Source organism: Mesorhizobium sp. WSM4837 (assembly GCF_055811435.1).
Genome location: NZ_JBVVQE010000031.1, coordinates 1 through 57425 on the forward strand (window position 1 = coordinate 1; position 57425 = coordinate 57425).

At 62.7% G+C, this 57425-nt stretch carries 49 protein-coding genes (1 of these 49 running past the window's edge); 21 read left to right on the forward strand and 28 right to left on the reverse strand.

Annotated features, from left to right (window positions below; all coding sequences use genetic code 11):
* Positions 1-391 (forward strand): DUF1579 domain-containing protein (locus AC0L3D_RS18980; RefSeq protein WP_473645434.1); only part of this gene is annotated, 391 nt, incomplete at its 5' end.
* A 114-nt stretch (positions 392-505) separates the two neighbouring features.
* Here AC0L3D_RS18980 and AC0L3D_RS18985 read toward each other — a convergent pair.
* Complete coding sequence (locus AC0L3D_RS18985; protein ID WP_473627488.1) at positions 506-1480, reverse strand: alpha/beta fold hydrolase; 975 nt, start codon at positions 1478-1480, stop codon at positions 506-508.
* A gap of 561 nt (positions 1481-2041) precedes the next feature.
* Here AC0L3D_RS18985 and AC0L3D_RS18990 point away from each other — a divergent pair.
* Entirely contained in the window at positions 2042-2506 is a 465-nt protein-coding gene (locus tag AC0L3D_RS18990; protein ID WP_077380347.1) for an Hsp20 family protein, read from the forward strand.
* Between the two features lie 71 nt (positions 2507-2577).
* On the opposite strand, the gene AC0L3D_RS18995 is transcribed toward AC0L3D_RS18990, so the two are convergent.
* Positions 2578-3630, reverse strand: coding sequence for a threonine aldolase family protein (locus AC0L3D_RS18995; RefSeq protein WP_473645436.1), 1053 nt, complete (start codon positions 3628-3630; stop codon positions 2578-2580).
* Between the two features lie 576 nt (positions 3631-4206).
* Here AC0L3D_RS18995 and gltB point away from each other — a divergent pair.
* Together gltB and AC0L3D_RS19005 are read left to right on the forward strand one after the other, a co-directional pair.
* The gene (gene gltB, locus AC0L3D_RS19000; RefSeq protein WP_473627491.1) at positions 4207-8955 is read left to right on the forward strand and encodes a glutamate synthase large subunit; all 4749 of its coding nucleotides are present in this window, start codon (positions 4207-4209) and stop codon (positions 8953-8955) included.
* Between the two features lie 143 nt (positions 8956-9098).
* Positions 9099-10553: a glutamate synthase subunit beta gene (locus AC0L3D_RS19005; protein ID WP_023798073.1), complete on the forward strand. Its 1455-nt coding sequence runs from the start codon at positions 9099-9101 to the stop codon at positions 10551-10553.
* Positions 10554-10723: 170 nt separating this feature from the next.
* On the opposite strand, the gene AC0L3D_RS19010 is transcribed toward AC0L3D_RS19005, so the two are convergent.
* Positions 10724-11959 carry an SGNH/GDSL hydrolase family protein gene (locus AC0L3D_RS19010; RefSeq protein WP_419694634.1) on the reverse strand — a complete coding sequence of 412 codons (1236 nt, stop codon included), beginning with the start codon at positions 11957-11959 and terminating at the stop codon, positions 10724-10726.
* A gap of 110 nt (positions 11960-12069) precedes the next feature.
* Complete coding sequence (locus tag AC0L3D_RS19015) at positions 12070-13293, reverse strand: lytic murein transglycosylase (RefSeq protein WP_128247070.1); 1224 nt, start codon at positions 13291-13293, stop codon at positions 12070-12072.
* Positions 13294-13505: 212 nt separating this feature from the next.
* Here AC0L3D_RS19015 and galU point away from each other — a divergent pair, with 212 nt between their 5' ends.
* Positions 13506-14411, forward strand: a complete 906-nt coding sequence (galU, locus tag AC0L3D_RS19020) for a UTP--glucose-1-phosphate uridylyltransferase GalU (protein ID WP_023798070.1) — start codon at positions 13506-13508, stop codon at positions 14409-14411.
* 70 nt (positions 14412-14481) lie between these two features.
* Here the strand turns inward: galU and AC0L3D_RS19025 are convergent, their stop codons facing one another.
* Positions 14482-16212, reverse strand: coding sequence for an outer membrane beta-barrel protein (locus AC0L3D_RS19025; protein WP_128247071.1), 1731 nt, complete (start codon positions 16210-16212; stop codon positions 14482-14484).
* A gap of 162 nt (positions 16213-16374) precedes the next feature.
* On the opposite strand from AC0L3D_RS19025, the gene AC0L3D_RS19030 reads away from it, so the two are divergent.
* On the forward strand, positions 16375-17376 hold the full coding sequence (locus AC0L3D_RS19030; protein ID WP_023798068.1) for a KpsF/GutQ family sugar-phosphate isomerase: 1002 nt from the start codon (positions 16375-16377) through the stop codon (positions 17374-17376).
* Between the two features lie 76 nt (positions 17377-17452).
* Here the strand turns inward: AC0L3D_RS19030 and AC0L3D_RS19035 are convergent, their stop codons facing one another.
* From AC0L3D_RS19035 to AC0L3D_RS19070, 8 genes are all read right to left on the reverse strand, one after another.
* The gene (locus tag AC0L3D_RS19035; protein WP_023798067.1) at positions 17453-17923 is read right to left on the reverse strand and encodes an NfeD family protein; all 471 of its coding nucleotides are present in this window, start codon (positions 17921-17923) and stop codon (positions 17453-17455) included.
* Between the two features lie 4 nt (positions 17924-17927).
* The gene (locus AC0L3D_RS19040; protein WP_023798066.1) at positions 17928-18878 is read right to left on the reverse strand and encodes an SPFH domain-containing protein; all 951 of its coding nucleotides are present in this window, start codon (positions 18876-18878) and stop codon (positions 17928-17930) included.
* Positions 18879-19027: 149 nt separating this feature from the next.
* Entirely contained in the window at positions 19028-20092 is a 1065-nt protein-coding gene (gene hemH, locus AC0L3D_RS19045; protein WP_473645438.1) for a ferrochelatase, read from the reverse strand.
* 147 nt (positions 20093-20239) lie between these two features.
* Positions 20240-22258, reverse strand: a complete 2019-nt coding sequence (locus tag AC0L3D_RS19050; RefSeq protein WP_473645440.1) for a 5'-nucleotidase C-terminal domain-containing protein — start codon at positions 22256-22258, stop codon at positions 20240-20242.
* A 178-nt stretch (positions 22259-22436) separates the two neighbouring features.
* Positions 22437-22808, reverse strand: a complete 372-nt coding sequence (gene omp10, locus AC0L3D_RS19055) for an outer membrane lipoprotein Omp10 (RefSeq protein ID WP_023798063.1) — start codon at positions 22806-22808, stop codon at positions 22437-22439.
* Positions 22809-23006: 198 nt separating this feature from the next.
* Positions 23007-24452: a homospermidine synthase gene (locus AC0L3D_RS19060; RefSeq protein ID WP_473645442.1), complete on the reverse strand. Its 1446-nt coding sequence runs from the start codon at positions 24450-24452 to the stop codon at positions 23007-23009.
* Positions 24453-25141: 689 nt separating this feature from the next.
* Positions 25142-26146: a CobW family GTP-binding protein gene (locus AC0L3D_RS19065; protein ID WP_473645444.1), complete on the reverse strand. Its 1005-nt coding sequence runs from the start codon at positions 26144-26146 to the stop codon at positions 25142-25144.
* Between the two features lie 83 nt (positions 26147-26229).
* On the reverse strand, positions 26230-26610 hold the full coding sequence (locus tag AC0L3D_RS19070) for a Fur family transcriptional regulator (protein WP_473645446.1): 381 nt from the start codon (positions 26608-26610) through the stop codon (positions 26230-26232).
* Between the two features lie 358 nt (positions 26611-26968).
* Here AC0L3D_RS19070 and aztC point away from each other — a divergent pair, with 358 nt between their 5' ends.
* Positions 26969-27952, forward strand: a complete 984-nt coding sequence (gene aztC, locus AC0L3D_RS19075; RefSeq protein WP_473645448.1) for a zinc ABC transporter substrate-binding protein AztC — start codon at positions 26969-26971, stop codon at positions 27950-27952.
* Positions 27953-28144: 192 nt separating this feature from the next.
* Here aztC and AC0L3D_RS19080 read toward each other — a convergent pair whose 3' ends face one another.
* The gene (locus tag AC0L3D_RS19080) at positions 28145-28525 is read right to left on the reverse strand and encodes a hypothetical protein (protein WP_473645449.1); all 381 of its coding nucleotides are present in this window, start codon (positions 28523-28525) and stop codon (positions 28145-28147) included.
* A 16-nt stretch (positions 28526-28541) separates the two neighbouring features.
* On the opposite strand from AC0L3D_RS19080, the gene AC0L3D_RS19085 reads away from it, so the two are divergent.
* A complete protein-coding gene (locus AC0L3D_RS19085) occupies positions 28542-29150 on the forward strand; it encodes a hypothetical protein (protein ID WP_473645451.1) in 609 nt (202 codons plus the stop codon).
* A complete protein-coding gene (locus AC0L3D_RS19090) occupies positions 29110-29250 on the forward strand; it encodes a hypothetical protein (RefSeq protein WP_473645452.1) in 141 nt (46 codons plus the stop codon). The genes AC0L3D_RS19085 and AC0L3D_RS19090 overlap by 41 nt, the downstream gene beginning before the upstream one ends.
* A gap of 130 nt (positions 29251-29380) precedes the next feature.
* Here AC0L3D_RS19090 and AC0L3D_RS19095 read toward each other — a convergent pair whose 3' ends face one another.
* From AC0L3D_RS19095 to AC0L3D_RS19110, 4 genes are all read right to left on the reverse strand, one after another.
* The gene (locus AC0L3D_RS19095) at positions 29381-30043 is read right to left on the reverse strand and encodes an aminotransferase class IV family protein (protein ID WP_473645454.1); all 663 of its coding nucleotides are present in this window, start codon (positions 30041-30043) and stop codon (positions 29381-29383) included.
* Entirely contained in the window at positions 29992-31137 is a 1146-nt protein-coding gene (locus AC0L3D_RS19100) for an aminodeoxychorismate synthase component I (protein ID WP_473645456.1), read from the reverse strand. The genes AC0L3D_RS19095 and AC0L3D_RS19100 overlap by 52 nt, the downstream gene beginning before the upstream one ends.
* A gap of 168 nt (positions 31138-31305) precedes the next feature.
* Entirely contained in the window at positions 31306-32082 is a 777-nt protein-coding gene (locus tag AC0L3D_RS19105) for a proton-conducting membrane transporter (protein WP_473645458.1), read from the reverse strand.
* A gap of 353 nt (positions 32083-32435) precedes the next feature.
* A complete protein-coding gene (locus AC0L3D_RS19110) occupies positions 32436-34274 on the reverse strand; it encodes a M3 family oligoendopeptidase (protein WP_473645460.1) in 1839 nt (612 codons plus the stop codon).
* A 191-nt stretch (positions 34275-34465) separates the two neighbouring features.
* Here AC0L3D_RS19110 and AC0L3D_RS19115 point away from each other — a divergent pair, with 191 nt between their 5' ends.
* The gene (locus AC0L3D_RS19115) at positions 34466-35989 is read left to right on the forward strand and encodes a sigma-54-dependent transcriptional regulator (protein WP_027153233.1); all 1524 of its coding nucleotides are present in this window, start codon (positions 34466-34468) and stop codon (positions 35987-35989) included.
* 376 nt (positions 35990-36365) lie between these two features.
* Positions 36366-38252 (forward strand): peptidoglycan L,D-endopeptidase MepK, encoded by a 1887-nt coding sequence (mepK, locus tag AC0L3D_RS19120; RefSeq protein WP_473645462.1) that lies wholly within the window; start codon positions 36366-36368, stop codon positions 38250-38252.
* A gap of 150 nt (positions 38253-38402) precedes the next feature.
* Here mepK and AC0L3D_RS19125 read toward each other — a convergent pair whose 3' ends face one another.
* Positions 38403-39041 carry a 2-dehydro-3-deoxy-phosphogluconate aldolase gene (locus tag AC0L3D_RS19125; protein WP_473645463.1) on the reverse strand — a complete coding sequence of 213 codons (639 nt, stop codon included), beginning with the start codon at positions 39039-39041 and terminating at the stop codon, positions 38403-38405.
* 191 nt (positions 39042-39232) lie between these two features.
* On the opposite strand from AC0L3D_RS19125, the gene trhO reads away from it, so the two are divergent.
* The 3 genes from trhO to AC0L3D_RS19140 all read left to right on the forward strand — a co-directional run bounded on the left by trhO (position 39233) and on the right by AC0L3D_RS19140 (position 42189).
* Complete coding sequence (gene trhO / locus AC0L3D_RS19130) at positions 39233-40156, forward strand: oxygen-dependent tRNA uridine(34) hydroxylase TrhO (RefSeq protein WP_473645465.1); 924 nt, start codon at positions 39233-39235, stop codon at positions 40154-40156.
* Positions 40157-40402: 246 nt separating this feature from the next.
* Positions 40403-41155 (forward strand): tellurite resistance TerB family protein, encoded by a 753-nt coding sequence (locus AC0L3D_RS19135; protein WP_023798047.1) that lies wholly within the window; start codon positions 40403-40405, stop codon positions 41153-41155.
* 278 nt (positions 41156-41433) lie between these two features.
* On the forward strand, positions 41434-42189 hold the full coding sequence (locus AC0L3D_RS19140) for an SDR family oxidoreductase (RefSeq protein WP_128173752.1): 756 nt from the start codon (positions 41434-41436) through the stop codon (positions 42187-42189).
* Positions 42190-42380: 191 nt separating this feature from the next.
* Here AC0L3D_RS19140 and AC0L3D_RS19145 read toward each other — a convergent pair whose 3' ends face one another.
* Complete coding sequence (locus tag AC0L3D_RS19145; protein WP_287343796.1) at positions 42381-42761, reverse strand: YciI family protein; 381 nt, start codon at positions 42759-42761, stop codon at positions 42381-42383.
* A 33-nt stretch (positions 42762-42794) separates the two neighbouring features.
* Entirely contained in the window at positions 42795-43979 is a 1185-nt protein-coding gene (locus tag AC0L3D_RS19150; RefSeq protein WP_287343794.1) for a pyridoxal phosphate-dependent aminotransferase, read from the reverse strand.
* A gap of 84 nt (positions 43980-44063) precedes the next feature.
* Between AC0L3D_RS19150 and AC0L3D_RS19155 the strand changes: the two genes are divergently transcribed.
* The 4 genes from AC0L3D_RS19155 (at position 44064) to denD (ending at position 47159) form a co-directional block, all read left to right on the forward strand.
* Positions 44064-44747 carry a GNAT family N-acetyltransferase gene (locus AC0L3D_RS19155; RefSeq protein WP_287343792.1) on the forward strand — a complete coding sequence of 228 codons (684 nt, stop codon included), beginning with the start codon at positions 44064-44066 and terminating at the stop codon, positions 44745-44747.
* A 186-nt stretch (positions 44748-44933) separates the two neighbouring features.
* The gene (locus AC0L3D_RS19160) at positions 44934-45911 is read left to right on the forward strand and encodes a cation diffusion facilitator family transporter (RefSeq protein WP_128173748.1); all 978 of its coding nucleotides are present in this window, start codon (positions 44934-44936) and stop codon (positions 45909-45911) included.
* Between the two features lie 62 nt (positions 45912-45973).
* Positions 45974-46180 carry a hypothetical protein gene (locus AC0L3D_RS19165; RefSeq protein WP_027153224.1) on the forward strand — a complete coding sequence of 69 codons (207 nt, stop codon included), beginning with the start codon at positions 45974-45976 and terminating at the stop codon, positions 46178-46180.
* 1 nt (position 46181) lies between these two features.
* Positions 46182-47159, forward strand: coding sequence for a D-erythronate dehydrogenase (gene denD / locus AC0L3D_RS19170; RefSeq protein ID WP_473645468.1), 978 nt, complete (start codon positions 46182-46184; stop codon positions 47157-47159).
* A 274-nt stretch (positions 47160-47433) separates the two neighbouring features.
* Here denD and AC0L3D_RS19175 read toward each other — a convergent pair whose 3' ends face one another.
* The 4 genes from AC0L3D_RS19175 to AC0L3D_RS19190 all read right to left on the reverse strand — a co-directional run bounded on the left by AC0L3D_RS19175 (position 47434) and on the right by AC0L3D_RS19190 (position 51437).
* Positions 47434-48525 carry a nickel/cobalt transporter gene (locus tag AC0L3D_RS19175; RefSeq protein WP_473645489.1) on the reverse strand — a complete coding sequence of 364 codons (1092 nt, stop codon included), beginning with the start codon at positions 48523-48525 and terminating at the stop codon, positions 47434-47436.
* 58 nt (positions 48526-48583) lie between these two features.
* Positions 48584-49252 carry a DUF1007 family protein gene (locus tag AC0L3D_RS19180; protein WP_023798037.1) on the reverse strand — a complete coding sequence of 223 codons (669 nt, stop codon included), beginning with the start codon at positions 49250-49252 and terminating at the stop codon, positions 48584-48586.
* Positions 49253-49336: 84 nt separating this feature from the next.
* Positions 49337-50236 (reverse strand): LysR family transcriptional regulator, encoded by a 900-nt coding sequence (locus tag AC0L3D_RS19185; protein WP_473645470.1) that lies wholly within the window; start codon positions 50234-50236, stop codon positions 49337-49339.
* A 1-nt stretch (position 50237) separates the two neighbouring features.
* A complete protein-coding gene (locus AC0L3D_RS19190; protein WP_473645472.1) occupies positions 50238-51437 on the reverse strand; it encodes an amidase in 1200 nt (399 codons plus the stop codon).
* Positions 51438-51981: 544 nt separating this feature from the next.
* On the opposite strand from AC0L3D_RS19190, the gene odc2 reads away from it, so the two are divergent.
* Together odc2 and AC0L3D_RS19200 are read left to right on the forward strand one after the other, a co-directional pair.
* A complete protein-coding gene (odc2, locus tag AC0L3D_RS19195; RefSeq protein ID WP_473645474.1) occupies positions 51982-53115 on the forward strand; it encodes an ornithine/lysine decarboxylase in 1134 nt (377 codons plus the stop codon).
* Positions 53116-53277: 162 nt separating this feature from the next.
* Positions 53278-53949: a GNAT family N-acetyltransferase gene (locus tag AC0L3D_RS19200; protein WP_473645491.1), complete on the forward strand. Its 672-nt coding sequence runs from the start codon at positions 53278-53280 to the stop codon at positions 53947-53949.
* Between the two features lie 62 nt (positions 53950-54011).
* Here the strand turns inward: AC0L3D_RS19200 and AC0L3D_RS19205 are convergent, their stop codons facing one another.
* Positions 54012-54296, reverse strand: a complete 285-nt coding sequence (locus AC0L3D_RS19205; RefSeq protein WP_023798033.1) for an SCP2 sterol-binding domain-containing protein — start codon at positions 54294-54296, stop codon at positions 54012-54014.
* Between the two features lie 373 nt (positions 54297-54669).
* Here AC0L3D_RS19205 and AC0L3D_RS19210 point away from each other — a divergent pair, with 373 nt between their 5' ends.
* On the forward strand, positions 54670-56091 hold the full coding sequence (locus AC0L3D_RS19210; RefSeq protein WP_128173746.1) for a coiled-coil domain-containing protein: 1422 nt from the start codon (positions 54670-54672) through the stop codon (positions 56089-56091).
* Between the two features lie 193 nt (positions 56092-56284).
* Here the strand turns inward: AC0L3D_RS19210 and AC0L3D_RS19215 are convergent, their stop codons facing one another.
* Positions 56285-57151, reverse strand: a complete 867-nt coding sequence (locus AC0L3D_RS19215) for an alpha/beta fold hydrolase (RefSeq protein WP_128173745.1) — start codon at positions 57149-57151, stop codon at positions 56285-56287.
* Positions 57148-57425: the 3' portion of a TetR/AcrR family transcriptional regulator gene (locus tag AC0L3D_RS19220; protein ID WP_128168896.1), read on the reverse strand. The gene runs 331 nt beyond the window's last position; 278 of the gene's 609 nt are visible here — the last part of the coding sequence; the start codon falls outside the window, past its right edge; its stop codon occupies positions 57148-57150. The genes AC0L3D_RS19215 and AC0L3D_RS19220 overlap by 4 nt, the downstream gene beginning before the upstream one ends.

The window sequence follows — 57425 nt, forward strand, 5'->3', positions numbered from 1 at the left end:
CCACACTACCGGGGTGGTTTGTGGGGGCAATCCCGCGGGCCCCCCGCCGTTGGCGGGGCGCGCAATTGACCACCAAATTTTTTTTTTCTCCCCGGCGGCCCCCACCCCCCCCCCCACACTGCGGACCTTCGATCCGGCGACGAGACAATGGTCGATCTGGTGGATCGACGGCCGCAATCCGGCGACCATCGATATTCCGATGCGCGGCGCCTTCCAAGCAGGCGTCGGCACGTTCCTATGTGAAGACGTTTTTGACGGACGCGCTATCCAGGTTCGCTTCCTGTGGTCGCGGATCACTGAAAAATCGGCGCGCTGGGAGCAGGCTTTTTCAGCGGATGGCGGCAAGACCTGGGAGACCAACTGGATCATGGATTTCACCCGGCAAGTGTAGCCGACGATCGACCTGGCAGGCATTTGTTCAAGCCAAGTCATTCTTTCAAGCCAAGTCATGGATTTCAATGATTTGGAGCGGTCTTTTGCGCGTCCGGAGGAGCACGGCACTCAATCAGGAGTTGTCATCGCTTCCCGGAATGAAGGCATCGAAGGCGGCAAAGAACTGCTCGCGATAGAAGTCGGCTTCCTGCAATATTTCATGGCGTGCACCATCGATCATCAGCAGTGAACCGAGACGCAGGCGTCTGGTGTAGGTTTCCACCGCTTTAGTCGAGACGACCTGGTCGGCGCCGGCGGCGACCACCAGCAAGGGAACCCGGATCCTGGCCATGAAGTCGGGATCGCTGATGACCTCGGAGGCCTGCGCCGCCGCTTTCAGCCAGCGGATCGTCGGGCCGCCGAGCGCCAGCTGCGGGTAGGTTTCGTAGAGCAGCGTGTTGCGCCGATACCGCTCGGGATCCGATGTCACCTTGTTGACGGCAAAGGGTATGGTTTTTCTGGGCCGCGGACCCCAGGCGGCGTAAAGCTTGCCAAGGCCCAGCAGACAGAACAGCGAGCAGAGGCGGCGAACGGTGGCTGTCGAGACCGGCAGGTCGGGCACCGCCAGGAAGGGCGCGATCAGCACCATGCGCCGTACGCGGTTCACCATCGACGGCCCGGCAAGCAGCGTGATCACCGCCCCGGCCGAATGGGCCAATATGTAATACGGCCCCCGGCAGTCGGGCAACACGATCTCCTCGAAGAACTGTTCCAGGTCGCCGGTGTAGTCGAAGAAACTGCGGACATAGCCGCGCTCGCGATCGCTGATCAGCCGGTCGGAACCGCCCTGGCCGCGCCAGTCAAAGGTGGCGACGCCAAAGCCGCGGTCGGCGAGGTTGCGGATGGTCTCGAAATATTTTTCGATGCACTCGTTGCGGCCGGTCAAGAGGACCACGGTGCCCTTCATCGGGCGGGCAACGGCGGCAAAGAGGCCATAACGGATCTTCTTGCCGTCGCGCGTGGTGAAGAAACCACCGGCCGCATTTTCCGGCAGCGGATTGCCCGGAATTTCGCGGAAGAGGGGAATTTTGTCGAGGAGGTCCGTCATTCGGCGCTGCGTTTTATGTGTCGCTGCCTGCATGGCGCAAGCTGTGGTAGGCATAGACGCCCCATGCAGCAAAAGCAAAGGGCAGCAAAAGCAAAGGAATTCCGGACGCGTTGGAAAGGCTGAACGAGCCAGCCGGCGAGTGAGGCCGAAAGCAGCTTGCGGCATGCTTCCGGCCCCCCGTCGATCCGGGAGGAAGGGACGTTACACCCGGTCGGCCCCGTTGCGGCATCTCGCGCATAACCGCGAAAACCGCAGCCGATTTCGCCGTGAATCATGCGCAATCAAAGTGTTACAGCTTCCTTTTGCATGTCCGAGAGGACGCGCGACGCCGTAACCGCCGCCTGTTCCTTGATCCTGGAAGCAGTCTAGCGCGACTTAGCTGAACGTCCGCCGAAGTCGCGGTTCATCTGCCGTTCACCGAGGCGGCAGAATCTTGAAATGCCTTCTCGTGCTCCCCAAATGTCTGTTGCGGCCGCCAATGTCGGGGCCGCTGGCCCATCCGGAACGCCGTCACGGGTTTCGCACCGGCCACACGTTTGTTGCTCAACAGGAGAACACACTATGCGTCACGTTGATTTTTCCCCGCTTTATCGTTCGACCGTCGGTTTCGACCGGCTATTCACCATGCTCGATTCGCTTGCGCAGCCCGAAGGTGCACAGACCTATCCGCCCTACAACATCGAGCGCACCGGTGAGGATTCCTATCGCATCTCGATGGCGGTCGCCGGCTTCTCGGACGATGAGCTCTCGATCGAGGCTCACCGCAACGTTCTGACAGTCAAGGGTGAGCGCAAGGAGGGCAATGGCGAAGGCTCCGAACTGCTCTATCGCGGTATCGCCAGCCGGGCCTTTGAGCGCCGCTTCCAGCTTGCCGACCATGTTGACGTCGTCGGCGCCTCGCTGAAGAACGGCCTGCTCTTCGTCGACCTCAAGCGCAATATTCCCGAGGAGCTGAAGCCGCGCAAGATCGCGATCTCCGCGTCTTCGGCGAAGGCCAAGCAGATCGAGGCCAAGACCGCCGCGTAAGCTGCGTCACAAAGACGACCTAACAGACGAGGGCGGCGCCTGGCGCCGCCCTTTTTTATGGATAGGTGCCGCTATCCAGCAATTAGCTCGCCAAAGCGGTCGACCTCTTCGGCCGTGGTCGCAAAGCTGGTGACGAAACGATAGAGCGCTTCGTCCTCGCCGATATGGCCAGCAAAGCCGTGCGGCTTGTGCCAGTCGTAGAAGGCGGCACCGGCCAAAAGCACCCGTTCCGCCTTGGCCTTTTTCATCACCGCGAACACTTCGTTGGCTTGCGGCAGCCAGGCCAGACGCGCCGACGCGGAATCCTCGATCAGTGCTGCGAGGCGTGCTGCCATGGCGTTGGCATGCCGCGCCGTGTCGAGCCACAGGTCGTCCTTGAAATAGGCTTCGAACTGCGCTGCGATGAAGCGCGATTTCGAGAACAATTGCGCCGCGCGCTTGCGCAGGAAGGCCAGTTCCCTGGCGCGGTCGAGGTCGAACAGCACGATAGCCTCGGCGCACCAGCAGCCGTTCTTGGTGGCGCCGAAAGAGAGGATGTCGACGCCGCCCTTCCAGGTCATCTGCGCCGGTGTTGTCTCGAGCGCGACCAGCGCATTGGCGAAGCGGGCACCATCCATGTGCAGCGGCAGGTTGTGATGCTTGGCGATCGCCGAAATCCTGGCAATTTCGTTCAGTGTGTAGATGGTGCCGACCTCGGTCGACTGGGTGATCGACACCGCCATCGGGCGCCCGGAATGGACGATTTCAGCCGCGAACCGGCCGACCGCCCTGTCCAGGTCGTTCGGATCGATCTTGCCCAGCGCACCGTCGACGGCATGGAGCCGTGAGCCGCCGGTAAAGTATTCCGGGGCGCCGCATTCATCCTCGATGACATGCGACTCTCGATGGCAGAAGGAAATGCCGCCCGATTTGTTGTAGGCGGTCAGCGACAGGGAATTGGCGGCGGTGCCGGTGGCCACGAAAAACACCGCGACCTCGCGCTCGAAGATTTCGTTGAAGCGCTGGTATGCGGCCTCGTCGAGGGCGCCGTCGCCATAGGCGGTGGAAAAGCCGCCGGCATGGGCCGACAGGCCCGCGGCGATGCTGGGATGGGCGCCTGCCCAATTGTCGGAAGCGAAATTCATGCGTTTGCCTGTGCTGGGGAAAATCAAGGCGACCTTGGCCGCTTTCGCATGCCGCTCGCAAGTGCCAAGCGCCGGAAAAGCGGTAAAGCCAGCGAGAGGCCGGACCTAAAGCGCGTCGCGTTCGGCCGGCCTCATGCGACGCGCTTTAGGTTTTTGTTTTCATGCATGTCGTTATCGCAAAACCGCTGCACACTTTTGCGCGACATGCATTAAGGCGGACGACTGAAGGTTGCGTTTTGACGGGGTGGCGCGTAATTTTCTATCTCTGGATGCTCACAATTGTTGTGAATCGGTCTTGTGCGCATCCGCAATTTCTGTCATAAAAATTTAGGACAGTAGTGCTGTCTTATTTTGTCGCACAAAACAGGCTGGATTGGCGTATCATTGGGCCTCTCCGGCCGTTGCCGCGAGCGACAGGTAGACAGCCTGGCTCTGGCCTGTACGATTGCCGGATGCGAACCAGGCCGCCTGGTTCTGCAAGGATTTTCGCAAGACGTGCCGCAAGGATGAGAGGGAAGCTCATGCGCTTCCCAACGGAAACCAGCGCCCTAAGGGCTGGGGATGGAGGACAGGACGATGACGGAAGTGACGCCATCTGCGACGAACGGCCCGGCCGCGCAGACGAAAGCGCCAGCCGTCAAAAATCCGTCCATCGCCACTGGCCTGACCAAGATCGGGCGGACCCCTACCGGGTTCGCCGCCCACGGCCTTTACGATCCGCGCAACGAGCACGATGCCTGCGGCGTCGGCTTCATCGTCAATATGAAGGGCGTCAAGTCGCATCAGATCGTCACGGACGGCCTGGCGGTGCTCGAAAATCTGACGCATCGCGGCGCCGTCGGCGCCGACCCACTGATGGGCGACGGCGCCGGCGTGCTGGTGCAGCTTCCCGACCGCTTCTTCCGCGAGGAGATGGCCAGCCAGGGCGTCGAACTGCCCAAGCCTGGCCATTACGCCGTCGGCCATGTGTTCATGCCGCGCGATCCTGAGCTTCAGGCGCATATCGAAGGCATCATCGCCGAGGTCGCGCAGCTCGAAGGCCAGCCGCTACTCGGCTATCGCGACGTGCCGGTCGACAATTCATCGCTGTCAAAGGCGCCTGATATCGCTGCTTCCGAACCGGTCCAGCGGCAGGTGTTCCTCGGCCGTGGCGCCGAGATCGAGAGCGACGACGATTATGAGCGGCGGCTCTACATCCTGCGCAAGGTGATTTCCGGTCGTATCCATGAAGAGACCAAGGGCGTCGACAATGGTTTTTACGTCGTGTCGATGTCATCGCGGACCATCGTCTACAAGGGCATGTTCCTGGCCTATCAGGTCGGCGCCTACTACAAGGATCTGACCGATCCGCGTTTCGAGACGGCGCTGATCCTCGTCCACCAGCGTTTCTCGACCAACACCTTCCCGTCGTGGAAGCTGGCGCATCCCTATCGCATGGTCGCCCACAATGGCGAGATCAACACGCTGCGCGGCAACGTCAACTGGATGGCGGCGCGGCAGGCCTCGGTCGATTCCGAACTGTTCGGCAACGACATCTCCAAGCTGTGGCCGATCTCCTATGAGGGGCAGTCGGACACCGCCTGTTTCGACAATGCGCTCGAATTCCTGACGCAGGGCGGCTACTCGCTCGCTCACGCAATGATGATGCTAATCCCTGAGGCCTGGGCCGGCAACAAGCTGATGGATCAAGATCGCAAGGCCTTTTATGAATACCACGCCGCCCTGATGGAGCCGTGGGACGGGCCGGCGGCGGTGGCCTTCACCGACGGCCGCCAGATCGGCGCCACGCTCGACCGCAACGGGCTGCGCCCGGCGCGCTATATCGTCACCGACGACGATCGCGTCATCATGGCCTCGGAAGCCGGCGTGCTGCCGGTGCCGGAGGAAAGGATCGTCAAGAAGTGGCGGCTGCAGCCCGGCCGCATGCTTTTGATCGACCTGGAGAAGGGCCGCATCGTTTCCGACGAGGAGATCAAGTCGGAGATCGCGACCAGGCATCCCTACAAGAGCTGGCTCGCCAACACCCAGCTCATCCTCGAAGACCTGAAGCCGGTCGAGCCGCGGGCGCTGCGCAGGGACGTCAGCCTGCTCGATCGCCAGCAGGCGTTCGGCTTTACCCAGGAAGACACCAAGCTGTTGATGTCGCCGATGGCGACCACCGGCCAGGAAGCGGTCGGCTCGATGGGCACCGACACGCCGATTTCGGCGATGTCGGACAGATCCAAGCTGCTCTACACCTATTTCAAGCAGAACTTCGCCCAGGTCACCAACCCGCCGATCGACCCGATCCGCGAGGAACTGGTGATGAGCCTGGTGTCGTTCATCGGGCCAAGGCCTAACATCTTCGACCTCGTCGGCAATTCGCGTCGCAAGCGGCTCGAAGTGCGCCAGCCGATCCTGACCAATGGCGATCTTGAGAAGATCCGCTCCATCGGTCACACCGAGGACCGTTTCGACACCAAGACGATCGACATCACCTATGCTTCGAACGAAGGCGCGGCCGGCATGCAGGGCGCCATAGACCGGCTGTGCGAGCGCGCCGAGGCGGCGGTCGCCGGCGGCTACAACATCATCATCCTGTCCGACCGTCAGCTCGGGCCGGACCGCATCGCCATCCCGGCATTGCTGGCGACGGCGGCGGTCCACCATCATTTGATCCGCAAGGGATTGCGCACGTCGGTGGGGCTGGTGGTCGAGTCCGGCGAACCGCGCGAGGTGCATCATTTCTGCTGCCTTGCGGGCTATGGCGCCGAGGCGATCAATCCCTATCTCGCCTTCGACACGCTGCTCGACATGCATAAGCGCGGCGAGCTGCCGGCCGAAGTCGACGCCAATGAGGTCGTCTCCCGCTACATCAAGTCGATCGGCAAGGGCATTCTCAAGGTGATGTCGAAGATGGGCATCTCGACCTACCAGTCCTATTGCGGCGCGCAGATCTTCGACGCCATCGGGCTGAAGACCGATTTCGTGCAAAAATATTTTACCGGCACCGCGACGCTGATCGAAGGCGTCGGGCTGGAAGAGATCGCGGCCGAAACGGTCAGCCGCCACGCCGACGGCTTCGGCAACGACCCGGTGCTGCGCAACAGCCTCGAGGTCGGCGGCGAATACATGTTCCGCATGCGCGGCGAAGCGCATATCTGGTCGCCCGATGCGGTGGCCACCCTGCAGCACGCCGTGCGCCAGGGATCGTGGCAGACGTTCAAGGACTATTCCGCTCAGATCGACAGCGAGACGGCGCGGGCGCAGAGCATTCGCGGCCTGTTCAAGATCAGGCTGGCCGAAGAAACCGGGCGCAAGAAGGTCGCGCTCGACGAGGTCATGTCGGCGGCCGATATCGTCAAGCGGTTCTCGACCGGAGCGATGTCCTTCGGCTCGATCTCCAGGGAAGCGCACACCACGCTGGCGCGCGCCATGAACACGATCGGCGGCAAGTCGAACACCGGCGAGGGCGGCGAAGAGGCCGACCGTTACCTGCCGCTGCCGGACGGCGGCAAGAACCCCGAGCGTTCGGCGATCAAGCAGGTCGCTTCCGGGCGTTTTGGCGTCACGGCGGAGTATCTAGTGAACTCCGATGTGATGCAGATCAAGGTCGCGCAAGGCGCGAAGCCCGGCGAGGGCGGGCAGCTGCCCGGCCACAAGGTCGATGCCACCATTGCCAAGGTCAGGCATTCGACGCCCGGCGTCGGCCTGATCTCGCCGCCGCCGCATCACGACATCTACTCGATCGAGGATCTGGCGCAGCTCATCTACGACCTCAAGAACGTCAACCCGGCGGCTGATGTCTCGGTCAAGCTGGTCTCGGAAGTCGGTGTCGGCACGGTTGCGGCCGGCGTCGCCAAGGCGCGCGCCGATCACATCACCATTTCCGGCTATGACGGCGGCACCGGCGCATCGCCGCTGACCTCGCTCAAGCACGCCGGCAGCCCGTGGGAAATGGGCCTTGCCGAGACGCACCAGACGCTGGTGCTCAACGGCCTCAGGTCGCGCGTCGCGCTGCAGGTCGATGGCGGCCTGCGCACCGGCCGCGACGTCGTCATCGGCGCGCTGCTTGGCGCCGACGAATTCGGCTTCTCGACCGCACCGCTGATCGCGGCCGGCTGCATCATGATGCGCAAGTGCCATCTCAACACCTGCCCGGTCGGCGTCGCGACGCAGGATCCGGTGTTGCGCAAGCGCTTCAAGGGCACGCCGGAACACGTCATCAACTTCTTCTTCTATGTGGCGGAAGAGGTCCGGGCGCTGCTCGCCGAGATGGGCTACACCCATCTCGACCAGATCATCGGCGACACCGAACTCCTGGAGAAGCGGGCGCTGATCCAGCACTGGAAGGCGCGCGGGCTCGATTTCAGCAAGATGTTCTTCAAGCCGGATGCGCCGCATGAGGCGGTGCACTGGACCGAGCGGCAGAAGCATCCGATCGACGACGTGCTCGACCGCAAGCTGATCGAGTTGGCCAAGCCGGCGCTCGAAGCCAGGCAGCCGGTCAGCATCGAGCTGCCGATCCGCAATGTCGACCGTTCGACCGGCGCCATGCTGTCGGGCGAAGTGGCAAAGCGCTTCAGGCACAAGGGCCTGCGCGAGGACACGATCTCGGTCAAGCTCAACGGCACCGCCGGCCAGTCCTTCGGCGCCTTCCTGGCGCGTGGGGTTTCGTTCGAGCTGGTCGGTGCGGCCAACGACTACGTCGGCAAGGGCCTGTCGGGCGGACGCATCGTCATCCGCCCGCCTGAGAACACGAAGATCGTCGCCGCGGATTCGATCATCGTCGGCAACACGGTGCTTTACGGCGCGACCGAGGGCGAGGCCTATTTCTGCGGCGTCGCCGGCGAGCGTTTTGCGGTTCGCAATTCGGGCGTCGCCGCCGTCGTCGAAGGTGTTGGCGACCATGGCTGCGAGTACATGACCGGCGGCATTGTCGTCGTCATCGGGCAGACCGGCCGCAACTTTGCCGCCGGCATGTCGGGCGGCGTCGCCTATGTGCTCGACGAGGTGGGTGATTTCGCCGAGCGCTGCAACATGGCGATGGTCGAACTGGAACCCGTTCCCGAAGAAGACGACCTGATGGAGAAACTGCTCCATCATGGCGGCGACCTCGATCACAAAGGCCGCGTCGACGTGTCCGGCGACATGACCAGCCATGATGAGGAGCGGCTCTATCAGCTGATCTCGAACCACGTCCATTACACGGGTTCGGTGCGCGGCCGCGAGATCCTCGACAACTGGGCGACTTTCCGGCCGAAATTCCGGAAGATCATGCCGGTCGAATACCGCCGCGCGCTGATCGAAATGGAACGCATGCGCATGGGCGTTGCGGCGGAATAGGTATTGGGATTGCCGGGAAGCAAAGCTTCCCGGTCGATGCCTTCATCAACAATCCTGGCCTCGGACTGAAGGTTGCCATGGCTGCCTTATGAGGTTAACGGGTGCGTCGTCGAGCGCGCCATCTGGACAGCAGGGACTGGACTATGGGCAAGGTAACAGGGTTTCTCGAGATCGACCGGCAGGTGCACAAGTACCAGCCGGCTTCCGACCGCATCCGGCATTTTCGCGAGTTCACGCTGCCGATGTCGGACAAGGAGGTCGAGAAACAGGCCGCGCGCTGCATGGATTGCGGCATTCCGTACTGTCACGGGCCGACCGGCTGCCCGGTCCACAACCAGATCCCGGACTGGAACGATCTCGTCTACAATGGCGACTGGGACAATGCGATCCGCAACCTGCATTCGACCAATAACTTCCCGGAATTCACCGGCCGCATCTGTCCGGCACCTTGCGAGGAAGCCTGCACGCTGAACCTCGAGGACATTCCGGTCGCCATCAAGACGATCGAGCAGGCGATCGCCGACAAGGCCTATGAAACCGGTCATATCCGGCCCTATCCGCCGGAAAGGAAGACCGGCAGGCGCGTCGCAATCATTGGCTCGGGGCCGGCCGGCATGGCGGCCGCCCAGCAGCTTGGCCGCGCCGGCCACGACGTTCACGTCTACGAGCGCGAGAGCCGGCCGGGCGGGCTGATGCGCTACGGCATCCCCGACTTCAAAATCGAGAAGCACTATATCGACCGGCGCATCGAGCAGATGCAAGGCGAGGGCGTGAGTTTTCATTGCGGGATCAATGTCGGCGTCGACAAGCCGGTGGCGGAGCTGCTCGCAGAATATGATGCGGTGCTCTATTGCGGCGGTTCGGAAACGCCGCGCCCGGCCAACATTCCCGGCGACGATCTCGACGGCGTGCATGACGCGATGCCTTACCTGGTGCAGCAGAACAAGCGCATCGGCGGCGAGCCGATCCAGTCGGTGGCGTGGCCCTCGCCGCCGATCGTCGCCGGCGGCCAGCATGTCGTCGTCGTCGGCGGCGGCGACACCGCGTCCGACTGCGTCGGCACTGCCTTCCGCCAGGGCGCCGTGCGTGTCACCCAGCTCGACATCCGGCCGCAGCCGCCGGAAAAGGAGGACAAGCTTTCGGTCTGGCCCTACTGGGCGACGAAGATGCGCACCTCGTCCTCGCAGGCGGAAGGCGCCGAGCGCGAGTTCCAGGTGGCGACGCTCGAATTCATCGGCGAGGACGGCGCGTTGACCGGCGTCAAATGCTGCGAGGTCGATGAAAAGCGCAAGCCGATCGCCGGCACGGAATTCGTCATCCGTGCGGATCTCGCCTTCATCGCTATCGGCTTTGCCGGGCCGGCCGCCGTCGGGCCGGTGTCGGAACTGGCTGGCCAGATGAAGATCGCCATCGACAGCCGCCGCTCGAACAACGTCGAGGCCAATGATCGCGACTACAAGACCAGCGTCGAAAAGCTCTATGCGGCGGGCGATGTGCGCCGCGGTCAATCGCTGGTCGTCTGGGCGATCCGCGAGGGCCGTCAGGCAGCGCGTTCGATCGACGAGGCGCTGATGGGATCGAGCGTGCTGCCGCGCTGAGACCGTTTGGAAACGCTACTCCCGCGGCCATCTGAGGGCGTTTTCTGCGCTTCCGGTGCCCGGAGCAGGTTTAATGCATGTCGCGCAAAAGTGTGCAGCGGTTTGCGATAACGACATGCTTAAAAAACAACCTGAAGCGCGTCGCATGGGGCCGGCCACAGCGACGCGCGTTAGGGAGTGATCGCCGTGGTCGTTTCGGGCACGGCCGCCGCCGCAGGCCGCTTCCTTGGCGGCCAGGAAAAATCGTCGGCGCGGCCGGGCGAAGCAGCTGATACCTTGCCCTCGACGAAGAGTTTTTCGCCAAGCCCGTCCGCCTTTGCCGGCGCTGCGGCGCCGAGAAGTTCCGTACCGCCGTCGAGTGCCGGATCGCTGAGCAGCATCGGCACGGTGCGATCGACGGCCATGGGTGTCGGCGCCGGCGCCTCGACCGGAGCGCCGGCTGGCGCATAAGCTGCCAGTGTGCCCGGGGGCGCGGTCATTCCAAGGATCTTCATCAAGGGTTTTTCAGCATAGAAGGCGAGCTTGCGTTTGCCGGCTTTCGACACACGGATGCCGTCGTCGGTGCGCAGGCGCACCGGCTGGCCGTTGATATCAGGCCCGCTGGTGACAAAGGCGCCTTCCTCGTCGACGAAACCGTCCCAGATGTCGACGAATTCGCCGCCATGGCTTTCGGCCGTCGAGCGGTAGATGTCGTTGAAAGCCAGCATGTCGGAGGTCATCTTCGGCGCCTTGAAGGCCGGCATGCCGACCCACAGATACGGCACCTTGGCCGATGCGATGGCCCTGCCGAACGCTTCGGTACGGCGTTCGTATTCCTTGGTCCACGCTTCGGTCCGTGGCTGTTCGCGTTCACCGTTCACGCGCATCTGCTGCCGATCGTTGGAACCCAGCATGACGATCACGGCCGCGGGCTTTTCGGTCTCGATCAGCGACTTGATCTGTTCGGGCCAGTTGTAGAAATCGTCACGCACGAAACCGGACGAACCATTGCTGCGAACGACGATCCTGACCTTGTTGTTTTCGGCAAAGGCGGTGTCAAGACCCTCGGCGAGGCCGGTCGCCATGAAATCGCCGACCACCAGAACGGTGCGGGCATCCGGCGCCTTCTCGACAATGGGGGCTGCCGGCTCAGCCGGCCGGCGCGGCGCGGCACGCGACTTTCTGACTTTTGGCTTCCGTGGCCCGATCCTCTGAATCCGTCGCGGCTCAATCAGTCGCGGCGGTTCCACCCGCTCGCTTCGGCGCAGAAACAACAAGTCGCGCAGCGACCAGCCACGCCTTTGTTCTTCCTGCGCCACGGCCGGCGTGTGAAAGACGGCGGCAGTGCCGACGGCCAGGACGGCAATAGCCAGAATCAGGATCGGCACGCGACGAAGGATCACACGGATACGCGCAGCCGAAACCAATTACCGTCTCCATCCCTAAAGAGCGCCGGACTCTGATACAACCGTGCCGCCGCTCTACCTTAAGTTGAGCATCGGATTTGTCCGATGCTCCAGGTCTGCCCTATGCGAAGCTAGTTCTGCCTGAGCCATTTGAGCACTTCCATGCTCGGATGTCCGTCCTGGGTCAAGCCAGCCTTCGCCTGGAAGGCCATGATGGCGGCTTTCGATCCCTCGCCGATCTTGCCGTCGAACTTGCCGTCATAGTAGCCGTACTGGGAAAGCCGTTGCTGAAGCTCCTGCCTCTCCTCGAAGGAGAGCTTCGTGAAAGGCCGCTTCCAGTCCTGCACAAGCCCACCATAACCTGCGATTTCGTCGGCAAGAAGGCCAACGGCAACCGCATATTTGTCGGCATTGTTGTAACGCTTGATGACCGAAAAATTCTTGACCATCAGGAAAGCCGGGCCGCCACGGCCGCCTGGCACCTTCAGCGTGGCCTTCTCCCCACTCTTGAACGGCTTGCCGTTGGCACGCGTGACACCCAGCGCTTGCCATTGCGACAACGACTTCGATCCGGCCGGGAACTTCTTTCCGTCGGGAAGGCTGACTTCATAGCCCCAGGTCTTGCCGGCCTGCCAGCCGTTCTTCCTGAGCAGATTGGCGGCCGTTGCCAATGCATCGGGAATCGAATTCCAGATGTCGCGCTTGCCGTCGCCGTCCATGTCGACCGCATAGGCCTGGTAGCTGGTGGGAATGAACTGGGTATGGCCCATGGCGCCGGCCCATGAGCCACTGAGGTGGCTTTTATCGATGTCGCCCCTTTGCAGGATTTTCAGCGCCGCGATCAACTGTGTGCGGGCAAACTTCGATCGTCTCGAATCAGCATAGCCAAGCGTTGCCAGTGAACGCACGACATTGCGCATGACATCGTCGCGCTTGAGGATTTCGCCGTAGTTCGATTCCATCGACCAGATCGCCAGCAGGATGTGACGGTCGACGCCGTATCTTGCCTCGATCCTGTCCAGCCACGGCTTCCACTTCCTGGCCATCTGCTTGCCAACAGCGACCGACTGGTCATGGACGCGGTTATCGAAATAGTCCCAGGCGGGCGCGGTGAATTCGGGTTGATAACGCGCTTTTTCCAGCACGACCGGGTCGGCATCGCTGATGCCCTCGAATGCGCGGTCGTAAACGGCGCCGGAAACGCCGCTCCGCACCGCGGTGGCGCGGAAGCTCGCCACCCATTGCCGGAAACCGGTGTCGGCAAAAGCCGATCCGGTGGGCATCAGCAAGGCAAGCGAAAGGCTGGCGGCCGCAACGATGCTGGTGAAGCGCTTTGCGGCGTCGCGAACGGACATCTTTTCCTCCTTCTTCATCACAGGAAGATCATTCATCGCCTAACCCGGTTAGCATTTAGTTTACCATAGGTGCCGTTGGGAACGAAAAGGCGGGTTGGTGCTTTACGGACTACAGATTTTTTCTGACCAGCCGTTCCATAATCCCAGATTCCGGCACGAAAATGTCTTGAAGCGGGATTGCCGAACAGCCTTAGAAGCGGATATTTGACAGCATGAAGAGAGTTCGCAAGGCAGTTTTCCCGGTCGCTGGCCTCGGCACGCGTTTCCTCCCGGCCACCAAGGCCATACCCAAGGAAATGCTGACCGTCGTCGACAGGCCTGTCATCCAGTATGTGGTCGACGAGGCACGCGAAGCCGGCATCGAGCATTTCATCTTCGTGACCGGACGCAACAAGGCGGTCATCGAGGACCATTTCGACGTTCAGTTCGAACTCTATGACACGCTTGCCCAACGCGGCAAGGACGACGAGCTCGCCCGCCTGCAGCGGCTGCAACCTTCGCCAGGGCAGACCAGCTTCACCCGCCAGCAGGTGCCGCTTGGCCTTGGCCATGCCGTCTGGTGTGCCCGCGAGCTGGTCGGCGACGAGCCCTTCGCGCTGCTTTTGCCCGATATGATCATGCAGTCCGAAAAAAGCTGCATGAAGGAGATGGTCGAGCTTTATGCCGAGACCGGCAACAACATCGTCGCGGTTCAGGAATGCGACCCCGCCGAGGCCCATAAATACGGCATCGTCGGCCGCGGCGAGGATACGCATCACGGTTTCCGCATTACCGGCATGGTGGAAAAGCCGAAGACCGGCACGGCACCCTCCAACCTATACATCAACGGGCGCTACATCCTGCAGCCGGAGATATTTGGGATACTCGAAGGCCAGGAGAAGGGCGCCGGCAACGAGATACAACTCACCGATGCGATGCTGAAGCTGGAGAAGCAGCAGCCCTTCTATGGCTGCCACTACCGAGGGCGCACCTTCGATTGCGGATCGCCGGAAGGCTTTGTCGAGGCCAACGTCGCCTTCGCGCTGTGGCGCAGCGACATGAACGGACGCATGGCGGGCGTTATCAGCAAGCTTCTCGACGAGATGAAACCGTCAGAGCAGCGGGGCGCGGCGTTCTAACCCCCGGGCTAATGCATGCGGCGCAAAAGCATGCCCTCGGGCCTGAACCGAGGGTGCGCGGCGGCTTGGTTTACGGCTGCAGCGTCACCCCGACAAAGATGCTGTGGGCGGTGTAGTCGCGGCCCTCGATGTTGCTGGTCTGTTTTTCAGTTCTGGCGCGGGTGGTCAGTCCGGCATATCGGTTCAGCCACCATGTCAGTCCGGCCTCGGCGCTCAGCGTCAGATCCTGGCCGTCCGACCCGATGTAGTCGCGCCAGTCTACGCCGAGAGCTGCGTTGCCGATCAGGTTGGCACGGATTTCCCGCTCGGCGGTGAGGAGGCCGGAGTAAAGGATGGTGCCGCTTTCGTCGGCGGTTGTCGTGCCCTCGACGATCGTCTGCCCGGTGAGGCCGATCGTGGTGCCGCGTTGCGGCGACCATCTGAGGTCGGCGTTCACCGTGGCGCCCGAAATTGCCGGCAGGCGGTCATCGTCGATCGCCTCGCGCAGCCAGCCGGCCGAGAACTCGCCGGCAAGCTTCTCGCCGAGGTCGAGCTCGGCGCCGGCCCGAACCCCAAGCCGCGTCGAGGATCGTTCGAAACCATTGCTGTCGACCCGCAAATCATAGACCCGGCGGCCGATTTCGACCTCGGTGAAAGGGGTGATGGCGGGCGAAATCTCATAGCCGGTGCGCAAGGTGGCGGTATAGAGCGTCGAATCGCGGTCTTTCTGCGACAGCGTTCCGCCCGTCGAAAGCCTGGCGTCGCCGTAGATGTCGTGTTCGACTGCGCCGGTCAGGGCGAAGCGCATCTTGCCGGCATCCTTCTCGACCGCCAGGCTGCCATCAATGGTCTGGCGCACCGGCTGCTCGGCGGTGCCTTCGATGACGACCGGCGAGGAAGCCGATTCCGGCGCCGCCTCGTAACCGAGCTTGGCGATAGCGCGCAGATCGTTGTCGAAGTCGACATTGAGCGTGCCTTCGACACGGCCGCGCGCCTCCTCAACCTCGTCGCCCGATAGGGTCTTGAGAAAGGTCCCGTAGCCGTCGACGATAGCCGAATTCTCCCGCCAGTCGGAGATCGCGTTGAAGCGCAGCGTCGTTTCCGACAGCAGGGCCGGCTTTCCTTCGCTGCTTGAATCGGCATTCGATGAGGCCTTCAGGCCTTGCTCGAGCGTCGGCCTGATCACGAAGGAGCCGAGTTTGATACCGGTGGCGGCGAACGGATCGTCCTCGGCCCTCCTGTCCCGGCCTTCGATGGCTTCGGCGCGCTCGGCGCCCGGATCGAGTTGCTGCCTGTCGGCGGAATCGATAGTCACGGCACGGGAATTGATTGGGTCCGTCTCGGCGGTGTCCTCGTCATCCGTCGGGGCCGTCGCCGCGGTGGCGGCCTGTGTCTCGGCGGCTTCGTCCTGATCGGCTGCGCCCTGGGTTGCGCTCGATGGCCGGCGCGGCGGGACGGGAACGGGGGCGTCCGCAAACGGATCGTCGGTTGCTTCCGGCGGATCAAAAATGCTGCCGGTCGCGGGTGCCGCGTCGTCGTCCTGCACGGCGCCCGGGCTGGCCGGCTGATAGGCGGGCGTCGGCGCAGTGCTCTGGGTGGTTGCACCGGCCTGCGCCGTCTGATCCTGGGCGATGCTCAATTGCCTGGTTTTGCGCTGCTGGTCGTCCAGAATCGCCGATTCCGAAACCTCGCCGCGCAGCTCGGTTACCTGGGCATAGGGCTGCGCAGGCCGCAGCAAGGCGAAGACGCTGGTCGCCAGCAGCAAGGCGCAGACCGCCTTGCCGTTTCGTCTTCTTTTCTTTTCAGGCGGGGCCCCGGACATCGCTACCACTGCTTGCGCGGCGCACGCGCGCCATACTTACCGAACCGTAAACGGGGATGGTTAACGTCGGGTTGAGGCGGCGGTCGATCAAAGCCCACTTGACGGCTGACGGATGGCAATTCCGTTGGACAGGCGCGCAGCAAAGCGCTAATCGCATCAGCCATGCATGCGGGATCCCCAGACAAGAAGCGGCTCGATGGGCAGGCTTCGATCGCCTCGGCGCTTAGAACGGTAGCGACCGAGCAGGCCGGTGTCGCGGCGCTGGCGGCCGCGCTCGAAAACGGATTGACCGAACCGTTCGCGCGCGCCGTCGATATTGTGTCGCATATCGCTGGCCGCGTCATCGTCACCGGCGTCGGCAAGAGCGGCCATATCGGCTCAAAGATCGCGGCGACGCTCGCCTCGACCGGCACGCCGGCTTTCTTCGTCCATTCTGCCGAAGCCAATCATGGCGACCTCGGCATGATCGCCAGGGACGACGCCATCATCGCCATATCGTGGTCGGGCGAGAGCCGCGAGCTCAAGGGCATCATCGCCTATTCCAGGCGCTTCTCGATTCCGCTGATCGCAGTCACTGCCGGAGAGCGATCGGCGCTGGCGCGGGCGGCCGATGTGGTGCTTTTGCTGCCGCGTGCGTCGGAAGCCTGCCCGCACGGCCTGGCGCCGACGACATCGACGCTGCTGCAACTGGTGATCGGCGATGCACTGGCCATCGCGCTGCTCGAAGCGCGCGGCTTCACGCCGGATCATTTCCGCACCTTCCATCCCGGTGGGCAACTTGGCGCCAATCTGACGCAGATCCGCGAGATCATGCATGTCGGCGACAGGCTGCCGCTGGTGCCTTCCGGCACTGGAATGCAAGAAGCGATCCTCGAATTGTCGCGCAAGGGGTTTGGCTGTGTGGCGATAACCGCTGCGGATGGTGCGCTGATCGGCATCATCACCGACGGCGACATCAGGCGCCACATCGGCAGCAATCTTCTGGCGATGAGCGTCGATCAGGTCATGACCAAGGAGCCGAAGACGGCCGGACCGGATACGCTGGTGGCGACCGCGCTGCAGACGATCAACAGTTCGACCATCTCCAGCCTGATGGTTGTCGAAGGCAGACGGCCGGTCGGACTTGTCCATCTGCACGATCTGCTGCGCATCGGCGCGGCCTGAGCTCGCCAGAGCGAATCGAAACAGTCTCTGAGAGACATCAGGCCTGTTTGAAAAGTCGCCCGCCGAGATGGTCGGATCAGTCCAGGACCGCCTCGACCGTCAGTTCCAGATCGGCGTCGGCCGCGCCCGTCACGCGCACCTGCGTGCCGGCCGGCAGGTCGGGGCCGGAGATGCGCCATAGCGTGTCGCCCAGCTTTATGCGGCCGCGGCCGTCCCTGATCGGCTCGTCCAGGGTGGCCATCCTGCCGATCATCTGTGCGCCGCGGCGGTTGAGCAGTGGCTGATCGGTGCCATCATCGCGCCCACCCACCAGTCTCTTGCCGACATAGGTTGAAACCAGCGACATCGCCAGGAAGGCGAGAACCTGGATCTGCCAGGTCCAGAAGTCCGCGTCCCAGATGAGCAGGGACACCACGCCGATCAGCAGCGCGGCGATGCCGATCCACAGCATGAATATGCCCGGTGCGATGACCTCCATCACCAGGAGGACGAAGCCGAGAACCATCCAAACCCAGGGGCCGAGTTCGGAAATGATGCGTTCGAACATGGCCTCAGGTCTCGCTGGGACGAACCACGGGCGGGCGTGCAGCCTGCCGCGTGCTGCCGGCAGTGCCCTCGCTGCCGAAAACTTCCTTGGCGATCGCGCCGATGCCGCCGAGCGTGCCGATCAATGACGAAGCTTCCATAGGCATCAGCACGACCTTACTGTTTGTGGCGGAGCCGATCCTGGTCAGTGCTTCGGTGTATTTCAGCGCAACGAAGTAGTTGAGCGCCTGCACGTCGCCCTTGGCGATCGCTTCCGACACCACTTGCGTGGCGCGGGCCTCGGCCTCGGCCGAGCGTTCGCGCGCCTCGGCGTCGCGGAAGGCGGCTTCCTTGCGGCCCTCGGCTTCCAGGATCTGTGACTGCTTGAGGCCTTCGGCGTCGAGGATCTGCGCGCGCTTGTTGCGCTCGGCCATCATCTGGCGCCCCATCGATTCGACGAGATTGGCCGGTGGATTGATGTCCTTAATCTCGACGCGGGTGATCTTGATGCCCCAGGGATGCGCCGCCTCGTCGACGACGCGCAGCAGGCGTTCGTTGATGGCGTCGCGGTTCGACAGCAGCTCGTCGAGGTCCATCGACCCCATCACGGTACGGATGTTGGTCATCGTCAGGTTGAGGATGGCGTTCTCCAGACCGGCGACCTGGTAGGCGGCCTGCGCCGCGTTGAGCACCTGGTAGAAGGCGACGCCGTCGACGGCGACGGTGGCGTTGTCGCGGGTGATGATCTCCTGCGTCGGGACGTCGAGCACCTGCTCCATCATGTTCAATTTGGAGCCGATGCGGTCAACGAACGGCACGATGAGGTTGAGGCCGGGGCTCAATGTCCTGGTATAACGGCCAAAGCGTTCGACGGTGTAATTGTAGCCTTGCGGGATTGTCCGGATGCCTTTGAAAAGCACGAGCACGACAAGAGCGACAAGAACAAGAAGCGCGATATCGAAACCACTGAAATCCATTTGGCTCTCCCTCAGATGCCGGTCACGGAAATGTTTCAACGCGACCGACTTCACCAAACACTTAAGTGTGTTTCAGGGACGTTACAATCAGGTGTTAGTGGATAACCGGTTCATAGAAAGCCGGTTGGCGGCGCTCGATTGTATCGGCTTCACACCCAACCCGACAGTTCGCGCCGCACCATCGCCTCGATCACCGCCATGCCCTCGGCACTGTCGTTGAGGCAGGGAATATGCGCGAACTTTTCGCCGCCGGCATGATGGAAGGTCTCGGCCGCCTCCCTGCCGATCTCGTCCAGCGTCTCGATGCAGTCGACAGAAAAGCCTGGATTGACGATGGCGATCGATCTCACGCCTTCTCCGGGCAGTTTTTCGACCGTCTTGTCGGTGTAGGGCTGCAGCCACTCCTGCGCGCCGAAGCGCGACTGGAACGTGGTGATCAGCTTCTTCTCATTCCAGCCGAGCTTTTCCCGCAGCAGCCGGGTCGTCTCCAGGCAATGGGCCTGATAGGGATCGCCCTTGTCGGAATAGGGTTTTGGAATGCCGTGGTAGGAGGCGATGACCATTTCCGGCTCGAAATCGAGGCTCGCCAGATGGCGCTCGATCGAACGGGCGAGCGCTTCGATATAGACCGGTTCGGCATAGTAGGGCGGCACGCTGCGGATCGCCGGGGCGCGGCGCATCTTCATCAGCGCGCGAAACAACTGGTCGTTGGCGGTGGCGGTCGTGGTCGCGGAATATTGCGGATAAAGCGGAAATGTCAGAATGCGGTCGCAGCCCTGCGCGACCAGCCCTTTGGCGACGCTCTCGGTCGAAGGATTGCCGTAACGCATTGCCCAGTCGACGCTGACGCCGGGCAGGTCGCGCAGCGCCTCGGTCAGCTTTTCGCTCTGAGCGCGGGTGTAGGTGCGCAGCGGCGACTCGTCACGCTGCCGGTTCCAGATCCTGGCATAGTTGGCGCCCGACTTCTTCGGCCGTGTGGTGAGAACCAGCCCGTAGAGGATCGGGTACCAGATCGCCTTGTTGAGTTCGATGACGCGCGGATCGGACAGGAACTCTCTGAGATAGCGCCACATCGGCTTGAATTCCGTGCCGTCGGGAGTGCCGAGATTAACCAGCATGACGCCGATCCTGCCCGCCCCGACCGGCGGCTGTCTTGCCGGCAGCGGGTCGAGGACCGTCGCGGCCTTGGGATCGGCAGGGTTGGAAGGCGTCATAAAGGATCTCCGGACACCGCGTGAAACTAGCGATGCCGCGCCGGTTTTCAATGCAGCGTCTGGCCGCACCTTATCTAAGCTTGGGAGGCAAAAGCAGAAAAACCCGCCCGGTTTGCCGGACGGGTTTTCCAACAATGACCGAAGAATTCAGTTTGCGGCCGGGATGGTCAAGGTTGCGCCGACGGGAAGGCGGCGCGGCTCGTAGTCCTGGTTGGCGTCGGAGATCGTTTTCCACCTGGCGCCATCGCCGTAGGCCTTTTCCGCCAAATCCCAATAGGTGTCGCCGGCAACGATCACATGGCTGCTTTCGGCCGGCTTTGCCGGCTCGGCAGGCGCAGCCTCCGCTGGTGCCGGCGCTGCCGGGGCGGGTTCCGTCGGCACGGCTGGCGGTGTCGTGGCAATATCGTCCGAACCGGCCGGCGGTTCGGGCATCGCCGGCTCCGCAGTCGCGGCTGGAGCCGTTTCTGCCGGTTTTGCGGGCTCGGCCGGAGCGGGAGCCTCGGCCGGCTTCGCCGATTCCTGAGCCGGCTGCTGGGCCGGTTCCGCCGCGGCGGCGGCCGTGATTTCGGTGATGCGGCCCTCGAGCTTCGGCGTATAGGGCCGATGCGCGCCGAGATAATCGGCGACCACCTGTTCGAGGCCCGGACCGTAATCGTAGGCGTTCTTGGCCTTGTCGGCGAACACCTTGTAGCCGTCGCCACCCTGGCGCACATAGTTGTTGGTGGCGACCAGGTAATCCTTGTCCGGATTGATCGGCGTCCACCTGCCGCCTTGCATGACCTCGACCGACTTGACGCGCCCGGCATTCGCGGTGGCCGATTTGTCGAATGAATACTTCAGGCCGGCAACCTGGGGGAAGCGGCCGGCGCCGTCCTCGATCTGGCTGAGACCGTTCTCCAGCCCGGCAACCAGATCCTTGCCGGAAATCTGGAAGGTCGCCACTGTGTTCTGGAACGGCAGCACGTTCAGCACCTCGCCCATGGTGACGGTGCCCTGGTCGATCGAAGCGCGCAGACCGCCGCCATTCGTGATGACGATCTCGACACCCTGGTCCTTGACGCGGTCGAGGACGGCATCGGAAACGAGATTGCCCATCTCGCACTCGCGGGTGCGGCAGTTCTCACGGCTGCCGTCGATCGCCTTGGTGGTTTCGGCGACCTCCTGGTTCTTCAACGCCTCGATCGGCGCGCCGAGTTCCTTGATGCGGGCAAGCACGGCGGGGTCTGGCGTGATCGATTTGTCGAGGTAGATCGGGTCGCCGCTGGCCTGCTTGACGACGCCGTTGTCGTCGAACACGACCTTGAACTCGCCGAGATATTTCGAATAGGACGCCGCCTGGACGACCGGCACCTTGTAGCCGTCCGGATTGTCGACCATCGTCGGGTAGGGGCCTTCAGCCTTGGGGTCCGTGTTGGACAGCAGCGAATGGCTGTGGCCGCCAACCACCACGTCAACACCCGGGATCTTGGCGATGACGTCACGCTCGCGCTTGTAACCAATATGGGTGACCGCGATGATCTTGTTGACGCCTTCTCCCTTCAACCTCTCGACCTCTGACGTGATCAACTTGACGTCGTCCTCGATCGTGACGTTAGGGCCTGGCGAAGCGAGCTCCGGCGTGTCGTTGGTGACCGCGCCGACGACGCCGATCTTCTGGCCGCCGACCTCGATCACAACAGACGGTTTCACGCGGTCACCGAGCTTGGATTGCGCGTTGGCCTTCACATTGGCGCCGAGCACCGGAAACTTGATCATATCCAGGAACGGCGCCAGCGCCGCCTCGCCGTCGTCGAACTCGTGATTGCCGACCGCCAAGGCGTCGAATTTCATCTGGTTGAGGAATTCGCCTTCGGACTTGCCCTTGTAGGTCGTATAGAACAGCGAACCCTGGAAATTATCGCCGGCGCTGAGCAGCAGCACGTTCTGGCCTTCCAGCTTCTTCCGCTGCTGGGCGATCGCCGTGATCAGCCGCGCCGCGCCGCCGGTGCACTCGCCCTTGGTCTCCTCTTCGGCCGAGCAGGTCGATTCATATTTGTTGTTGCTTTCGATGCGGCTGTGCCAGTCGTTGATGTGCAGGATGTTCAGCGTGTAGTCGGCAAAGGACATGCCGGTCGACAGGCCAAGCGTAGACGCCGACAGGGCGGCAATGGCGGCGATCTTCTTCATCTTCGTCTCCCGGATGACGTGTTTAACGCCCTCGCTCGACTGGAACATAACAGCCGGCTTTTCGCCCATGTTCACATCGCGTTTTAGCCGATGCAAGCGGAATCGGGCCCAGCTTTGCCGGCACAAAAAGACGGCGGCCTCAACCCGCCGTCCTTTGCAAAAGCAGTTCAGTATGGGCTCAGGTGCGTCGCGTCAGCACAAAGTTCTGCCCGCTCACGCTGGTGCAGTTAAGCTGCGAGGTGGAGATCAACAAGCAGTTGAAGCTGATCGGCGTCTGGCGGATCAGCGAAGTGCCCTGGATTTGGACCGAGGTGCCGCCGGTCATGGCGTAACTGCCGTCGGCAAGCTTCTGGCCGGTGTCGGTGGCGACGGTCTTGAAGCTGCCGCCGGCGAAGGTCGACAGGCCTGTGCCCTGCGCGTCGATCCATGAGCCTTCGACCGGACTCCGCGTGGCCGATGGCGGCCCGCCCGGGCCGGCGGTGGTGCACGCCGCCAAGGCGGCAGCGGCCGCGACAACGCCGGCCGAAAGCAATTTGCGCGCAATCGTCATCATCAAGATCCTCTCCTCTCGCATTGGCCCGAAAATCGATGCGATTTTTCGGAAAGCACGATGCGTACACTCGAACCGCTAGAGCGTACTTTGTGCGTCCAAATGGATGCACGTCGCTCCAGGCCGCCTTCCTTCAATCGCCCGATTTCCAGACGATTGCAAGGCAGTGAGACATTGCTATCGAACGGGGATGCTGAACTATCGAACGAGGATGTTGCGGAATTGCCATGGGTCGTTTTTGTCGACGTCTTCCGGGAACAGCCCAGGGCGGTTGTCGAGCGGCGTCCAGTCGGTGTAGTAGCCCTTGATCGGCCCGAGATAGGGCGACTGCACTTCCAGGCAGCGCCTGTAGTCCATCTCGTCCGCCTCGACGATGCCGGCCTCGGGATTTTCCAGCGCCCAGACCATGCCCGCCAGCACTGCCGACGTGACCTGCATGCCCGTGGCGTTCTGATAAGGCGCCAGCTTGCGCGCCTCCGCCAGCGACAGCTGCGAGCCGTACCAATAGGCGTTCTTGTCGTGGCCGTAGAGCAGCACGCCGAGTTCGTCGACACCGTCGACCAGTTCGTTTTCATCGAGCACGTGATGCACCGGTTGTGCCTTGCCGGCGGCGCCGAACATCTCATGCAGCGACAGCACGGCGTCGTTGCAGGGATGGTAGGCGTAGTGGCAGGTCGGGCGATATTGGACCTTGCCCTTCTTGCCGCGCAGGGTGAAGAAGTCGGCGATCGAGATCGACTCGTTGTGCGTCACCAGGAAGCCATATTGCGGGCCTGGCGTCGGGCACCAGCTGCGCACACGCGTGTTGGCGCCCGGCTGCTCCAGATAGATTGCGGCCTTCGAGCCATGCTTGTGCTTCTTGCCGTTCTTCGGCATCCACGTCTCATGCGTGCCCCAGCCGAGCTCGGCCGGTTGAAGCCCTTCCGAGATGAAGCCTTCGACCGACCAGGTATTCCAGAACACGTTCATCGGCTTCGGCTTCTTGGTGCGCTGTGTGTCGCGCTCGGCGATGTGGATACCCTTGACGCCGGCCTTCTTCATCAGCCTGGCCCAAGCATCGCGATCGTGCTGCGCGGGCTCGGAGAATTCGAGGCCAAGATCGGTTGCGAGGTTGACCAGCGCCTGCTTGACGAACCACGAGACCATGCCTGGGTTGGCGCCGCAGGTGGAGATTGCGGTCGCCCCGCCGGGGTGCGCGCGCTTTTCTTCGATCATGGATTCGCGCAGCGCATAATTGGTGCGGCTGCCAGTGTCGGCCTTGGTGTCGAAATAGAAGCCGAGCCATGGCTCGACGACGGTGTCGATGTAAAGCACACCCAGCTTGCGACAGAGCCGCATCAAATCCACCGAGCCGGTGTCGACCGACAGGTTGACGCAAAAGCCCTGGCCACCGCCTTTGGTCAGCAGCGGCGTCAAAAGCTTCTTGTAGTTCTTGCTGGTCACCGCATCCTGCATGAAGGTGATGTCGCGCTCGTCGAGCAGCTTGCGGTCGGTATCGCGTGGGTCGATGACCGTCATGCGCGACTTGTCGAACTTGAAATGGCGCTCGATCAGCGGCAGCGTTCCCCGTCCGATCGAGCCGAAGCCGATCATCACGACAGGGCCGGTGATCTCACCGTAAACGGGCCAGTTTTCATTCGCCATTTTATCGATTACTCCCTCAGATAGGCTGAAAAGCCGGGCAAACAGACGCAAAGCGGAGCATTTTTTTGCCCGACCGCCACGCGCTACAACCACAGATCATTGTCATAAACCAGCGAAAAGCCGCGAGCTACGCCGCATTCGTCATGTGGTTAAGGAGACGACCAGCCGCTGACGGCCGGCCGTCATTCCCTTGTAGTCGCCGTTGGCAAAGTCGAGCGCCAGCAGTTGCGCGGCCGAAGATGCGGCGAGCATTGGCTCGTCGATGGGTCCGGATCCGGGCCACAGCCCGGTGACACTCGGTAAGCGCCGTCAGCTTCGGTCGAGAGGCCGAACACTCTGCGCATGTCCCGATCCATTCACCCTCGCGGCAGATCGTGCGAGGTCACATCGGCGATTGCCTTGTTGACCCGGATCGTTTCGATTTTCTCGCCGGGACGCATTATGCCGATCACCGTTTCAATGTCGGGACAGCCATTTTTTGCGGCATGCCAGCTCCGTGACGGACACGACGACATCGTCATCGAGCCCGCAAGCCCTGCGAATCCAGACCTTGATCTGTCTGGTCTTCTCCGGAAGGGCAAGGCCGCGCGGGGCGAGTGGGTTCGCGAGACGGTTCATTTCCAATCCCGTCCCGAAGACGAAGGCGCTCGGCAACGGGATAAAGGACGCGCGCTGTCGTCGGCCTTGCCCTATGCATTCAGCGCCACCAGCGAGTCCATTTCGGCGCGGCATTTGAGGAAGCCGTCTTCAATCAGGCCTTTGGGCAGGTTGCGGCCGATAAATACCAGGCGGCTGACGCGCTTCTCGCCCGCTTTCCAGGGGCGCTGGTGGTCGCCTTCGAGCAGCATGTGGACGGCCTGAACGACAAAGCGGTGTTCATCGCCCTCGAACGCCAGGATGCCTTTCATGCGCAGCATGTCGATGCCGAATTTCTGTGTGATCATCTGGATCCACGGCAAGAACTTGCGCGGATCGATCGAAGCTTCCGTGACGAGAGAGAAGCTGGTGACGTGATCGTCATGCACATGGTCGTTGCCCGCGTCGAGAAAGTCCGGTTCGACTTCGAGGACACGGTTCAGATCGAACGCGCCGCGATCCAGAACCTCGTCGAGTGGAACGTTGCAACGTATGGAATGCTTGATCGCAGCCGTCGGGTTGGTCCTGCGAATGCGCGCCTCCACTGCCTTGAGTTCGGCCGGCGCCACCAGATCGGTCTTGTTCAGTATGACGATATCGGCGAAGGCGAGTTGCTCCTGCGCCTCGTGGGCATGATCCAACTCGCCGAGGAGATGCTTGGCATCGGCGACGGTGATGATCGAATCGAGTTTCGTCTTCTGCCTGACATCGTCGTCGACGAAGAAGGTCTGGGCGACGGGGGCGGGATCGGCACGGCCGGTCGTCTCGATCAGGATGGCGTCGAAACGGTCTCTGCGCCGCATCAAGCTCTCAATGATCCGGATCAGGTCGCCGCGCACCGTGCAGCAGATGCAGCCGTTGTTCATCTCGAAGACTTCTTCGTCGGTATCGACGATGAAGTCGTTGTCGATGCCAATCTCGCCGAACTCGTTGACGATCACGGCGTAACGCTTGCCGTGCTGTTCGGACAGGATGCGGTTGAGCAGCGTCGTCTTGCCGGCGCCGAGGTAACCGGTAAGAACCGTGACGGCCATTTTCTGGGAGGCTTCAAGAGGCATGGTCGTCTCCGGATGTTGCGGATTTCAGCTGGGTCAGGCGCGAGCCGATTGGATCGCCCCGTAGACGGAAGGCCACCGCCTGTTCAATGCGCGCAAGCCTCGCATAGACCCGAAAGCTCCACCGTGGCCGAGTTGGTTTGGAAGCGCTGCCGTCGGGCAATCAGGCGCAGCACCCGCTCCAATGCCGGGTCATGAACCTCACTTGCCCGTCCGCAATTCGCGCAGATTGCAAAGGCGGCGCGCCCATGGGTGCCGCATTCGCTGTGGACGCAGAGCGCAAACGCGCTCAGGCTCTCGATCCGGTGAACCAGGCCCTGCTCGACGAGCCGATCCAGAGCGCGATAGATCTGTAGCGGTGAGCGGAGCCCTTCCTGGCGAAGAAGTCCAAGCAGTTCATAGGCCCCCATCGGCCTCTCGGAGCGCGTCAGCGCGTCGAGTACCAGCTGCTGGTTGCGTCCAGGCATCCGCTGTTCCCTCGTATTCCAGGCAGTTTTGAGCACAATGGCGGGCGTCAGTTATAGTATAACATTTTGGATTGACGAGCGTGATAACATAACATAACGGATCGTCAAGAGCGGGGCTGACTTCGATGGCTCCCGCGGTGATGGATCGAATGGCGGCTTGCGTGATCTTTCAAGACCTGACGCTTCAAGACCTGCCGCTGGGCCGCAACAGCGCGCCTCGATGGGATCGTACGGCCCGGCGATCATTTGTCGGCGGGCACGATCCACATTGCCTTCTAATCTCTGCCGGGACGCGCGGCTGCTCGCGACGCGTCCGGCGCATCTCCCCCCGAACCGCTTGAACAAAGGAGTCGATCGAATGTCCAGGACGCTAAAACTCGCCGCCGTGATAGGCGCTATAACATCGATGCCAATCGCTCCGTCGGTGGCCGCTGCCGAGAACCTCAGGGTTGTCGCCAGTTTCTCGATCATCGCCGATTTAGCCAAGAATGTCGGCGGCGATCGTGTCGACATCGTCACGCTGGTCGGCCCAAATGGTGACGCCCATGTCTACGAACCAAAGCCGGCCGACGCGGCAACCGTCGGTTCGGCCGACGTGGTGCTGGTCAACGGCCTCCAGTTCGAGGGCTTCCTCCAGCGTCTCGTCGAGGCGAGCGCCACCAAGGCGCCGATCGTGGAATTGACCAAAGGTGGCGAGGTGTTGCGCAAGACCGAGGAAGAAGGTCACCACGATCAGGATCAAGCGGCCGAGGGCGGGGAAAAACACGCCGCGGCGGAAGAGGGCCATGAGGAAGGGCACCATCATCACGGCGAGTCCGATCCCCATGCATGGCAGTCGGTGCACAATGCCGAACTCTATGTGAAGAACATCGCCGACGCCTTCTGTGCCGCCGATGCAGCCGGCTGTGACACTTATCGGGCCAATGCCGAATCATACGGCCAGCAGCTCGAGGCACTGGAAGCGGAGATCAAAGCTGCCGTAGCTGAGATCCCCGAGGACAAGCGCACGATCATCACCTCCCACGACGCCTATGGCTATTTCGAACACGAATACGGCATAAAATTCCTGGCACCGGAGGGCGTCTCCACCGAATCCGAGGCGTCAGCCTCCGACGTCGCGGCCCTGATCAAACAGATCAGGCAAGACAAGGCTTCGGCAATCTTCGTGGAGAACGTCACCAATCCGCGCCTGATCGAGCAGATCGCCAGCGAGACGGGCCTGAAAGTCGGCGGTGAACTCTACTCCGACGCCCTGTCGGATAAGAACGGTCCGGCTGCGACCTATCTCGAGATGATGCGGCACAACATCACGACGATCAAAGGCGCGATCCTCGGAAGCTGACCGCCAGCCCTGTGATGGAAAGGCGGAGCAATCCGCCTCTTCGTCGATCACCAAGAGTTATGTAATAACATTCAAGAAGAATACCGTGAGGACAAATTGGGCGTCAGCCACGGCCATCGCGCTGCTTGTGTCCCTATCAACAAGTGCTGCCCATGCCGAGGAGGTGACCGCATGGCGCCTCTTCATCTCGGATCACGCGGACCCGAAGGTGACCGTAGTCGATGCGATCGATGGCGAAAAGCTCGACACGCTTGAGATCAAAGGGCCGGCGTCGCTCCATCGCAGCGAAAGCGGCAGGACCGTGTTTGCCGTGCAGGGCTCGGCCGGCGTCGTTGCCGGGATCGCGAGCGGCATTTCCTTCGAGGACCACGGCGAGCACGGCGACATCGACTCGAAGCGCCAAAACTTGCCGGCGTCGAGATCACAGGCAAGAAGCCGTCGCATTTCGTCGAGCATGACGGAGACTTCGCCGTTTTTTTCGACGGCGAGGGTGTCGTGCGCATCATCTCCGAGAAGTCGGTCCTGGACGGCAAGCCGGATTTCAGCGCAGTGAAGACCGACGCGCCGCAGCACGGCGTCGCAGTCGCCTATGGCTCCCCATGTCCTCCTGTCGGAGCCGAACAGGGAAAAGCCGGACGAACTCCCGGTCGGCATCAGGGTCGCTGATAAGGCCGGCGCGCCGATCGGCGGCATCCACGCCTGCCCAGACCTCCACGGCGAGGCGTCTTCCGGCAATATCCTGGCTTTCGCCTGCGCGACCGGCCTGCTTGTCGTCAGCCATGGCGACGGCAGTCGGGCGATCCGTCATCTGCCCTATGCCGACAGCCTGCCGGATGGCAAAACGACGACGCTGATCGGCGGCAGAGGCCTGCAATATTTCCTCGGCAACTACGGCGCCGACAAGGTGGTGCTGATCGATCCGACGATCGAGAGCGACGCATTCCGGCTGATCGACCTTCCGACGCGCCGCGTGCATTTCGCGGTCGACCCCGTTCGTGCCAAGTTCGCCTACGTCTTCACCGAGGACGGCCAGCTTCACCAGCTCGACGTGGTGAAGGGGGAGATCGCAAACTCGCTCAAGCTGACCGCCCCCTTATCCGATGGACGGTCACTGGAGCGATCCGAGGCCGCGTGTCGCGGTCGCCGGCGACAAGATCGTGGTCACCGATCCCCTGCAAGGCGTGCTGCATCTCGTTGACGCGACGTCGTTCGAGAAAACCGGCGACATTGCCGTCGAAGGCAAGCCCTTCAACATCGTTTCCGTCGGCGGCTCCGGTCAGACCCACGAAGGCGAATAGTCGCTCCTCCCAAGCGCGGCTGCCGCGCGTCCGGCCCATTCCTTCTCGGGCCGGACGCATCTTCTCCAACTCGCAAGGGAACCATGCTCGAGACACAGCAATGGGCGCATCGTCCGGCACCGATTGCATTTCAGCCAAGCCGTGCCGGGATCAGTCCGCGCAGTGAATTGCCGACGAACAGCGCTTTGGCCGACTTCAGATCATCCAGGCTGTAGATTGCTTCGCGGGCGCGGCCTTCGTCCAGCAATTCGCCGCGCAACACGCCAGGCAGCAAGCCGCAATCGAGCCGCGGTGTCGCCAGCGCGCCGTCGCCGAAATCGGCAAACAGATTGGTGATCGTGCCCTCACAGAGTTCGCCACGCTCGTTGGCCAAGAGAACCTCGTCGGCCCGGCTGATCAGATATTCGGCGCGCGCCCGCTGATAGGTGTCCCGGCGGCTCGTCTTGTGGCGCAGCAGCGGGTCGCTTGAATCAAGCCGCACCCGCGCCAGTTGCAGCCTCCAGACCTTGTCGGCTGCGTGCGGCTCATAAGGCAGCGCCGAGACCGTCGCCTTGCCGCTGCGCGACAGGACCAGGCGTGTGCGCAAGGCTATGTCAGGCCTGTCGACGGCGTTCCTGAGCATCTCGCCGACCTTCTGCGGATCGCAGGCAAAACCCAGTTCGGCCGCCGAGCCATAAAGGCGTGCCAAATGGCGGTCGAAACGGAGGAAGCCCTGGCCCGGCTGCCAGCGCATGGTTTCGATCAGCTCGAAATCGGCGGTGTTCCCGTCGCGTAGCGCGCTTTCAGCAGGCACTCCTGATACTCCTCCTCGGCCGTCGAATCGAAGACGACGCCGCCGCCGACATTGTAGACGGCCTCGCCGCCGGAAAAGAGCGATATGGTGCGGATCGCCACCGAAAAACGCATCGTGCCGCCGGGCGCGATCCAGCCGATCGCGCCGCAATAGACGTCGCGCGGCGTGGCTTCCAGATCGTGCAGGATTTCCATGGCGCGGATTTTCGGGGCGCCGGTGATCGATCCGCATGGAAACAGCGCAGCGAATATCCGGCGGATGCTGAGGTCGGGCAACAGCTTGGCCCGCACGCGGCTCACCATCTGGTGGACGGTCGGGTAGCTCTCGATGCGGAAAAGCTCCGGCACCTCCAGCGTGCCGACTTCGCTGATCAGCGAAATGTCGTTGCGCAGGAGATCGACGATCATCCGGTTCTCAGCCTGGTTCTTCTCGTCATTGAGCAAGAACGTCTTCAGCCGCTTGTCCTCCGCCTTGGTCGCGCCGCGCGGGGCGGTGCCCTTCATCGGATGCGTCTCGATCATGCCTGCGGCGTCGATCTCGAAGAACAGTTCCGGCGAACGCGACAAGACGAGCGGATCGCCGAGCGCGATCAGCGCGCCGTATTTCACCGGCTGGCGCTCCGTCAGCGCGTCGAAGGCGGCCAGCGGATCGCCCGACCATTGCGCATGAACCGGAAAGGTCAGATTGCCCTGATAGCAATCACCCTTGCGAATGTGATTGTGGAGCCGCGCAAAGCGTTTTGCGTAGTCTTCCGAAGTCCAGGCGGCCCTGGCGTTGAAGATCGGGCCGTTGGTCGACGGCGCGTGGCCGGGCACGACCGGCTGTTCGACTGGCGCGTCGAAGATCCCCAGGCAGACAAGCGGGGCGCGGCGTCCGCCCGGCAGCAGCGGAACGAGCTTCGGCTCGAGCAGGTAGCCGGCCTCGTAGGAGAAATAGCCGGCCAGCCATTTGCCGGCGTCATGCGCGGCCTGCGCAATGTCCAGCGCCGGCAGGAAATCCTCTGCCTCATGCGCCACGATGATGTCGGCCGGCCCGTCGAAGACGAGCTGATGTGCGCGCTCGTCATTTCGAAAAATTGCAGAGGGCAGGGGCATGGGACTCGGATGCTGCGATCGATGACGCCAGCTATCGCTCTATATGGCGGCTCGATCGCGCGCAATCGAGAGACCGGCGTCTCAAGACGCAAACGCAGCTAGTGCAAAAGCAAACCGGCGGCACCTCGGGCGTCGCCGGTCCTTGTGTGCTCGATGCCGGCAGGCAATTCAGCTGTTGCTCCCGGTCCCCGAGGTCGGGAAGCGGCGCGCGAATTCCTCCTCATCGCCGGCGGCAAGCAGTTTCGCCTGCTCGATCCAGCGCTCACGCTCGATGCGGCCGTCGAAGTTCAACGTCTCCTCGATCCGCTTGACGTCGGCGGCCGTCCAGGCGGCGATTTGCGCATAGGTCGTCACTCCGAGCCCGTGGAGCAATCGCTCGTTGGCCGGACCGATGCCGATCAGGCGGCGCAGATTGCTGGCTTTGCCCACCGCCGCCTTTGTTGTCGCGGCTTTCTTTGCCGCTGGCGCAGCGCTCTTTGGTGCAGCACTGGTTTTCGATGCGGGAGGTTTTGGCGCACTTGCCTGCGACGGACTAGCTTTCGATGCACTGGCCTTCGGCGCGGCTGCCGCCTTCCCGGCCGCCGGTTTCTTGGACGTGGTCTTTGCCGGCCCGGTCTTGGCCGGCGTCGTCTTAGCGGGCGTCGTGTTGGCCGGCGCGGATGTCGCCATCAATGCCGGCGGTGCCGGGATTGCTGCCTTTGTCGCACCGGCCTTGGTGCCTTGCGCCTCGCCCAACTGGCGCTCCAGGTCGGCGCGGGCGCCGCGGCATACTTCCAGCTCACGGGTCAGGCGGTCGGCGTCGGCGCGCAGCCTGTCGCGCTCGCTGCGGGTGCGGTCCATGTCACCGCGCAGGCTGTCGAGATCGCCACGCGGGCGTCCCCAGATGAACCAGCCAGCCAACACACCTACCAGGAACGCCAGGAGCATGTAGAAAAAAGTGCCCATTGTCTCTCTCCAGTCCGATCCATCTGCCGTGGCCTGGGACCTTGGCACAAGGACCATTCAATGGTGGCTCCGCTGCTCGTGGAACAGCCGGCTTAAATCGCGCTGTCGGCGACCGGCTTTCCTGCCATGGCCAACGGCGCTGTCGCAATCGTCGAAGCGCCGTGACCGGCCGAAGATTTGGCCGCGCCCGACTGAGCTTGAGGCGGGACGCTATCATACAGCTTCCGGAAAGCTAACGGAAAAATTCCATGGAGAGTTATTTAAGAACAGATATTTAGGGAAAGAATAGAATGGCCTTCAATATGCATTGCGGCTAATCTGTTCTGTCGAACCTGGATGTTCAGCGCTGTGCGTCAATTGTCCAAAGCTTCGAGCTCGTCGATCAGCCCGCCGATCACGCCAAGGCCGATCTGCCAGAAAGCAGGATCGGTGGCATCAAGACCGAAGGGAGCCAGGAGCTCGGAATGATGCTTGGTGCCGCCGGCGCGCAGCATGGCAAAATATTTGTCCTGAAAGCCACGCTCTGCATTCTGATAGACCGCATAGAGCGAATTCACCAGGCAGTCGCCGAACGCATAGGCGTAGACGTAGAAAGGCGAATGGATGAAGTGTGGAATATAGCTCCAGAAGACCTCGTAACCTTCGCGCAGCTTGATCGCCGGCCCGAGGCTTTCCGCCTGCACCTCCAGCCAGAACTGGCCGAGTCTGTCCGATGTCAACTCGCCGTTTTTGCGCTCGGCATGCACCTTGCGCTCGAACTCGTAGAAAGCGATCTGGCGCACGACCGTGTTGATCATGTCCTCGACCTTCTGGGCAAGCATGGCCTTGCGCTCGCGCTTGTCGGTGGTCTGGTCCAGCAGCGAGCGGAACGTCAGCATCTCGCCGAAGACGGACGCCGTCTCGGCCAGTGTCAGCGGCGTCGAGGCCATCAGCGCCCCTTGGCTTGCGGCGAGCACCTGATGCACGCCGTGGCCAAGCTCATGCGCCAGCGTCATCACGTCGCGCGGCTTGCCCATGTAGTTGAGCAGGACATAGGGATGCGCCGACGGCACGGTCGGATGCGCGAAGGCGCCAGGCGACTTGCCAGGCCTTACCGGCGCGTCGATCCAGTTGCGGTCGAAGAAAACCCGGGCAATCTCCGCCATGTCAGGTGAAAAGCGCTGATAGGCGGAAAGCACCGTGTTCTTGGCCTCGTCCCAGCCGATGATCGCTTGCGGGGTTTCCGGCAACGGCGCGTTGCGGTCCCAGTGGTTCATCACTTCCATGCCGAGCCAGCGCGCCTTCATCGCGTAGTAGCGGTGTGACAGGCGCGGGTAAGCGTCATGAACGGCTGAGGCCAGGGCATCCACCACGCTGCGCTCGACGCGGTTGGCGAGATGACGCGAATCGGCAATGTCGGCGAAGCCGCGCCAGCGGTCGGAAATCTCCTTGTCCTTGGCCAGCGTGTTGGTGATCAGCGTGAACGTGCGCAGATTCTTGCGGAAGGTTGCGGCCAGCGCTTCAGAAGCCCGGCGGCGCACCTCGCCATCGGCGTGCTGGAGGCGGTTCAGCGCCGGCTCCAGGGTCAGCTCTTCGCCATCGATGTCGAAGCGCAGGTCGGTCATCGTCTCGTCGAACAAGCGGTTCCAAGCGCCGCGTCCGGTAATCGACTTCTCGTGGAGAAGCTGCTCGACCCGGTCTTCGAGCTGGTAGGGTTTGTCCATGCGCAGATCAAGCACCCACGGCCGGTAGTGAGCGAAGGCGGGATCGGCAGCAAGCGCGGTTTCGATCGCGGCATCGTCGACAAGATTCAGTTCGAGCGCGAAAAACAGAAGATGCGCGCTGGCGTCGGTCATCTTCTCCTGAATGTCGCCATAGAGCTTGGCGCGCTGCGGATCCGCGGTGTTGCCGGCGTAGATCAGTCCGGCATAGGAGACGATCCGGCCAATCAGTTCCTCCAGCGCCTCATAGGCGGCAAGCGCCTCGCCCAGCCTGCCGCTGTCGGCACGCTCCGCCTCGGCGGCGAGCGTGCCTTTCCAGCGGCTCTCGAAGCTGATGGCATCGGCGAGCGCCTTGGCGATGTCGCGTTTCAGCTCGGGGGCGTCCATGCCGGAATAGAGATCGGCGAGATCCCATTCCGGCAGATCACCAAGCTCCGCCGCGCCCTGACCGGACGCCGCCGCCGCAAGCTGCCGAGCAAAAATCATGCGCATTGCCGACACTTTCCAGTTTGTCAAAGGGCCAACGAATCAAGGGGATGAGAAAGCCGGTCAAATCCTAAGCAATTCGTTCACCGGGTTTTTTGAAATCTTATTTAGAACCCTGTGCCAGGATGATCCATAGGGTTCCCCATTGGGTGGGCACAGTGGGGTGGGCATATTGGGCGAGCATCGTTGAACCAGTCATGACAGGTTCCATACTCATAGTCGATGACGATCCCGTGCAGCGCAGGCTGCTCGAGGCGGCGGTGACGAAATTCGGCCACAGCGCGATCATCACGGATGGCGGCGAGGCCGGTCTCGACGCGCTCGACGGGCCCAAGGCGCGCGACGTGTCGGTGGTCATCCTCGACCTCGTCATGCCGGGCCTCGACGGCATCGGCGTGCTGAAGGCGATGCGTGAGCGCGGCATCCAGGTTCCGGTCATCGTGCAAACCGCCCAGGGTGGCATCGAAACCGTCGTTTCGGCCATGCGTCACGGTGCTTTCGATTTCGTCGTCAAGCCGGCATCTCCCGACAGGCTGCAGGCATCGATCGGCAACGCGCTCAAAGTCGAGGCGGTCGAGGGGGAAGTGAAGCGCACGTCGCGGCGGCGCGGCGGCCATCTGACCTTCAAGGACATGATCACGCACAGCCCGGCGATGGACCGGGTGATCCGTCTCGGCCAGAAGGCGGCCGCGTCCAACATCCCGATCCTTATCGAGGGCGAATCCGGTGTCGGCAAGGAGTTGGTGGCGCGCGCCATCCAGGGCAGCGGCGATCGCCGCTCAAAACCGTTCGTCACCGTCAATTGCGGCGCCATCCCCGACAATCTGGTCGAATCGATCCTGTTCGGCCACGAGAAGGGCTCGTTCACCGGCGCCACCGAAAAACACACCGGCAAGTTCGTCGAGGCGCATTCGGGCACGCTCTTCCTCGACGAGATCGGCGACCTGCCGCTCGACGTGCAGGTCAAGCTGCTGCGCGCCGTGCAGGACGGTGAGGTCGATCCGGTCGGCGGGCGTTCGACCGTCAGGGTCGATATCAGGCTGATCTCGGCGACACACCGCAATCTTCTGCAGCAGGTCAAGGACGGTAAGTTCCGCGAGGATCTGTTCTACCGCCTGAACGTCTATCCGATCTTCGTGCCGCCGCTGCGCGACCGTCGCGACGACATTCCGTATTTGGTCGAGCATTTTCTGGAGAAGGTTGCGCCCACTGGTCCACGTCATCGCCTGCACGGCATTTCGGCCGCGGCGCTCGCCATGCTCCAGGCCTACGACTGGCCGGGAAATATCCGCCAGCTGGAAAACGCCGTCTTCCGGGCCTCGGTGCTTTGTGAAGGCGATCTGCTGACGGAAGAGGAGTTTCCGCAGATTCGGGCGCAGGTCGAGGGCACCGTCAACCTCGATGCGCATGGCGCGTTGCCCGCGTTGCCTTTGGTCACCGAGCCGCTTGGCGAGGATAACGGCATCGCTGTAGCCGAGCTCGATCCGCCGGCCAGGCCGCAGCCTCGCTTCGGCACGCTGCGGGCGCTGGACGAACGCGGCAATGTGCGGGCGCTGGCCGATGTCGAACTCGAAATGATCAAGCTCGCCATCGACCATTATAGCGGCCAGATGAGCGAAGTTGCCCGCCGCCTCGGCATCGGCCGCTCGACGCTCTACAGGAAGCTCAAGGAATATGGCATCGATCCGGAAACGGGCCGTATCGACCGGCTTGCTTCCTGACAGGCAAGCCCGGACCAGCTTGCCAACCTGGCATCAGGACAATCGATAGTCGCGAATCGGGCGTGACGCGGTCGGGCGACGCGCTTGCCGGCAGTATTCACGCATTGAGGCGTCTGGTAACAGATCGTGTTCAGGCAAAGCCAGAAACATGATCTAAACCAGCAGTTTACCAAGAAACCCCGTGCAATATTTTTGACGGGATATCGCCACGGTGTTACCGCATTTCGGCTTCAATAAGCGATGATTAACCATTAGGATCGATATTCGGATGTGAACACCACCGCATCCGTTGGTCAAATCCGGGGACAAACGGCAGCCTGCAAGGCCTTTTGATTTGAACAAAGTCGAACGACACACAAACGGGCGGCACTATCACATGAGCGCCTGGCCGAGATGGCTGGCAGCGGTGATTCTCGCCTTTGGCTTCCTTACAGCGGCTGCGACCGGCGCCAGCGCCCAGACACGTTCGCTGAAACTCTACAACCTGCACACCAAAGAGAAGGCGGAGATCGTCTTCAAGCGCGGCGGCCGCTACGATCAGGCGGGTCTGAAAAAGATCAACGTCATCCTGCGCGACTGGCGCCGCAACGAGCCGACCAAGATGGATCCGCGCCTGCTCGACCTGGTCTGGGAGGCTTACCGGCAGAGCGGCGCCCGCGACTATATCCAGGTCGTGTGCGGTTATCGCTCGTCGTCGACGAACTCGATGCTGCGCAGCCGCAGCAGGGGCGTTGCCAAGAAAAGCCAGCATACGCTCGGCAAGGCCATGGACTTCTACATTCCCGGCGTGCCGCTGAAGAAACTGCGCGACATCGGTCTGCGGATGCAGGGTGGCGGCGTCGGTTATTATCCGAGGTCCGGCTCGCCCTTTGTCCACATGGATGTCGGCAATGTGCGGCACTGGCCTGGTATCAGCCGCCAAGAACTGGCGCGCGTGTTCCCCAACGGCAAGACACTGCATGTGCCGAGCGACGGCAAGCCGCTGCCCGGCTATTCACAGGCGCTCGCCTCGTACAAGGCGCGCAAGGGCGCCGGCGCTCCCGCCATCGAAATGGCCAGCGCAGGTGGCGGTGTCAAAAGATCCGGCGGTCTGCTGGCGGCTTTCTTCGGCGGCGGTGAAGACGAGGCCGATGACAGCGCCGATGTGGTGGCCGCGCCAACGCCGAAGTCAACCAATGTGAAGGCGGCGAGCGTGAAGCTGGCGAACGCCAAGCCGGCGCCGTCCGCCAGGAACAGCAAGCTTCCGGGCATTGCCATCGTGTCGCCTGAGGATGCGAAACGCGCCGAGATTCCGCAAATCGCCGATGCGCCTGCTCCGGAACCGGAGGAGGACACGCCGGAAACGATCATCGCGGCGCTGCCGGCGCGCAGCGTGCCGCTGCCCGATTTCGCCCCGCGTCCGAAGGCCGATGTCGCTCAGCCGCCCGAAAACGTTCCGTTCGGCGTGGCGGATGCCACCGCCACCACCGAACAGGCGGTGACGACCGCGCAAGCGCCGGCGAACGCTCCCTTCGGCATGGCCGAACCGTCCGTTGTCGCCGATGCGGCGCAGGTTGCCGCCAACAACATTCCGTTGCCGACCTGGCGCCCCAATCACTCGTTGCCGGCCGACCTTGCAGCGGCCGACCTTGCGCCGCAGGACAAGGCTGTGCTTCTGGCGCTGGCGGATACCGCCGGGCACGGCAAGACCGCTACCGATGTGTTCTCGGTGCTGCCGTCGGCTCGGCCCGATCTGGCCCAGCCCGAATTGGCCCAGCCTGACCAGGTCCAGTCTGCGGCAGTCCAGTCTGACGCGGTCAAAGCCGTCCTCGAACGGGTCAGCGCAACCGACGAATACCAGGTCGCTTCGCTCTCCCAGCCAAGCGCGGTCCTCGGTGAGTTGGTGGAGGGCAATGCCGCATCGCCGCGTGAGGCTGTCTTTGCCCGCCCGGCTGGCTCCGATCCGGCCGCGGCGATCGGCACGGGTGTGAAGACCACCCGCAAGGCAGCCAGGGCAACCGCCCGTGACCTGAAGCCTGGTCCCAAGTCCGTGGTAGTCGCCGCCGAGCCGACGGCGGCGCGCTGGGCGTTGAACAGCGGCGAGAATGTCGCCACCGTCTCCAGCGCGACGACGGCGCAGCGCTACGCCTACAATATCGTGCACACGCCCCCAACCGAAGTCTATACCGTGGGCTTCCAGGCGGACGATCAGTTGGCCGACGCCAACCGGTTCACTGGCAATGCCGTCAAGTTCCTGTCGGTCGCCCGCTTCAGGACCGAGTAGCGGATCGACCAACCAACAAAAAAGCCGCGCCGGTAACCTGCGCGGCTTTTTTATGCATGTCGTTATCGCAAAACCGCTGCATGCCCTCGGGTCAGGCCCGAGGCATGCTTTTGCGCGGCATGCGGCGGTCCGCTTGTGGTGAGAGTGTCTCTATCGCCCGAGCTTGCTCGCGGCGTGCGCCAGGGCTTCGATTTCGTCCCATTTGCCGGCCTTGACCAAATCGTCCGGCGCCACCCAGGAGCCGCCGACGCAGATGACGTTGGGCAGGCTCAGATAGTCGCTGGCGTTCTTGTCGGTGATGCCGCCGGTCGGGCAGAATTGGACATCGGCGAGCGGCGAGGCGAATGCCTTGAGCGAGGCGATGCCGCCCGACTGTTCTGCCGGGAAGAATTTCAGGAAGCGCAGGCCTGCCTCGCGGGCGGCCATGATCTCACCGGGCGTGATGGCGCCGGGCAGCAACGGAACGTCGCTGTCCTTCGCCGCCGCCAGAAGCTCGCGGGTGATGCCGGGGCTGACGATGAACTTCGATCCGGCTGCCGCGGCCTCGTCGAACTGGCGGGCGTCCAGAATGGTGCCGGCGCCGACGATGGCGTCCTCGACCTCGCTTGCCACGAGCCGGATCGCCTTGAGCGCATCAGCGGTCCGCAGCGTGATCTCGATCGCCGGCAGGCCGCCGCGCGCCCGCGCGCGCGCCAGCGGCACGGCATCGGCGAGATTGGCGATCTTCAGCACCGGGATAACCGGTTGGCCGTTGAGGAGCGACAGGAGCTTTTCGGTCTTGCTGGGCATTTGTCGTCTCTCCGGTATTGATCCGTACAATCGGTTAGCAGAAGGCCGGTTTTCTGTCCACGAAGCGAAGCGTGTCGCGATGTCACGCGCTGCCGGCAAGTCCGTCAGACCGGCCGTCAAGGCCACCAAGGAGAGGCTGCTCCGCGCGCCGGCCTTGAATCGGCTTTCATGAGCGTTTAGTGGCTTCGGCGATGACACTGCCCAATCAACCCCTGCGCGTTGCCGCGCTCTACAGGTTTGCCCGGCTCGACGACTTTGAGGCGTTGCGCGCGCCGCTCGCCGCCTTTTGCTGCGGACGCGGTATCAAGGGCACGCTGCTGCTGGCGCATGAGGGCATCAACGGCACGGTCGCCGGCAGCGAAGCTGACATTGCCGCGCTCATCGATCATCTCGAATCCATCGAAGGTCTAGCCGGTCTCGAGGTCAAGTACAGCAGCGCCGCGCAGATGCCGTTTCACCGCATGAAGGTGCGGCTGAAGCGCGAGATCGTCACCATGGGTGTTGGGGATCTCGATCCGGCGGCAAGCGCCGGCACCTACGTCGCCCCGGCCGACTGGAACGCGCTGATATCGGATGTGGACACGATCGTCATCGACACGCGCAACGCCTACGAGGTATCGATCGGCACGTTCAAGGGAGCGGTCGACCCCGAGACAACGAGCTTTCGCGAATTCCCGGCCTGGGTCGAGCAGCATCGGGCCGAACTCGTCGGCCGCAAGGTGGCCATTTTCTGCACCGGCGGCATACGCTGCGAGAAGGCAACGGCCTATGTGAAGTCGCTCGGCTTCGAGGATGTGTTCCATCTCAAAGGCGGTATCCTGAAATATCTCGAAGAGGTGCCCGCCGAGCAAAGCCTCTGGCAGGGCGAGTGCTTCGTCTTCGACGAACGCGTCTCGGTGTCGCACGGCTTGGTCGAGGGTGAGGCCGAACTTTGCCGCGCCTGCCGGCATCCGCTGACCGGGCAGGACCTGCTGTCGTCGACATACGCCGCCGGCATCTCATGCCCGCATTGCTACGATGCCCGTTCCGACGAGGATCGCGCCCGCTACGCCGAGCGTCAACGCCAAGTCGAGCTTGCAGAAGCGCAAGGCAGGGCTCCGCACATTGGACGTTAAAGCGACGTGCGTCGGCTTGGACGCACAAAATGCGCTCTAACACTTTGAATCCATAAATCGTGCTTTCCGAAAATCGATTCCGATTTTCGGCCAACGCATTGGACAAGGCAGATCCTGACATCATCTCGTTTGTGCCGTCGCCGGCAAAGCGCCCATCCGTCATTGTAATGTCCATATGCGGGGCCTACCTGTTCAACGTCCGAAAACCTGCCCGGCGCTTTCGGCCGGCCAATTCTGGAGGCACTGATGTTCGATCCCAAGAAGCTCCTCAACGATCTGCTCGGCTCGCAAATTCCTGGAACCGGATCGACCGTGCGCGACAAAGGGGGCCAGGCGGTGCAAATGGCCAAGGACAATCCGCTGGCCGCCGGCGCGCTGGCCGCGGTGCTGCTCGGAACCGGCGCCGGCCGTCAGGTCGCCGGCACGGCGGTGAAGCTCGGCGGCCTGGCCGTCGTCGGCGGCCTCGCCTACAAGGCCTACCAGAACTACAAGAACGGCAAGGCGCCGGCTGAAACGCAAGTTGCCGGTGAACCGGAATTGCTGCCGCCGCCCGCCGACACCAGCTTTCATCCCTCGCAAGCGCCGCAAGGCGAGGACGAATTCACGCTGACGCTGGTGCGCGCGATGATTTCGGCGGCGAAGGCCGACGGCCATATCGATGACGACGAACGGCAAAAGATCGCCGGCAAGCTCAGTCTCGCGGGCATCGACTCCGACGCGGAGAAATTCCTGTTGTCGGAACTGGAAAGGCCGCTCGACCTGGATACGCTGGTCGCCGGCGCCCAAACCGACGCCCAGAAGCTCGAGCTCTACACCGCCTCGCGCCTCGCCATCGATCCGAATACACGTGCCGAACGCGGCTATCTCGATCTGCTCGCCGGCCGCCTCAGCTTGCCCGATGCACTGCTCGACCATGTCGAGGCGACGGTGTCGGCGGCAAAAGTGCCGGCGCCAGAGGTGCCGGGATCGGGCAAGGCAACCGCCAATTCGCGCTGGTAGACTTCAGGGCCGCGGAGAGCGGGAATCCGGCGTCCTTTCGCGTTAATGTCTCGTTTACCCAGGAAGCGCATGATTTTAAGCAGTCGGATCGGCTTTCCTCCTCCCAGCCGGTTCAGATCAGGGCGGCCGCCAATGGCCGCCCTTTTTGTCGCAGCCGGTTAGCGCATGAGCCGAAATCGGAATCGATTTTTGGAAGCGATCATGCGCAAATTCAAAATTGCTCAAAATCATGGTGCTATAGCGTCCTTGCGGGCATGCGGCGCTATTGGAGGACAGTTATGACAGACTACAAAACAGCCATCGTCACTGGCGCCGGCACGGGCATCGGCAAAGCCGTCGCCACGGCGCTGCTCAGGGCCGGCTGGAATACGGTGTTCTGCGGACGCCGCAAGCCGGTGCTGAACAAGGCAATCGCTGATGCCGGATCGACACAAGCCAAGGCGCTGGCGGTCGCCTGCGACATCAGCAAGGCCGACCAGGTCGACGATCTGTTCGAGACGGTGGCGGCGGCTTTCGGTCGTGTCGACCTGCTCTTCAACAATGCCGGCACGGGCTACAAGTCGACATTGATCGACGAGATCCCCGTCGAGGTGTGGAACGAAATTGTCGGGGTCAATCTCACCGGCTCGTTCCTGTGCGCCCGCGCCGCCTTCGGCGCCATGCGCAGGCAGCAGCCGATGGGCGGCCGCATCATCAACAACGGCTCGGTGTCTGCCTACGCGCCGCGTCCGGGCTCAGTGCCCTATACCGCGACCAAGCACGCCATTACCGGGCTGACCAAGACGCTGGCGCTGGACGGCCGGCCTTATGACATCGCCTGCGGCCAGATCGACATCGGCAACGCCTTGACCGACATGGCGCAGGCGATGACGGTCGGAGTACCGCAAGCCAATGGCTCCATCGCCGCCGAAGCGGTGATGGATGTCCAGCAGGTCGCCAATGCCGTCGTCCATATGGCCAGCCTGCCGCTCGACGCCAATGTGCTGTTCATGACCGTGATGGCGACGAAGATGCCGTATGTCGGGCGAGGGTGAGCGGCCGGTTCGCGTAAGCGAATTCATCGTGCCACTGGCACGATGAAAGGCCGGCGAACGCCGGGGGACCCGGCCGGACGGCGTTCAATTTTGGCTAATGCATGTCGCGCAAAAGTGCGCAGCGATTTTGCGATAACGACATGCATAAAACAAGAACTAAAGCGCGTCGCATCCTTCAAACGCGATGCGCTTTAGGACTGCGTCACCGAAAGCGGCACGCCTGGAAGATATAGCGAAATAGGGCGGATTTCGTAGACGGCGGTCGGATTGACACGGCGAAAGTCGCGCGCAATCGCGATCGCGGCGTCGCGTGTGGCGCAGTCGACGACGTATAGTCCCAACAATTGCTCCTTGGTCTCGGCGAAGGGTCCGTCAATGACCATTCCGGCGCCCGACCCGCGTAAGGTGCACGCGTCTTGGGTCGCCCCGAGCCGCGCCGCCGGGCCGAGGCTGCCATCCCGGTAAAGCCGTTCGTGGGTCTGGAGCAGGTCGGCCATCAGCGCCGCGTCCTCCTCCGGCGTCAGCGCCGTGATCACTTCTTCCACGTGATAGGCGAGGATGGCATAGAACATCTGACATCTCCTTTCGTCGGTCGCGTACCGCCCTCACTTGCCCAGAAACGCCTTGATTCGTTCCAGCGCGCGCAGGATGTTCTCTTCGGAATTGGCGTAGGACAGCCTGATATAGCCTTCACCGAGAACGCCGAAATCAGGTCCGCCGATCAGCGCCACGCCGGCATCCTCAAGCAAAGCCGAGGCGAGTTTCTTGGCCTTCCAACCAGTTTTTGAGACATTAGGGAAGGCATAGAAAGCGCCTTTCGGCGTGATGCAGGATACGCCCGGCAAAGCGTTCAGCCCTTCGACCACGACCTTCCTGCGGCGGTCGAAGGCGCGCATCATCTTGTCGACGTCGTCCTGCGGACCGTCGATGGCCGCGATGCCGGCATACTGGCTCGGCGCATTGACGCAGGACCAGCAATTGACCGCCAGCTTGCGCAGCTTGTCGTAGAGGTGGGCGCCCTTGTCGCCGTTCGGCCAGATCGACCAGCCCATGCGCCAGCCGGTCATCGCCCAGGTCTTCGACCAGCCGTTGAGCACGATCAGTCGGTCGCGGATTTCGGGGAAATTGAGCAGCGAGAAGTGCGTCTCGCCGTCATAGGTCATCACGTCGTAGATCTCGTCGGAGAGGATGGCGACGTCCGGGTGCGCTTCCAGCCCCTTGACCAGCTTCTCGATCTCGGCGCGCGGGGTGACCCCGCCGGTCGGGTTGGCCGGCGAGTTGAGGATGAGCAACCTGGTCTTCGGCGTGATCAGCGCCAGCGTCTCCTGCGCCGAGAAGGCAAAGCCGTTCTCCTCGCGCATCGGCACCGGAACCGGAGCAGCACCGGTGAACTCGATCATCGAGCGATAGATGGGAAAGCCGGGATCGGGATAGAGGATCTCGGCGCCCGGTTCGCCGAACATCAGGATAGCGGCGAACATGGTCGGCTTGCCGCCGGGCAGGATCATCACCGCCTCGGGCGACACCTCGACGCCGGTTGTGGTCAGCGTGCGGCGCACCACCGCCTCGCGTGTCGCCAGCAGGCCGTTGGCCGGCGTATAGCCGTGGTGGCCGTCACGCAGCGCCTTGATCGCGGCCTCGACGATGTGCTGCGGCGTCTTGAAGTCCGGCTGGCCGATGCCGAGATTGACGATATCGCGGCCCTGATGGGCGAGCGCGGTGGCACGAGCCAGCACCGCAAAGGCGTTTTCCTCGCCGAGACGATCGAAGGCCGAAATCGTGTGGAGCATTTTTCCCGTCCCTGTGGTTCTTTCACCGAGCGAGCGTTTTTTGTGAGCGTCCTTTCGCAAAAGTCAAACGGATTGGAGCTTTGGGTGTCGGAAAATCTCAAGAATTGGCAACCGCGCCCGCGGCCGGAGCGCAAGGTGCTGGAGGGGCGCACTGTCAGGCTTGAGCCGCTGAGTTCCGAAAACCATGGCGACGGCCTGTTCGAGGCGTCGTCGGTGCCTGATGTCGACGGCCGCTTCGCTTGGCTGCCCGATTATCCGCCGCAGACCCGCGGCGCCTTCCAGCCGTGGCTGGACAAGGCCGAAGCCAGCGAGGACCCGCTGTTCTTCACCGTCATCGACAAGGCCAGCGGCAAGGTCGCCGGACGCCAGACGCTGATGCGCATCGACCCTGCCTATGGCGTGATCGAGATCGGCAACATCTATTGGGGTCCGCTGATCTCGCGCAAGCCGGCGGCGACGGAAGCGCAATTCCTGTTCATGAAATACATCTTCGAGCTTGGCTATCGCCGCTACGAATGGAAATGCAACAACCGCAACGAGCCGTCGAAGCGCGCGGCGGAGCGTTTCGGCTTCAAGTTCGAGGGCATTTTCCGGCAGCATCTTGTGGTCAAGGGCGAAAACCGCGATACCGCGTGGTACTCGATCATCGACAAGGAGTGGCCGGCACTGCGTAGAGCCTATGAGGCATGGCTCGATCCGGGCAATTTCGACGGCGACGGCCGGCAGAAGCGACGGCTCGAGGATTTCCGCGCCGAGTTCGGCGCCTGACCATGACCCAGGACCACGATCCCGAAAAGTGAAGGCGAGTTTTCGGGCAAGATCGTGGTCAAACCAGAAGGACCATGATCCCGAAAAGTGGAAGCCGGTTTTCGGGCAAAGATCATGGTCAAACAAGAACACAGAGCCTCCGTCCGGATTCTGCCGGGATGGATCAGTTCTGACAGGAGTTCGCAGGTGGCGCATACCCACGACCATGGTTCGCAAGGGCATGACCGCAGCCACGGCGCCGGTCATGTGCACGGCTCGACCGACAAGAAACGCGTGCTGATCGCCGCCTGCCTGACCGCCGGCTTCATGATCGTAGAAGCGCTTGGCGGTCTCTTGACGGGATCGCTGGCGCTGCTGGCGGATGCCGGCCACATGCTCGCCGACTGTATCGCGCTCGGGCTTGCCTGGTATGCTTTTCATCTGGCCGGCCGGCCGGCCACGGTTCGCCTCACCTACGGTTTCGGCCGGGTCAAGACGCTGGTCGCCTATACCAACGGCATCGCCATCTTCGCCATTGCGCTGTGGATCATCTATGAGGCCTGGGAACGCCTGCTGACGCCTGCGCCCGTGCTCGGCGGGCCGATGCTGGTCGTTGCGATCGCCGGCCTGCTGGTCAATATCGGCTGCCTCTTCGTGCTGCATGGCGGCGACCGCGACAGCCTGAACATGCGCGGCGCCATCCTGCACGTGCTCGGCGATCTGCTTGGCTCGGCGGCGGCGATCTTAGCTGCGCTGATCATCCTGGCAACGGGCTGGACGCCAATCGATCCGATCCTGTCCGTCCTTGTCTCGCTGCTGATCCTGTCCACCGCCTGGTCGCTGATGCGCGAAGCAGCCCATGTCCTGCTCGAAGGCGTGCCGGCGAGCCTCGATCGCGACCTGATCGCCAGGGACATAGAGCGGACGGTGAACGGCGTGCGCGAGGTGCATCACATGCATGTCTGGTCGCTTGACGGGTCAAGCAACATGGCGACCTTGCATGCTTGCCTCAACGATGGCGTCGATGCCCACAAAGCGGTCAGCGCCATCAAGAAGCGGCTTGCCGCGCATGGCATTGCCCACGCCACCGTAGAACCGGAATTCGGCCATTGCGCCGATGATAAGCATGATGGCGAGCACGACCATGCGCATGATGCGGCTCCGCATCATCGCCACTATCACTGATCCCAGGAGTTCCATGGCATGGTAACGAAGTTGACGAATCCCCGCCGTGTCCGGGCCGCGTAATGGATCGCGACACGCGCAATGCGGCGATCGGCGCACTCTGGGTGCTGCTGCTGTTCGGCATCGCCGCCTACTATTTGCCAACCGTGATGCTGGCGGTCGGCCGCGTCTCGACCATTCTTGCCGCCATTATTGCGGCTGTCTTCATGGTGGCCATTTTCGTCGTGTTTTGGCTGCGTGGCCGCAGTCAGCGCAAAAAGGATCATTGATATGCGTGTTTTGATTACCGGCGCGGCAGGCATGGTCGGCCGCAAGCTCATCGCCCGGCTGGCGAAGGATGGAACGCTCAGCGGCCGGAAGATCGCCGCGCTCGACCTTCACGACATCGTGCCGCCGCAGGCGCCGACGCTGGATGGCGTCGACGTCACCATCCATACAGGCGATCTCGCCGGGGCGAGCGCGATGGAACGGCTGGTCGCGTCGCGCCCAGACGTGATCTTCCATCTCGCCGGCGTCGTGTCGGGCGAGGCTGAAGCCAATTTCGATCTCGGCTATCGCGTCAATCTCGACGGCACAAGGGCGCTGTTCGATGCCATAAGGCTGGCGGGGTTTGCGCCGCGCGTCGTCTTCACCTCGTCGATCGCCGTGTTCGGCGCACCGTTTCCGGACATTATATCAGACGAATTCCACCCGACGCCGTTGACCTCCTACGGCACGCAGAAGCTGATGGGAGAAGCGCTGCTCGCCGATTATACGCGGCGCGGCTTCTTCGACGGCATCGGCATCAGGCTGCCGACCATCTGCGTCAGGCCGGGCAAGCCCAACAAGGCCGCGTCAGGCTTCTTCTCCGGCATCATCCGCGAGCCGTTGAGCGGCCATGAGGCGATATTGCCGGTGCCGCGCTCTGTCGTGCACACCCACGCCAGCCCGCGCTCGGCGGTGAATTTTTTGATCCACGCAGCAGGGATCGACGGCAGCGCCGTAGGGCCGCGCCGCAATTTGACGATGCCCGGCGTCGCCGTCACGGTCGGCGAGCAGATCGAGGCCCTGGAACGCATGGGCGGCGCCAAGGCGGTGAAACTGATCCGCGAGGAGCCCGACGATACGATCTGGGCGATCGTCAAGGGCTGGCCGACACGGTTCGAGGCGCGGCGGTCGAGGGAGCTTGGCTTTGCCGCCGAAACCAGCTTCGACGACATCATCCGCGCGCATATCGAGGACGAGTTGGACGGGAAGATCGCGGGTTAGGTGTCGATATTCGGGCCAGCGGTAACACACAACGTGCCGATCTCGGCGCTGCCCCTCACCTGCCCGCCGGCATCCTCTCCCCGTAAACGGGGCGAGGGGCGCTCTCATCGACGGTTTTGCCAATCACCAGCGCTGCAAAAGTAGCGCCGGCGTTGCGATCAGCCCCTTCTCCCCGTCACTATACGGGGAGAAGTGCCCGGCAGGGCGATGAGGGGCGGCGCCAAGGGTCGACAATTCCTGGGTCAGTCTTGAGGCCGCGCGTCTGATCGAGGCGCTATCCACCAGCCGTCAGGCTCGCCGACAACAACAGCAACCCGAACAAAAAGACGAAGGCGGCGCCGCCGATCTCGACGATTGAATGGATGCGGTTGCCCATGCGGCCGTCGCCAGCGAAATACACCGCCCAGTTCTTGGCCGTCACCGCCAGCGTCGCCAGGATCGAGACGGTGATCGCGGTGCCGAGTGCCATCGCCAGCACCGACAGGATGCCGCCGAACCACAGCCCGTTGAGCATGGCAAAGCTCAGCACGATCAGCGCGCCCGAGCACGGCCGGATACCGACCGCGGCCACCGCAGACCAGGCAGTGCGCCAGTCGAAGCGGTCGCCGGAAAGCAGCGCCGGGTCGGGCGCGTGTGAATGTCCGCACGTCTCGCAGACATCGCCCGCCGCATGGTGATGGTGCCCGCCATGGTCATGGCGACGGTCGTGTGCGCCATGATCATGGCTATCATGGCTATCATGGTTATCGTGGCCGTCATGGCCATGTGCGTGAAGCGCATGCACCGAATGCGCATGTGCAGGATGGCCTGTTTGCGAATGGCCGGCATGGGCCGCCGAAAGGCTATAGACAGGGTTCGCACCGAACAGACGAAGGATGGCAGGGCCGGCCTTGCGCCACAAAAGCCAGGCGCCGAACAGGGTGACAAAGACAAAACTCGTGACTTCGAGGAACCATGCCGCGTCGGTCATCGATATGGTGGTGCCGCGCAGGACGAAATAGGCGAGCATCATCACCAGGATCGCCGTCACCGCCTGCAACAGGGCCGAGACGAAGGACAGCATGATGCCGCGCCTGAGCGCGACTTCGTTCGCGACCATGTAGGACGAGATCACCGCCTTACCGTGACCGGGGCCGGCGGCATGGAAAATACCGTAGGCGAAGGACAGGCCGATAAGCAGCCACAGCTTGCTGCCGTCCTCACGCATCGCCTTCATCGCACCGGCAAGCGCGCGGTAGAATTCCTGCTGACGCAGATTGATCCACATCAGGATTTGGGCGAACGGGCCGGTGGTGGGAGCCATCCCGTCATTGGTGCCGATGCCGAGCGAGCTCTGGGCGTGGGCTGAGCCGAGGACGTGCGTCATGACAAGGGCGGCGGCCAAAAGGCCAAAAGCCAAACGCAGGGACGGTTTCGTCACCGGATTATCCTTTTGGCTGACAGTTCAGTTCAAGCTTGGTCGCAAATATCTTGCTCATATCGGTGCCTGTCGGATCATTGAAGAAGGCGTCCGTCAGGTTCTTCTGGTTCGCGGCGATCGCCTCGTCGGGGTTCGGACGAACGACCTTGCTCGTGCATGTCGACGGCAAGTCGGCGACCTGCATATTGGCATCCTCGGTGAAATCGATCGCCGTGTAGAACGTCGGGTCATAGACGCCGATATCGATCTTGCCGGCCAGCCTGGTTGGCGCCTTGGGTTCGGATTCGAACAGGATAATGAGCTGGTCGTTGTCGAAATTCGCCATCAGCTGCGGCGGCGGGCTCATCGCCTCATCCTTGCCGTCGACGGTGACGAGCTGGAAGTAATTGAACTCCGCCAGCGAAGCATGGACGGTGTCGGCGACTTCCTTCAGCTCCTTGTCGTCGAGCTTCAGGTCGGAATTCTTGTCGAACTCCATCATCACCGTGCTCGAAAACAAATCGTCGAAGCGCCAGACATGACGCAAGGCCTTCACGCTTTGGTGATCCGGGCTGAGGATCACTTCGAGGCGAGCCTCGGCGAAGACGTGGGGATGCACGTCGGCTGGCCCGACCGTGGCAAAAGTCGCCGCCATGGCCGAAGCCATCATGATTGCTTGCCGCTTCAGGTTCATTCTGGGTGGTGATTCCATCGACTTCGGTGACTGTCGAGAGTTACCAGAAAGCGGGCGAAAATGGGACCCCGGGCGCCCAAAAGCTCATGCATTGTCAATCGTCTTGAACCACTGCACCAGGAAATCGACAAAGACGCGAACTTTCGCAGGCAAATAGCGGCGGTGCGGATAGACGGCGAAAATGCCGCCACCCGGCAGGATGCGGTCATCCAGCGCGGTCACCAGCCGGCCACTTTCGATGTCGGGCGCTGCGATGAAATCCGGCAGGACTGAAAATCCCAATCCCGCCACGGCGGCGGCTCTTGCCGCCATCGGACTGTTGACCTCGATCGGACCGGAGACCGAAACAGTCACCGTGTCGCCGCTGTCGCCCTTGAACGGCCAGTTGGTCAGCCAGCGGCCATTGGTGTCGATGATGCAGGGCAAGCGGCCAAGGTCCTGCGGCCGCGTCGGCATGCCGTGCCTGGCGATCAGCTCGGGAGATGCGCACAGCCGCACCGAGAACGGCGCCAGGCGCCTGGCGATCAGCGAGGAGCTTTCCAGCCGCGAAATGCGCACGGCGAGATCGAAGCCTTCCTCGACCAGATCGACGAAGCGGTCATCGAGATGAATGTCGAGCACGATGTCGGGATGCTGCTTGGCGAAGTCGATCAGCGATAGGCCGATCGGCGCGTCGGCAAAGGTGCGCGGCGCCGACAGCTTGATCCTGCCGCGCACGTCGCCAGAGGATTCGCGCACCGCATCGGCCAGGCTGTCGACCTCGCGGACGATTTCCGAGGCGCGGCGGTAATAGGTGTGGCCCGCCTCGGTCAGCGAGAACTGCCGGGTGGTGCGGTTGAGCAGCAGCGCGCCGAGCTCGTCCTCCAACTCGCGCACATATTTCGACAGCAGCGCCTTGGAGCGGCCGATCTTGCGCGCCGCTGCCGAAAATCCTTCGGCCTCGACAACGTCGATGAAGGCGCGCATGCGGGTCAGCGTATCCATGTCATGCGCTCCTCTGGTGGGCTGAAAGGATGCGCGCGGCAAGCGCCATCAGCTGCCGGTCGCTGTTTTTCGGTCCGAGCAGCGAGAGGGCGAACGGGGCGCCGTCAACCGGGCCCAGCGGCAGGGTGATCTGCGGAAAGCCGGACAGGCCGGAAAGACACAACAGTCTCAGCGCGCGTTCCCGATAGGTCTGCAAATCGTCGAATGAGGCGGCCTTGAGCGGGGCGGCACCCGGAGCGGTCGGCAGCACAAGAACACCGTCTTCGCCAAGCAGGTCGGCAAGTTCGCGACGAAACGAAACGCGACGTTCCGTTTCAAATTGTGCGGTTGCCGCGTCGATGGTTGCGCCATGCTCGAAGCGCTCCTTGACGCCGGGGCCGAGCATCCGATCGCTGCCGGCGATCCAGGCACCATGATTTTGCCAGGCCTCGTACCCCTGCAGTTTGCGGAAGCACCAATAGAGATCGTCGGTGGAATGCGACAGCGGGGCAACGGTGCGCGGTGCGCCCAACACCGATGCGACAGCGCGGACCATGGCGCGATACTCGTCGGCTTCCTGCGGGCCGAGCACGAGCCCGTCCAGCGCATCCAGCGCGAGGGGGCGCTGCAATTCTTGGTTGTGCAGATCGTCGCCGAGCAGCACCGCGCCGACCTTTTCGTAGGTGACCATGTTCCTGGCGAACCAGCCGAACGTATCAAGTGAAGGGGCCAGCGGCATGGCGCCTTCGAGCGAGATGCGGCCATGCGTGGTCCTCAGGCCGATCAGCCCACAAAAGCTTGCCGGAGCGCGAATCGAGCCGCCGGTATCGGATCCGGCGGCGATGTCGGCCAGCCCGCCGGCGACCGCGGCGGCGGAACCGGAAGACGAGCCGCCGGTGACGCGATCAGGTGCTGCCGGATTGACCGGCGACGGGAAATGCGCGTTCAGCCCCATCAGCGAGAAGGCCAGTTCGTCGGTCTGCGTCTTGCCGACGAAGCACGCGCCCGAATCAAGCAGCGCCTGGACGGCCGGCGCCGTCGCCGAGGCGGGTGAAGCCTGCTGGTATTTTTGCGGATTGCCGCAGCCGGTGCGGTAACCGGCGACGTCGTAAATATCCTTGACGGCCAGCCGCAGGCCGGCAAGCGGGCCGGACTGCGCATTGGATATAGGTATACCATCGAGGTCGAGAAAAGCGTTCAGAGGGCCGCGAGTGCCTGCCATGCGTTCGATATCCGGATACAGTTGTTGCAACATTGTTCGACGCCAGGATTTTTACAACCTGGCGTACGATTTTTATTGATTGTGAAATCCATCGACCTTATATCGCGCTTGCCCAAAGTCGCACGTGCCTGTGGGTGTCCGCCGATCCTCAAAATGGTGAGGGATCTCGGTAAGGTAACTGGAGCTAACCCCTCCAGTCGGTTTAGCGGCCAACCGCCAGACCGAGGACACCTTGAAGCAACGACGGTGCGGGCCTTTCTGGTGTTCTGCCGGTCGTCCAAAGACCGGGGTTACTGAAGAGGCACACCTTCATTGCCGGCAGTGCGGAACGGGTTCTCCCAATCCAAGCCAAGGCAGACAAAGCGAACCGAGGCCGGGCAAGGCCAAGGTTCACCGCCGCGAGACGGCGCTTCATGGTTCCGGGGTCTCCACCGGCTGGTTCCATGGATTGACGTCCCGCCTTTGTCCACCGCGTGTTCGCGAGGTCAATGACCCGTGTCCCGCAGCCTTTGTGCGCGCCGAAAGGCGCTATGGAGAGACCCCGATGGCTACCCAGCGCATCCTTGACTTCCTCGCCACCCGACGTCCGAACGGCCCTTGCCTCGTCGTCGATCTCGATGTCGTGCGCGACAATTTCCGCGCCTTCGAGAAGGCGCTTCCCGATTCGAAAATCTACTATGCGGTGAAAGCAAATCCGGCGCCGGAAATCCTGCGCCTGCTTGCTGCGATGGGCTCGTCCTTCGACACCGCTTCCGTTGCCGAAGTCGAGATGGCGATGGACGCCGGCGCGCCGGCGGACCGCATCTCCTTCGGCAACACCATCAAGAAGGAGCGCGACATCCAGCGCGCCTATCAACTCGGCATCCGGTTGTTCGCGGTGGACTGCGTCGAGGAGGTCGAGAAGATCGCCCGCGTTGCACCCGGCGCCCGTGTGTTCTGCCGCGTGCTGACCGACGGCGAAGGCGCCGAATGGCCGCTGTCGCGCAAGTTCGGCTGCGTGCCGGCGATGGCGGTCGACGTGCTGCGCCATGCGAGGGCGCTCGGGCTGGACGCCTATGGCGTGTCGTTCCATGTCGGCTCGCAGCAGACCAACCTGACCGCCTGGGACCGCGCGCTCGGCGACGCCAAAAAGGTGTTCGCTACGCTCGCTGACGAAGGCATTGTGCTCAAGATGGTCAATATGGGCGGCGGTTTCCCGACCCGTTACCTCAGGGACGTGCCGGCGGCACAGGCCTATGGCCAGGCGATCTTCTCGGCGCTGCGCAAGCATTTCGGCAACGCGATTCCCGAGACCATCATCGAACCGGGCCGCGGCATGGTCGGCAATGCCGGCGTCATCAAGTCGGAAGTCGTGCTGATCTCGAAGAAGGCCGACAACGACAATGTGCGTTGGGTCTTCCTCGACATCGGCAAGTTCGGCGGGCTCGCCGAGACGATGGACGAGGCGATCCGCTACCTGATCGTCACCGCGCATGACGGCACCGAGACCGCGCCGTGCGTGCTCGCCGGCCCGACCTGCGATTCGGCCGACGTGATGTACGAGAAAACGCCGTATCCGCTGCCCCTGTCGCTGACCATCGGCGACGAGGTGCTGATCGAGGGCACCGGCGCCTACACGACGACCTACGCCTCGGTCGCCTTCAACGGCTTCGAGCCTCTCCGATCCTACGTGATCTGACGGCTCGCAAGAGCCGGTCAGATCATCCGGCGCGGGCGACGAGATCGCCCGCTTCGGTTCGCCTGTGGAACAATCCGCTCGTGAAGGATCGCGGAAATGGAAATTGTGGATTTCATCGTTGATGGCGCTGTGAGCCGGCAAATCTCCCCCCTTGAGGGGGAGATGGCCGCAAAGCGGCCAGAGGGGGTCGCCTCAGCTGTCGCGACCTCTCTTGGACTGCGTGGCGCCGGCGCTTCACGCGCGGCGCCCTCCTCTGTCGGCTTCGGCGACATCTCGCCCTCTAGGGGGGAGATTGCTGGCGCTTTCGTCATCACCGCCGAAACCGCTGCCGACGTCCCGGCGCGCGAGGCCTTGCTCGATCGCGCCATGGGGTCGAAGCGCCGGAGAAAATCGTCGGAAAAGCTGCGGCGCGGCCGCCGGCCTTCGGAAGGCCTTGCCTTTGTCGCACGCGATGCGTCGGGCGCTGTCACCGGCACCGTGCGGCTCTGGGATGTCGTGCTGGGCGAGGGCGGTAGGTCCGCCCTTCTGCTTGGCCCGCTCGCCGTCGATCCCACAATCAAGAATGCCGGCATCGGCTCGGCGCTGATGCGCCATGCAATCGCTGAAGCCGCGCGCCTCGGCCATGCGGCGATCCTGCTGGTCGGCGATGCGCCCTATTACCAGCGCTTCGGGTTCTTGGCCGATAAAACCGGCTCGCTGGCCATGCCGGGACCTTATGAGCTGCACCGCCTGCTGGCGCTGGAGCTGGTGGAAGGCGTGCTCGCCGGCGCGCAGGGCACGCTGGAGGCGGCCGGGCGCAAGCTGAAGGCACAGCGGCTGTCGCTCGCTGCCTGACGGATCGGAAACAAGCCGCTGCCATCGGGCGGCGGCTTGTTTCCATCCAGGATTGGAATGGGTCAGCCGATCAACTGGCTCAGCGCCATGGCGACGCTCATGTCGCCTTCGACCTTTATCTTGCCGGACATGAACGCCATGGTCGGGTTGAGATCGCCTGATATCAGCGATTCCAGATCGTCGAGCGAAAGCTTTATCGTGCAGTCGGCCGGCGCGTCGGTGGTCGATACAGCAGCGCCGTCGATGACGATGACGCCGTCGCCTCCGGTATCGAATTTGACGGAACGATCGAACCCGGCACTCGCCACGCGCGCGCTGATCTTGTCGGCAATTTCCTGAACGCCCATGGCCGTTCTCCTCGTCTCGTTGCGTTTGTCGCACCCCATTGCACTTCGGTCTGGGGCACTTTGATCCGGCCCGAAGTCGCCGTCTTGCGCATTTCGCGATCAAGGTCGCCGGCGCATATAGCTTCGGGTTGACGTTTACGTCAACGCGGTTCCCGATATGATGATGGGTTTTATCGCCGCAGTGAAGCTGCGCTGTCCACACTGGCAGTTACAAGGTCTGCATCATTCAAACAGACGAGGACAGTGGCCAGGCCTGTCCCTAGCGTGGGCTCGCCTCATGCGCCACCGCGCGATCAGGGGGAAGGGGATGAACCCGTATCCGGGAGGCGAGGATCAAGACCCCAGATGGCGTTACAGTAGGGGATGTTCAGTCATGAAAATCAGAAGTCTGATCAAGCGTGCCGAGACGGTGGACAGGGCATTCAAGGAACTCGAAGCCGATTTGGCGGATGCGTTCGATGAGTGTCTCAACCTGGACGACCAATCGCCGTTGGACAACGTTCCGGATGAGAACCTCGCGGCAAGGAATGACAACTCTCAGCCCGAGGACGATGCCGACGCTCCCGAGATCGCACGGCGGCTGACCTCCCACACACAAACCCGCCTGGCTGCGCTAGATGCCGTTGAGGGGCTGTTTGACGATGCGCGCGAGTATCTGGAGGAGATCAACACGAAACTGTCGGAGATCGCGACCTCGCATCACCTGACAGGCGAATTCCTGAAGCTGCTTCACGGGGACATTCTTCGCGCCAACGAACTGGAACTGGCAAATGTCAGCCTGACCACGCAGCAAAGAGTGCTATCGGAGCAGTTCCACGATGCGACCAGAAAGCAGCGCGAGCGTGAAAGCGTCGTCGAGGCCCTGCAGCAGCGCGAGATAAGCCTGGCCGAGGACAAGGAGGCACTTCGCAGTGCGCTGGCTGCAGCAAAGCTGGAACTCGTCGTGGCAGGCAATGCGAGCGCAGAACGCGAAGCGGAGTTCGGCGACCTCGTCAAAACGCTTTCGGCCAGAACGGCCGAGGCCAACCGATGCGCGCGCGAGAACGAGATATTGCGGGAAAAGCATGTCAGCCTGTCGATCGACTTCGACAAGGCGCTGAAGCGGGAAGCTGAGGCGCGGCACCGGCTGGACGAGCTCTCGACGATTCATGCCAGTGACGCGGCGCGACTTTCGGAACTGCTGTCTGCGCTCGGCAAGAGCGAACAAGAGGAGACGCGGCTGCAGAAATCGCTCGATATCGCGCAAGCGAAGCTGTCGGAAATGACGGAAGCGGCCCGTATCATGGAAGGTGACAGGGAAGCCGAACGTGCGCGTAGTTTCGCTGAGATCGGCGGCCTGCGTTCCGAAATTCGCAACCTCCAATCACGATTTGAAGTCGCCTCGAACGAGAACAATCAAGCCGCGAGCGAGATCGCCAATCTCAAGGCTCAATGGAGCGACGCTGTCGCCGAAAAGCAAATTGCGGAGGAAAGGTTGTCGGTTCTCAGAAAGGAGAACGAAAACGACAAGATGCACCTCTCGACCGTGAGCGCGAATTTTTCGCAGCTTTCCCTGCAGCAGGCATCCGAACAGATACAGCTCGATGTCCAGAGGCAGGAATGCGAGGACCTGCGAGCCGAAGTCGCTGTGCTCGACGCCCGGGTCAAGGAACTGTTGCCCTATGAGCGTCTCCACAAGGTCACAAACGCCAAACCGCATGAGAACGGCGTGGTCGAGATCACCGGTGTCGTGGCGGAGAAGTCCCGCGCCACAAGCAGGCGGCGCGTCCGTACGAGCCTGCGCGCCGCATCCTGACGCACGGGTGTCACTTGGCTTTACGGGAACAGACTGAAGGTCCGTTGTCGAAGCAACGCAGATTCGGCGAATTAGCTTGCGTGCGCTTCCTTCCTCAGGCCTTCCCCGATCTAGTGTACGGTGTTGCCCGTCAGGTTAGCGCATGGATCGAAGCGTCATTTGCTCACCAACTGGCCACACCGGCACCGCCTGATTAGGCATCGAGGAAGTCCAGGGCCTTCTCCACGAAGGCGCCGTGATACTGGAAAATGGCCGTATGCCCGCCGTCCTCGTACAGGACCAGCTCGGCATTGGGCAAGCGCCGTGCCAGGTCGACGGAATTGCTGGTGGGCACCATTCTGTCGTGATCGCCATTCACCACGAGGACCGGGTGCCGGACACGCGATAGGTCGGCAGGGCGCTCGAGGCCAAAGGCACGCACTGCCTTGAGCTGCTGGCTGAAAGCGCCGAGGGCGATGGGCTTGTCGCGGTCATTGGTCCGTTCGTTCAAGCGCTGCAGAAACTCGCGCGCCGCCTTCTTGCCGTTGGGGCTTTGGGTGAAGAAGAGGTAGTTCTTTGGGTCCTTGATGGTCAGCGCGGCGCGGATCATGTCGAAGAAGGTGACGAACGTCACCCTGTCGATGCCGGTACCCCCGGCTGGGCCGGTTCCCGCGAGGATAATCTTGCGAACCAGATTGGGCTCCAGCTGAACAATCGCCTGGGCGATGAAGCCGCCAAGAGATAGGCCGAGCAGGTCAACCTTCTCGAAACCGAGGGCCCGGATGAAGGCGATCGCGTCGCGGGCCATCGCCTCCACCGTGCTGGGAGTGGAGCCGCCTGATGCGCCAACACCACGGTTATCGAAGGTGACAACGCGTCGTTTTGCGGCAATACCATCGACGACCCGGGGATCCCAATTGTCGAGAACCGCACTCAGATGGGTAAGAAAAATCACCGGTACCCCGGTTGTGGGCCCGAGTTCCCGGTAGGCGAATTTCGTACCGCCGACGTCGACCGTTTTCGTCGGCACGTCCCTGTGTTTGACGATCGCGGCAGGTCGCGACAGATGATGCACGTTCATGATGGTTTTCTTCCTTCTGGCTTGTCGCTGTCGCTGCCGCTGGGCTGGAGCAGCGCCTTCGCCGCCACCGCGCCAGCCTCAAGAATGCGATCGGACAGTTCGGTTCCGTTCACCGCGCGGGACAGCTCAAGTGTGCCGATCAGGGTCGCGAAGACGCCGAACGCGACAGCCTCGGGATCGCGGGCGTCGGGCGTCAGCTCGGCCGCCACCTGGCGTACGAGCTTGAGCAGGTGCTCGGCGTAAACTTGGCGCGTCTCGATCGGCTCACGCGCAA

Excerpts from the sequence above, each read along its gene's own strand:
- AC0L3D_RS19185 (WP_473645470.1), bottom strand. The coding sequence starts at position 50,236 with ATGGATACGCTGACCCGCATGCGCGCCTTCATCGACGTTGTCGAGGCC.
- AC0L3D_RS19205 (WP_023798033.1), bottom strand. The coding sequence starts at position 54,296 with ATGGGCGTTCAGGAAATTGCCGACAAGATCAGCGCGCGCGTGGCGAGT.
- AC0L3D_RS19140 (WP_128173752.1), top strand. The coding sequence starts at position 41,434 with ATGACAGACTACAAAACAGCCATCGTCACTGGCGCCGGCACGGGCATC.
- AC0L3D_RS19060 (WP_473645442.1), bottom strand. The coding sequence starts at position 24,452 with ATGGCGAATGAAAACTGGCCCGTTTACGGTGAGATCACCGGCCCTGTC.
- AC0L3D_RS19175 (WP_473645489.1), bottom strand. The coding sequence starts at position 48,525 with ATGACGCACGTCCTCGGCTCAGCCCACGCCCAGAGCTCGCTCGGCATC.
- AC0L3D_RS19180 (WP_023798037.1), bottom strand. The coding sequence starts at position 49,252 with ATGAACCTGAAGCGGCAAGCAATCATGATGGCTTCGGCCATGGCGGCG.
- AC0L3D_RS19165 (WP_027153224.1), top strand. The coding sequence starts at position 45,974 with ATGGATCGCGACACGCGCAATGCGGCGATCGGCGCACTCTGGGTGCTG.
- AC0L3D_RS19135 (WP_023798047.1), top strand. The coding sequence starts at position 40,403 with ATGTTCGATCCCAAGAAGCTCCTCAACGATCTGCTCGGCTCGCAAATT.
- AC0L3D_RS19015 (WP_128247070.1), bottom strand. The coding sequence starts at position 13,293 with ATGTCCGTTCGCGACGCCGCAAAGCGCTTCACCAGCATCGTTGCGGCC.
- AC0L3D_RS19100 (WP_473645456.1), bottom strand. The coding sequence starts at position 31,137 with ATGCCCCTGCCCTCTGCAATTTTTCGAAATGACGAGCGCGCACATCAG.
- AC0L3D_RS19125 (WP_473645463.1), bottom strand. The coding sequence starts at position 39,041 with ATGCCCAGCAAGACCGAAAAGCTCCTGTCGCTCCTCAACGGCCAACCG.
- AC0L3D_RS18990 (WP_077380347.1), top strand. The coding sequence starts at position 2,042 with ATGCGTCACGTTGATTTTTCCCCGCTTTATCGTTCGACCGTCGGTTTC.
- AC0L3D_RS19215 (WP_128173745.1), bottom strand. The coding sequence starts at position 57,151 with ATGAACGTGCATCATCTGTCGCGACCTGCCGCGATCGTCAAACACAGG.
- AC0L3D_RS19115 (WP_027153233.1), top strand. The coding sequence starts at position 34,466 with ATGACAGGTTCCATACTCATAGTCGATGACGATCCCGTGCAGCGCAGG.
- galU (WP_023798070.1), top strand. The coding sequence starts at position 13,506 with ATGAAGAGAGTTCGCAAGGCAGTTTTCCCGGTCGCTGGCCTCGGCACG.
- AC0L3D_RS19200 (WP_473645491.1), top strand. The coding sequence starts at position 53,278 with ATGGCCGCAAAGCGGCCAGAGGGGGTCGCCTCAGCTGTCGCGACCTCT.
- AC0L3D_RS19005 (WP_023798073.1), top strand. The coding sequence starts at position 9,099 with ATGGGCAAGGTAACAGGGTTTCTCGAGATCGACCGGCAGGTGCACAAG.
- AC0L3D_RS19085 (WP_473645451.1), top strand. The coding sequence starts at position 28,542 with ATGGCTCCCCATGTCCTCCTGTCGGAGCCGAACAGGGAAAAGCCGGAC.
- AC0L3D_RS18985 (WP_473627488.1), bottom strand. The coding sequence starts at position 1,480 with ATGACGGACCTCCTCGACAAAATTCCCCTCTTCCGCGAAATTCCGGGC.
- AC0L3D_RS19110 (WP_473645460.1), bottom strand. The coding sequence starts at position 34,274 with ATGCGCATGATTTTTGCTCGGCAGCTTGCGGCGGCGGCGTCCGGTCAG.
- AC0L3D_RS19050 (WP_473645440.1), bottom strand. The coding sequence starts at position 22,258 with ATGAAGAAGATCGCCGCCATTGCCGCCCTGTCGGCGTCTACGCTTGGC.
- AC0L3D_RS19040 (WP_023798066.1), bottom strand. The coding sequence starts at position 18,878 with ATGGATTTCAGTGGTTTCGATATCGCGCTTCTTGTTCTTGTCGCTCTT.
- denD (WP_473645468.1), top strand. The coding sequence starts at position 46,182 with ATGCGTGTTTTGATTACCGGCGCGGCAGGCATGGTCGGCCGCAAGCTC.
- odc2 (WP_473645474.1), top strand. The coding sequence starts at position 51,982 with ATGGCTACCCAGCGCATCCTTGACTTCCTCGCCACCCGACGTCCGAAC.
- AC0L3D_RS18995 (WP_473645436.1), bottom strand. The coding sequence starts at position 3,630 with ATGAATTTCGCTTCCGACAATTGGGCAGGCGCCCATCCCAGCATCGCC.
- trhO (WP_473645465.1), top strand. The coding sequence starts at position 39,233 with ATGACACTGCCCAATCAACCCCTGCGCGTTGCCGCGCTCTACAGGTTT.
- AC0L3D_RS19145 (WP_287343796.1), bottom strand. The coding sequence starts at position 42,761 with ATGTTCTATGCCATCCTCGCCTATCACGTGGAAGAAGTGATCACGGCG.
- gltB (WP_473627491.1), top strand. The coding sequence starts at position 4,207 with ATGACGGAAGTGACGCCATCTGCGACGAACGGCCCGGCCGCGCAGACG.
- AC0L3D_RS19025 (WP_128247071.1), bottom strand. The coding sequence starts at position 16,212 with ATGTCCGGGGCCCCGCCTGAAAAGAAAAGAAGACGAAACGGCAAGGCG.
- AC0L3D_RS19030 (WP_023798068.1), top strand. The coding sequence starts at position 16,375 with ATGCATGCGGGATCCCCAGACAAGAAGCGGCTCGATGGGCAGGCTTCG.
- AC0L3D_RS19065 (WP_473645444.1), bottom strand. The coding sequence starts at position 26,146 with ATGCCTCTTGAAGCCTCCCAGAAAATGGCCGTCACGGTTCTTACCGGT.
- AC0L3D_RS19190 (WP_473645472.1), bottom strand. The coding sequence starts at position 51,437 with ATGGCAGGCACTCGCGGCCCTCTGAACGCTTTTCTCGACCTCGATGGT.
- mepK (WP_473645462.1), top strand. The coding sequence starts at position 36,366 with ATGAGCGCCTGGCCGAGATGGCTGGCAGCGGTGATTCTCGCCTTTGGC.
- AC0L3D_RS19035 (WP_023798067.1), bottom strand. The coding sequence starts at position 17,923 with ATGTTCGAACGCATCATTTCCGAACTCGGCCCCTGGGTTTGGATGGTT.
- AC0L3D_RS19150 (WP_287343794.1), bottom strand. The coding sequence starts at position 43,979 with ATGCTCCACACGATTTCGGCCTTCGATCGTCTCGGCGAGGAAAACGCC.
- aztC (WP_473645448.1), top strand. The coding sequence starts at position 26,969 with ATGTCCAGGACGCTAAAACTCGCCGCCGTGATAGGCGCTATAACATCG.
- AC0L3D_RS19105 (WP_473645458.1), bottom strand. The coding sequence starts at position 32,082 with ATGGGCACTTTTTTCTACATGCTCCTGGCGTTCCTGGTAGGTGTGTTG.
- omp10 (WP_023798063.1), bottom strand. The coding sequence starts at position 22,808 with ATGACGATTGCGCGCAAATTGCTTTCGGCCGGCGTTGTCGCGGCCGCT.
- AC0L3D_RS19070 (WP_473645446.1), bottom strand. The coding sequence starts at position 26,610 with ATGCCTGGACGCAACCAGCAGCTGGTACTCGACGCGCTGACGCGCTCC.
- AC0L3D_RS19210 (WP_128173746.1), top strand. The coding sequence starts at position 54,670 with ATGAAAATCAGAAGTCTGATCAAGCGTGCCGAGACGGTGGACAGGGCA.
- hemH (WP_473645438.1), bottom strand. The coding sequence starts at position 20,092 with ATGACGCCTTCCAACCCTGCCGATCCCAAGGCCGCGACGGTCCTCGAC.